The sequence below is a fragment of the Granulicatella sp. zg-84 genome, assembly GCF_010892375.1.
Taxonomy (GTDB): Bacteria; Bacillota; Bacilli; order Lactobacillales; family Aerococcaceae; genus WM01.
Genome location: NZ_WNJX01000003.1, coordinates 1 through 57,671, shown reverse-complemented (window position 1 = coordinate 57,671; position 57,671 = coordinate 1). Strand labels below are relative to the sequence as shown.

The 57,671-nt window shown below is 34.9% G+C and carries 63 protein-coding genes and 1 riboswitch (1 of these 64 running past the window's edge); of the genes, 11 read left to right on the top strand and 52 right to left on the bottom strand.

Translation table 11 applies throughout. The annotated features are described in order from the left end of the window. The 3 genes from GMA06_RS01400 to folK form a co-directional block, all read left to right on the top strand. Nucleotides 1-218: the end of a winged helix-turn-helix domain-containing protein gene (locus GMA06_RS01400; protein WP_163561445.1), read on the top strand. The gene continues 835 nt to the left of window position 1, outside the view; the window shows 218 of its 1,053 coding nt (coding positions 836-1,053); its start codon lies beyond the left edge, outside the window; its stop codon occupies nucleotides 216-218. Between the two features lie 192 nt (nucleotides 219-410). Then, a complete protein-coding gene (gene folE / locus GMA06_RS01395) occupies nucleotides 411-965 on the top strand; it encodes a GTP cyclohydrolase I FolE (RefSeq protein WP_163545334.1) in 555 nt (184 codons plus the stop codon). Nucleotides 966-1,040: 75 nt separating this feature from the next. After that, entirely contained in the window at nucleotides 1,041-1,868 is an 828-nt protein-coding gene (gene folK / locus GMA06_RS01390; protein WP_163561444.1) for a 2-amino-4-hydroxy-6-hydroxymethyldihydropteridine diphosphokinase, read from the top strand. A 15-nt stretch (nucleotides 1,869-1,883) separates the two neighbouring features. Here folK and GMA06_RS01385 read toward each other — a convergent pair whose 3' ends face one another. The 40 genes from GMA06_RS01385 to tmk form a co-directional block, all read right to left on the bottom strand. After that, complete coding sequence (locus GMA06_RS01385) at nucleotides 1,884-3,266, bottom strand: SLC13 family permease (protein ID WP_163561443.1); 1,383 nt, start codon at nucleotides 3,264-3,266, stop codon at nucleotides 1,884-1,886. Between the two features lie 62 nt (nucleotides 3,267-3,328). Next, a riboswitch (THF riboswitch) is annotated at nucleotides 3,329-3,421 on the bottom strand. A gap of 115 nt (nucleotides 3,422-3,536) precedes the next feature. Then, complete coding sequence (gene folP, locus GMA06_RS01380) at nucleotides 3,537-4,502, bottom strand: dihydropteroate synthase (RefSeq protein ID WP_163561442.1); 966 nt, start codon at nucleotides 4,500-4,502, stop codon at nucleotides 3,537-3,539. Nucleotides 4,503-4,986: 484 nt separating this feature from the next. Further along, complete coding sequence (gene rplQ, locus GMA06_RS01375) at nucleotides 4,987-5,367, bottom strand: 50S ribosomal protein L17 (RefSeq protein ID WP_163545338.1); 381 nt, start codon at nucleotides 5,365-5,367, stop codon at nucleotides 4,987-4,989. A 23-nt stretch (nucleotides 5,368-5,390) separates the two neighbouring features. Beyond that, complete coding sequence (locus tag GMA06_RS01370) at nucleotides 5,391-6,335, bottom strand: DNA-directed RNA polymerase subunit alpha (RefSeq protein WP_163561441.1); 945 nt, start codon at nucleotides 6,333-6,335, stop codon at nucleotides 5,391-5,393. Between the two features lie 125 nt (nucleotides 6,336-6,460). Beyond that, on the bottom strand, nucleotides 6,461-6,847 hold the full coding sequence (rpsK, locus tag GMA06_RS01365) for a 30S ribosomal protein S11 (RefSeq protein WP_163545340.1): 387 nt from the start codon (nucleotides 6,845-6,847) through the stop codon (nucleotides 6,461-6,463). A gap of 23 nt (nucleotides 6,848-6,870) precedes the next feature. Then, nucleotides 6,871-7,236 carry a 30S ribosomal protein S13 gene (gene rpsM, locus GMA06_RS01360; RefSeq protein WP_163545341.1) on the bottom strand — a complete coding sequence of 122 codons (366 nt, stop codon included), beginning with the start codon at nucleotides 7,234-7,236 and terminating at the stop codon, nucleotides 6,871-6,873. Between the two features lie 23 nt (nucleotides 7,237-7,259). Next, complete coding sequence (rpmJ, locus tag GMA06_RS01355; RefSeq protein ID WP_050738992.1) at nucleotides 7,260-7,373, bottom strand: 50S ribosomal protein L36; 114 nt, start codon at nucleotides 7,371-7,373, stop codon at nucleotides 7,260-7,262. 78 nt (nucleotides 7,374-7,451) lie between these two features. After that, on the bottom strand, nucleotides 7,452-7,670 hold the full coding sequence (infA, locus tag GMA06_RS01350) for a translation initiation factor IF-1 (RefSeq protein ID WP_034551736.1): 219 nt from the start codon (nucleotides 7,668-7,670) through the stop codon (nucleotides 7,452-7,454). An 87-nt stretch (nucleotides 7,671-7,757) separates the two neighbouring features. Beyond that, on the bottom strand, nucleotides 7,758-8,405 hold the full coding sequence (locus tag GMA06_RS01345) for an adenylate kinase (RefSeq protein WP_163545342.1): 648 nt from the start codon (nucleotides 8,403-8,405) through the stop codon (nucleotides 7,758-7,760). A 76-nt stretch (nucleotides 8,406-8,481) separates the two neighbouring features. Next, nucleotides 8,482-9,783, bottom strand: a complete 1,302-nt coding sequence (gene secY, locus GMA06_RS01340) for a preprotein translocase subunit SecY (RefSeq protein WP_163545343.1) — start codon at nucleotides 9,781-9,783, stop codon at nucleotides 8,482-8,484. Then, nucleotides 9,783-10,223: a 50S ribosomal protein L15 gene (gene rplO / locus GMA06_RS01335; RefSeq protein ID WP_163545344.1), complete on the bottom strand. Its 441-nt coding sequence runs from the start codon at nucleotides 10,221-10,223 to the stop codon at nucleotides 9,783-9,785. Before rplO ends, secY begins: the two co-directional genes overlap by 1 nt. A 37-nt stretch (nucleotides 10,224-10,260) precedes the next feature. Beyond that, on the bottom strand, nucleotides 10,261-10,440 hold the full coding sequence (rpmD, locus tag GMA06_RS01330) for a 50S ribosomal protein L30 (RefSeq protein WP_163545345.1): 180 nt from the start codon (nucleotides 10,438-10,440) through the stop codon (nucleotides 10,261-10,263). Between the two features lie 17 nt (nucleotides 10,441-10,457). Beyond that, nucleotides 10,458-10,952 (bottom strand): 30S ribosomal protein S5, encoded by a 495-nt coding sequence (gene rpsE, locus GMA06_RS01325; protein ID WP_163545346.1) that lies wholly within the window; start codon nucleotides 10,950-10,952, stop codon nucleotides 10,458-10,460. Nucleotides 10,953-10,972: 20 nt separating this feature from the next. Beyond that, on the bottom strand, nucleotides 10,973-11,329 hold the full coding sequence (gene rplR, locus GMA06_RS01320) for a 50S ribosomal protein L18 (protein WP_163545347.1): 357 nt from the start codon (nucleotides 11,327-11,329) through the stop codon (nucleotides 10,973-10,975). Between the two features lie 72 nt (nucleotides 11,330-11,401). Continuing rightward, the gene (gene rplF / locus GMA06_RS01315; protein WP_163561440.1) at nucleotides 11,402-11,938 is read right to left on the bottom strand and encodes a 50S ribosomal protein L6; all 537 of its coding nucleotides are present in this window, start codon (nucleotides 11,936-11,938) and stop codon (nucleotides 11,402-11,404) included. Between the two features lie 41 nt (nucleotides 11,939-11,979). Then, nucleotides 11,980-12,378, bottom strand: a complete 399-nt coding sequence (rpsH, locus tag GMA06_RS01310) for a 30S ribosomal protein S8 (protein WP_163545349.1) — start codon at nucleotides 12,376-12,378, stop codon at nucleotides 11,980-11,982. A gap of 32 nt (nucleotides 12,379-12,410) precedes the next feature. After that, a complete protein-coding gene (locus tag GMA06_RS01305) occupies nucleotides 12,411-12,596 on the bottom strand; it encodes a type Z 30S ribosomal protein S14 (RefSeq protein ID WP_163545350.1) in 186 nt (61 codons plus the stop codon). Nucleotides 12,597-12,614: 18 nt separating this feature from the next. Then, on the bottom strand, nucleotides 12,615-13,154 hold the full coding sequence (rplE, locus tag GMA06_RS01300) for a 50S ribosomal protein L5 (RefSeq protein WP_163545351.1): 540 nt from the start codon (nucleotides 13,152-13,154) through the stop codon (nucleotides 12,615-12,617). A 27-nt stretch (nucleotides 13,155-13,181) separates the two neighbouring features. Next, the gene (rplX, locus tag GMA06_RS01295) at nucleotides 13,182-13,493 is read right to left on the bottom strand and encodes a 50S ribosomal protein L24 (RefSeq protein WP_163545352.1); all 312 of its coding nucleotides are present in this window, start codon (nucleotides 13,491-13,493) and stop codon (nucleotides 13,182-13,184) included. Nucleotides 13,494-13,539: 46 nt separating this feature from the next. Further along, a complete protein-coding gene (gene rplN / locus GMA06_RS01290) occupies nucleotides 13,540-13,908 on the bottom strand; it encodes a 50S ribosomal protein L14 (RefSeq protein WP_135125299.1) in 369 nt (122 codons plus the stop codon). A gap of 43 nt (nucleotides 13,909-13,951) precedes the next feature. Then, nucleotides 13,952-14,218, bottom strand: a complete 267-nt coding sequence (rpsQ, locus tag GMA06_RS01285; RefSeq protein ID WP_163545353.1) for a 30S ribosomal protein S17 — start codon at nucleotides 14,216-14,218, stop codon at nucleotides 13,952-13,954. Nucleotides 14,219-14,246: 28 nt separating this feature from the next. Beyond that, nucleotides 14,247-14,441 (bottom strand): 50S ribosomal protein L29, encoded by a 195-nt coding sequence (rpmC, locus tag GMA06_RS01280; protein WP_163545354.1) that lies wholly within the window; start codon nucleotides 14,439-14,441, stop codon nucleotides 14,247-14,249. After that, nucleotides 14,431-14,865 (bottom strand): 50S ribosomal protein L16, encoded by a 435-nt coding sequence (gene rplP / locus GMA06_RS01275; protein WP_163545355.1) that lies wholly within the window; start codon nucleotides 14,863-14,865, stop codon nucleotides 14,431-14,433. Before rplP ends, rpmC begins: the two co-directional genes overlap by 11 nt. A gap of 2 nt (nucleotides 14,866-14,867) precedes the next feature. Further along, nucleotides 14,868-15,530, bottom strand: coding sequence for a 30S ribosomal protein S3 (gene rpsC / locus GMA06_RS01270; protein ID WP_163545356.1), 663 nt, complete (start codon nucleotides 15,528-15,530; stop codon nucleotides 14,868-14,870). A gap of 3 nt (nucleotides 15,531-15,533) precedes the next feature. Next, nucleotides 15,534-15,887, bottom strand: coding sequence for a 50S ribosomal protein L22 (gene rplV / locus GMA06_RS01265; protein WP_163545357.1), 354 nt, complete (start codon nucleotides 15,885-15,887; stop codon nucleotides 15,534-15,536). Nucleotides 15,888-15,905: 18 nt separating this feature from the next. Further along, nucleotides 15,906-16,187, bottom strand: a complete 282-nt coding sequence (gene rpsS, locus GMA06_RS01260) for a 30S ribosomal protein S19 (protein WP_163545358.1) — start codon at nucleotides 16,185-16,187, stop codon at nucleotides 15,906-15,908. A 45-nt stretch (nucleotides 16,188-16,232) separates the two neighbouring features. Beyond that, on the bottom strand, nucleotides 16,233-17,063 hold the full coding sequence (gene rplB, locus GMA06_RS01255) for a 50S ribosomal protein L2 (RefSeq protein ID WP_163545359.1): 831 nt from the start codon (nucleotides 17,061-17,063) through the stop codon (nucleotides 16,233-16,235). Nucleotides 17,064-17,102: 39 nt separating this feature from the next. Continuing rightward, nucleotides 17,103-17,393 carry a 50S ribosomal protein L23 gene (gene rplW / locus GMA06_RS01250; RefSeq protein ID WP_163545360.1) on the bottom strand — a complete coding sequence of 97 codons (291 nt, stop codon included), beginning with the start codon at nucleotides 17,391-17,393 and terminating at the stop codon, nucleotides 17,103-17,105. Beyond that, complete coding sequence (gene rplD / locus GMA06_RS01245; RefSeq protein WP_163561439.1) at nucleotides 17,393-18,016, bottom strand: 50S ribosomal protein L4; 624 nt, start codon at nucleotides 18,014-18,016, stop codon at nucleotides 17,393-17,395. The genes rplW and rplD overlap by 1 nt, the downstream gene beginning before the upstream one ends. A 23-nt stretch (nucleotides 18,017-18,039) precedes the next feature. Continuing rightward, entirely contained in the window at nucleotides 18,040-18,678 is a 639-nt protein-coding gene (rplC, locus tag GMA06_RS01240; protein WP_163545362.1) for a 50S ribosomal protein L3, read from the bottom strand. A gap of 23 nt (nucleotides 18,679-18,701) precedes the next feature. Continuing rightward, the gene (gene rpsJ / locus GMA06_RS01235; RefSeq protein WP_163545363.1) at nucleotides 18,702-19,010 is read right to left on the bottom strand and encodes a 30S ribosomal protein S10; all 309 of its coding nucleotides are present in this window, start codon (nucleotides 19,008-19,010) and stop codon (nucleotides 18,702-18,704) included. 677 nt (nucleotides 19,011-19,687) lie between these two features. Continuing rightward, nucleotides 19,688-20,197 carry a chromate transporter gene (locus tag GMA06_RS01230; protein ID WP_240328819.1) on the bottom strand — a complete coding sequence of 170 codons (510 nt, stop codon included), beginning with the start codon at nucleotides 20,195-20,197 and terminating at the stop codon, nucleotides 19,688-19,690. A gap of 16 nt (nucleotides 20,198-20,213) precedes the next feature. After that, on the bottom strand, nucleotides 20,214-20,771 hold the full coding sequence (locus GMA06_RS01225) for a chromate transporter (protein ID WP_163545365.1): 558 nt from the start codon (nucleotides 20,769-20,771) through the stop codon (nucleotides 20,214-20,216). A gap of 56 nt (nucleotides 20,772-20,827) precedes the next feature. Further along, entirely contained in the window at nucleotides 20,828-25,159 is a 4,332-nt protein-coding gene (locus GMA06_RS01220) for a PolC-type DNA polymerase III (RefSeq protein WP_163561437.1), read from the bottom strand. Nucleotides 25,160-25,579: 420 nt separating this feature from the next. Further along, nucleotides 25,580-27,019 carry a proline--tRNA ligase gene (gene proS / locus GMA06_RS01215; RefSeq protein WP_205426143.1) on the bottom strand — a complete coding sequence of 480 codons (1,440 nt, stop codon included), beginning with the start codon at nucleotides 27,017-27,019 and terminating at the stop codon, nucleotides 25,580-25,582. Between the two features lie 390 nt (nucleotides 27,020-27,409). Next, a complete protein-coding gene (locus tag GMA06_RS01210; RefSeq protein WP_163561435.1) occupies nucleotides 27,410-28,216 on the bottom strand; it encodes a DUF805 domain-containing protein in 807 nt (268 codons plus the stop codon). A gap of 18 nt (nucleotides 28,217-28,234) precedes the next feature. Then, complete coding sequence (locus tag GMA06_RS01205) at nucleotides 28,235-28,567, bottom strand: initiation control protein YabA (protein WP_163545369.1); 333 nt, start codon at nucleotides 28,565-28,567, stop codon at nucleotides 28,235-28,237. A 16-nt stretch (nucleotides 28,568-28,583) separates the two neighbouring features. After that, nucleotides 28,584-29,543 (bottom strand): DNA polymerase III subunit delta', encoded by a 960-nt coding sequence (gene holB / locus GMA06_RS01200; protein WP_163561434.1) that lies wholly within the window; start codon nucleotides 29,541-29,543, stop codon nucleotides 28,584-28,586. Beyond that, nucleotides 29,543-29,872 (bottom strand): cyclic-di-AMP receptor, encoded by a 330-nt coding sequence (locus GMA06_RS01195; protein WP_163545371.1) that lies wholly within the window; start codon nucleotides 29,870-29,872, stop codon nucleotides 29,543-29,545. The genes holB and GMA06_RS01195 overlap by 1 nt, the downstream gene beginning before the upstream one ends. A 22-nt stretch (nucleotides 29,873-29,894) precedes the next feature. Further along, nucleotides 29,895-30,542, bottom strand: a complete 648-nt coding sequence (gene tmk / locus GMA06_RS01190; RefSeq protein ID WP_163561433.1) for a dTMP kinase — start codon at nucleotides 30,540-30,542, stop codon at nucleotides 29,895-29,897. 94 nt (nucleotides 30,543-30,636) lie between these two features. On the opposite strand from tmk, the gene GMA06_RS01185 reads away from it, so the two are divergent. Next, a complete protein-coding gene (locus GMA06_RS01185; protein ID WP_163561432.1) occupies nucleotides 30,637-31,719 on the top strand; it encodes an Mbeg1-like protein in 1,083 nt (360 codons plus the stop codon). Nucleotides 31,720-31,812: 93 nt separating this feature from the next. Here GMA06_RS01185 and clpB read toward each other — a convergent pair whose 3' ends face one another. After that, nucleotides 31,813-34,410, bottom strand: a complete 2,598-nt coding sequence (clpB, locus tag GMA06_RS01180) for an ATP-dependent chaperone ClpB (RefSeq protein ID WP_163561431.1) — start codon at nucleotides 34,408-34,410, stop codon at nucleotides 31,813-31,815. Nucleotides 34,411-34,581: 171 nt separating this feature from the next. Between clpB and GMA06_RS01175 the strand changes: the two genes are divergently transcribed. From GMA06_RS01175 to GMA06_RS01150, 6 genes are all read left to right on the top strand, one after another. After that, entirely contained in the window at nucleotides 34,582-35,298 is a 717-nt protein-coding gene (locus tag GMA06_RS01175) for an ABC transporter ATP-binding protein (RefSeq protein ID WP_205422842.1), read from the top strand. After that, nucleotides 35,285-36,796 carry a putative ABC exporter domain-containing protein gene (locus tag GMA06_RS01170; protein ID WP_163561430.1) on the top strand — a complete coding sequence of 504 codons (1,512 nt, stop codon included), beginning with the start codon at nucleotides 35,285-35,287 and terminating at the stop codon, nucleotides 36,794-36,796. Before GMA06_RS01175 ends, GMA06_RS01170 begins: the two co-directional genes overlap by 14 nt. Before the next feature lie 127 nt (nucleotides 36,797-36,923). Continuing rightward, on the top strand, nucleotides 36,924-37,643 hold the full coding sequence (locus GMA06_RS01165; RefSeq protein ID WP_163561429.1) for a YebC/PmpR family DNA-binding transcriptional regulator: 720 nt from the start codon (nucleotides 36,924-36,926) through the stop codon (nucleotides 37,641-37,643). 86 nt (nucleotides 37,644-37,729) lie between these two features. After that, the gene (locus GMA06_RS01160; RefSeq protein WP_163561428.1) at nucleotides 37,730-38,281 is read left to right on the top strand and encodes a divergent PAP2 family protein; all 552 of its coding nucleotides are present in this window, start codon (nucleotides 37,730-37,732) and stop codon (nucleotides 38,279-38,281) included. Nucleotides 38,282-38,294: 13 nt separating this feature from the next. Next, nucleotides 38,295-39,266, top strand: a complete 972-nt coding sequence (locus tag GMA06_RS01155) for an NAD(P)/FAD-dependent oxidoreductase (RefSeq protein WP_163545378.1) — start codon at nucleotides 38,295-38,297, stop codon at nucleotides 39,264-39,266. 92 nt (nucleotides 39,267-39,358) lie between these two features. After that, nucleotides 39,359-39,838, top strand: coding sequence for a YbaK/EbsC family protein (locus GMA06_RS01150; RefSeq protein WP_163545379.1), 480 nt, complete (start codon nucleotides 39,359-39,361; stop codon nucleotides 39,836-39,838). A gap of 329 nt (nucleotides 39,839-40,167) precedes the next feature. On the opposite strand, the gene dtd is transcribed toward GMA06_RS01150, so the two are convergent. The 9 genes from dtd to GMA06_RS01105 form a co-directional block, all read right to left on the bottom strand. Beyond that, nucleotides 40,168-40,611 carry a D-aminoacyl-tRNA deacylase gene (gene dtd / locus GMA06_RS01145; RefSeq protein WP_163561427.1) on the bottom strand — a complete coding sequence of 148 codons (444 nt, stop codon included), beginning with the start codon at nucleotides 40,609-40,611 and terminating at the stop codon, nucleotides 40,168-40,170. Nucleotides 40,612-40,646: 35 nt separating this feature from the next. Beyond that, nucleotides 40,647-42,848: a bifunctional (p)ppGpp synthetase/guanosine-3',5'-bis(diphosphate) 3'-pyrophosphohydrolase gene (locus tag GMA06_RS01140; RefSeq protein WP_163545381.1), complete on the bottom strand. Its 2,202-nt coding sequence runs from the start codon at nucleotides 42,846-42,848 to the stop codon at nucleotides 40,647-40,649. Nucleotides 42,849-42,976: 128 nt separating this feature from the next. Then, nucleotides 42,977-43,318 (bottom strand): hypothetical protein, encoded by a 342-nt coding sequence (locus GMA06_RS01135; protein WP_163545382.1) that lies wholly within the window; start codon nucleotides 43,316-43,318, stop codon nucleotides 42,977-42,979. A gap of 162 nt (nucleotides 43,319-43,480) precedes the next feature. Beyond that, on the bottom strand, nucleotides 43,481-44,251 hold the full coding sequence (locus tag GMA06_RS01130; protein WP_163561468.1) for an ABC transporter permease: 771 nt from the start codon (nucleotides 44,249-44,251) through the stop codon (nucleotides 43,481-43,483). Nucleotides 44,252-44,259: 8 nt separating this feature from the next. Then, complete coding sequence (locus tag GMA06_RS01125; RefSeq protein WP_163561426.1) at nucleotides 44,260-45,174, bottom strand: ABC transporter ATP-binding protein; 915 nt, start codon at nucleotides 45,172-45,174, stop codon at nucleotides 44,260-44,262. Between the two features lie 366 nt (nucleotides 45,175-45,540). Beyond that, a complete protein-coding gene (locus tag GMA06_RS01120) occupies nucleotides 45,541-46,344 on the bottom strand; it encodes an ATP-binding cassette domain-containing protein (protein WP_163561425.1) in 804 nt (267 codons plus the stop codon). Then, nucleotides 46,344-47,237: an ABC transporter permease gene (locus tag GMA06_RS01115; RefSeq protein WP_163561424.1), complete on the bottom strand. Its 894-nt coding sequence runs from the start codon at nucleotides 47,235-47,237 to the stop codon at nucleotides 46,344-46,346. The genes GMA06_RS01120 and GMA06_RS01115 overlap by 1 nt, the downstream gene beginning before the upstream one ends. 12 nt (nucleotides 47,238-47,249) lie before the next feature. Then, nucleotides 47,250-48,197, bottom strand: a complete 948-nt coding sequence (locus GMA06_RS01110; protein WP_163561467.1) for an ABC transporter substrate-binding protein — start codon at nucleotides 48,195-48,197, stop codon at nucleotides 47,250-47,252. A gap of 51 nt (nucleotides 48,198-48,248) precedes the next feature. Beyond that, entirely contained in the window at nucleotides 48,249-49,268 is a 1,020-nt protein-coding gene (locus tag GMA06_RS01105) for an ABC transporter substrate-binding protein (RefSeq protein WP_205422843.1), read from the bottom strand. A gap of 668 nt (nucleotides 49,269-49,936) precedes the next feature. On the opposite strand from GMA06_RS01105, the gene GMA06_RS01100 reads away from it, so the two are divergent. Beyond that, nucleotides 49,937-52,213: a SpaA isopeptide-forming pilin-related protein gene (locus GMA06_RS01100; protein WP_163561423.1), complete on the top strand. Its 2,277-nt coding sequence runs from the start codon at nucleotides 49,937-49,939 to the stop codon at nucleotides 52,211-52,213. A 93-nt stretch (nucleotides 52,214-52,306) separates the two neighbouring features. Here the strand turns inward: GMA06_RS01100 and GMA06_RS01095 are convergent, their stop codons facing one another. Next, complete coding sequence (locus tag GMA06_RS01095; protein WP_163561422.1) at nucleotides 52,307-56,992, bottom strand: Cna B-type domain-containing protein; 4,686 nt, start codon at nucleotides 56,990-56,992, stop codon at nucleotides 52,307-52,309. A gap of 68 nt (nucleotides 56,993-57,060) precedes the next feature. Continuing rightward, the gene (locus tag GMA06_RS01090; RefSeq protein ID WP_163561421.1) at nucleotides 57,061-57,468 is read right to left on the bottom strand and encodes an LPXTG cell wall anchor domain-containing protein; all 408 of its coding nucleotides are present in this window, start codon (nucleotides 57,466-57,468) and stop codon (nucleotides 57,061-57,063) included. Nucleotides 57,469-57,671 lie beyond the last annotated feature (203 nt).

Here is a 57,671-nt window from a genome sequence, read left to right as displayed (position 1 = left end):
CACTATCAAAAGGCACAAAAACAAAAGACATTGCCGAAACACTTAAAATGACCAGTGCTGCTGTTTCCTATCACACAAATAAACTAGCTTCTAATTTATTATTGATTTTTCAAAACGATGAACATTCGCAAGAGCAACCTATCAAATATCTTGTTAATAAAGATATTTTACGAGCGCTCATTCAAAAATTAGAAACCGACTTTGACTTAAATGAATAAAGAAAAAACGAAAAAGTTGCGGAAAATATCCGCAACTTTTTACAGGAGAAACTAAATTATTCTATAAAAATATAGTTTAATGTTTAGCGTTACTATCAGTTTATCGCTCTATAAAAGATTTGTCAACCCTTCATTGACTTGCTTTTTTTAGTTTGATAAAATGAGGTGTAATATCAAACAACGAGGTATAAAATGGACAAACAAAAAATTGAAGAAGCCGTTAAAATGATTATTGAAGCCGTGGGAGAAGACCCAACCAGAGAAGGACTTCTCGAAACACCTCAACGAGTTGCACGTATGTATGAAGAAATTTTTAGTGGTCTAAACCAAACAGCTGAACATCATTTATCAAAAACATTTGAATTGGTTGATAGTAGTGTCGTCATTGAAAAAAATATTCCATTTTATTCAATGTGTGAACATCACTTCTTACCATTCTGGGGGAAGGTTCACATTGCCTACATGCCAACTGGTCGTGTTGCAGGGCTTTCTAAATTAGCACGTACAGTTGATGTTTATGCCAAAAAACCACAATTACAAGAACGATTAAACTTAGAGATCGCCGAAGCAATTATGGAATATTTAAATGCATCCGGTGCTTTAGTCGTTATTGAAGCAGAGCACATGTGTATGAATATGCGTGGCGTCAAACGTCCCGGAACATCTACTGTGACTTCTATTAGTCGTGGGATTTTTGAAACAGATACAACATTAAAACAAGAAGTTTATAAATTAATGGGACTATAACACTCTCAGTGAAAAAACATCATGATGATGTTTTTTCACTGACTTTTCATTTAGCCATTTTTAAAGGAGCATATTATGGATTATATTGTCGTATCCGACTTACTCATTTTTGCCAATCATGGTGTTTTTCAAGAAGAAAAAACACTCGGACAAAAATTTTATTTAGATTTAAAACTAGGTTTATCCACACAACGTGCGGCTTTATCGAATGATTTAACAGCCTCTGTTCATTATGGAGAACTCGCACAACATATCACAACATTATTTCAGCAACAGTCGTATGATTTAATTGAAACATGTGCAGAAAAGATTGCACACTTTATTTTATCGACATATCCAATCGTTGATGAAGCACATGTACGTGTTAAAAAACCATGGGCTCCTATCACTCTACCTGTGGAGAGCGTCTATGTTGATATTGTCAGAAAAAGACATCGTGCTTTTTTAAGTTTAGGATCAAACATTGGTGACTCACAAGTACTTTTAGAAACAGCTATACAAAAATTAAATAATGCGTACATAAAAGTAACAAAACTTTCTTCTTTGTATCGCACAAAAGCATGGGGCTTAACAGACCAACCTGACTTTTTAAACCAAGTTATCGAAATCGAAACCTTTTATGAACCACAAACATTACTACAACACTTACAAAATATTGAGTTAGAGTTAGGACGTGAACGACACATACACTGGGGACCACGGACAATTGATATTGATATTTTGTTCTACGATAATCAAATCATTTATGAATCCAATTTAATTGTCCCTCATCCTTATATTCAAGAACGCACATTTGTTCTTGAACCAATGTGTGATATTGCTCCGCACTATATTCATCCCGTCCTACAAAAACCAATGCGCTATTTATTCGATACATTAAAAACAGATACAGCATCGCAATGATGTTGTATCTGTTTTTTATAAAATATGCACTATTTTCCACCATATCATATAAACAAATGCCAGTAAAATAAATGTCACGACTGTCATCGCCATTCCAAAACGTAGCATATACTTTTCAGAATAGTATTGCTTTGCCGTTCCAATCATGACCGTTGCTTGATGAAATGGTAATAAGAAATGAATATTGACAATAATATACGTCATCAATGTTATGATTTCAGGTCGATACCCTACTTCTTGTGTAAGTGGTAATAGAATTGGTAGTACTACCGACATTGTTGCCACAGATGAACCAATACACAAATGTAAAACCATGACAAGTAAAGCAATCATTAACAAGTATATATTAGACTGTTCAACTGGAATAAACTGCTTCAATGTTTGAAAAATAACAGCCGTAATGCCACTTTGTCCTAGTACTTTTCCAATACTAAATACGGTCATTAAAAATAACACAAAATGTGGATTTATCGCTTTTAAATCTTTTATACTAATAACACGTCCCCCATACATTACCAAAACGCCTGCTACAGCTGGAATAAATGCAGGAATAGAGTGCCATCTATACGTCATCCAACAAAAAATAATCGCCACCATTGTCAATAAAACAATGGATTGATTTCTTTTTGGTATTTGTTTTTCATTTTGCTTTGTTGGTGCAATCATACCTAAATGGAAATAAGATAAGTCATTTTTAAACACGATATAGACAGTCACAATCGTTACAATAGACGCTATTAGTGTTGGAACTGACATCAATGCAAACCAATGCTCAAATGTCAGTCGTTGCTTGACATGCTCTCCGGCAAACGTCAGTGCTGCTTGGTTAAGTACAATATCACCATTGTTAAAAAACATATACGTCATAACAACACCGATAAATCCGTTAAAAATAATAGCTTGTTTCGCTCGTTCTTCCTGTGGTGTTTTTGCCACAAGTAATCCATTCAAAATTGTTCCAATGATAATCACTCTCGCAAATGCTTGGGGAACAAGAAATACAAATAGTAGCCCGAATAAATACGGTACACTAAGCAGTGCAATCTTATTCGTTGCACTTTTCTTAAAAATCTTTTCAACATATTGATGCACAATACCAGTATTCATTATACCTACTGATAAAAGCATTGTCGTCATAATCAAGATATTCGTATCTGACCATACAAAACTAATCATATCAACCATATTTGTTTTTCCGAATATAGCGACCATAATCAAAAAAAATAGACATGCTAAACTTTTATGTACTGCCTCCGTTGCCCAAAGAGCAGCAGAACATATCAAACTAGAAAATAAAAGACTTTGTTCTAGTGTCATATTTAAAGGGTTAACGTAAGCAATCAATGCCGATACCGTGAGAATAATGCTTAACGGCACCCATTTTATGTGTTTTACCATACGGTAAACCTCCTCTATAAGATGTAAAAGCATCTAAACAGTGTTTACCTATTTGTATGGTAAACAGCGGACGCAATCATTAGTCGCATGATACTCATTTCGTTTCGTGACAACATCCCATTCACGAACACTTAACGCTAATGATTTACTCTGTTTCATCAATTAACTCGCTTTCCAGAAAATATTATACAATATCGTTTATTTAAAATACAAGATATTTTACGGACGTTTAAAAGGAGTACATCATCATGTACTCCTTTTACCAAATGATTATTGATAAGCCTTCAAATTTTCATCTTCTACTTGTTCAACCATGCGTACAGCATCTGCAATTTTTATTGCCATAAGGTGTTTCGGTATCGTATGAACACGTAACACTTCAACACCTTGAACGGCTGCTAATGCCGTTAAAACAGCAGATGCCTCATCTCTATTATCCACACCTTTTTCAGATGACATATCCACATCAAAATGATTTTCTTCTAATAATGTCGTAATAAATCTTTTTCTAGAAACACCTAAAAAAGCACAACACCCTAATTGATGTATATCACTTAAATGATTTAACAACATAAAATTCTCACGTTTCGTTAACCCAAAACCAATTCCCACATCTAACATCATTCTGTTTTTTGAAATACCATTTTTTTGTGCAATAGATAACACTTTTTTAAAATAATATGACATCACATCATGAATTGGCATACTATCAAATGTGAATTGCTCTTTCTCAGTAAACACATCTTCCTTTGTAAATTTTGGAAAAATTTTTGAACTTTCATGGTGAGGTCTAGCAATAACAGGATTAAACATCGCAATAAATCCTACATCAGAATTACCAATGACCTTTGCCATATTCTTATCACCTAATAAACCAGTAATATCATTAATAATATCTACACCTGCATCAATAGCCGCTTGAGCTACTTCAGATTTCCATGTGTCTACTGAAATAGGAATATCACTAAAAGATTTTATCGCTTTAACAACGGGGACAACACGATTTATTTCTTCTTGTATGTCCACATAGGTACTTCCCGGTCTAGTGGACTCCCCACCAATATCTAACATTTTTGCCCCTTGAGCAATCAATTCTTTTGCTCTTTGTACCGCTAACTCAACACCAAAATACTTCCCACCATCAGAAAAAGAATCCGGTGTCACATTGATAATGCCACATAGAACTGTTTCTTTACAATCTAATGTATCCTCTCTATAGTAAAATTGTCTTTCCATATACCTATCGCTCCTCATTACACATAACGCTACATATTATTGTAACATATTTTTTACAACTATATACATTTCATCATAAGGAGGCACTCATGAAAAACAAATCGCAAACCATTTTAAAAATATCTCTATTATTTATCATAAATATGATTGTACTAAATATACTTTCTAATCTCGGATTTTATATTGTGATGAACGAAAAAAGTTACCAATTCCCTCCACTATTCTCAACGGTAGTATTGCTACTTATTATAAAAGCACTTAAAAAATAAATTTATTAAATAGGGTTGATGGCGTAAGCCATCAACCCTAAAAATATAGAACCATAAAATCCGTCACAGAACTTTACGTCATTATATAAATAAAAAAACTAATGAAGACTCATTAGTAGAATTGTTTGTATTATCACGGGAATACTCCCGTGATAATACAGCGAGCTAGACTAAGTATTTATATAGCAATACTAACATCATAACGCTCTATTTAATTAAACCAATTCAATAATTACCATTGAAGCGCCATCGCCACGACGTGTTTCAGTTTTCAAAATACGTGTGTAGCCACCTTGACGTTCACTGTAACGACTTGCTAAGTCATTGAATAATTTTTGTAATACTGATTCAACAACAATTGTACCTTCTTCTTCACGTACAGATGCTACTTCATTACGTAAAAACGCTGCAGCTTGGCGACGTGTGTGTAATGTACCACGTTTACCTAAAGTAATCATTTTTTCTGCTGTTGAGCGAATTTCTTTCGCACGTGCTTCTGTTGTTACAATACGTTCATTTATCAATAAGTCAGTTGTCAAATCACGTAACATTGCTTTTCTTTGTGCACTATTACGTCCTAATTTACGGTAAGCCATGGGTATCCTCCTTTACTTTGATACTAATCTTCTTGACGTAATGTCAAGTTTAATTCAATTAGTTTGTTACGCACTTCTTCTAAAGATTTGCGTCCAAGATTACGCACTTTAATCATTTCTGCCTCTGTTTTATCAGTTAACTCTTGAACAGTGTTGATACCTGCACGTTTTAAACAGTTATAAGAACGAACAGATAAATCTAACTCTTCAATCGTCATTTCTAGCATTTTTTCTTTATGCGTGTCTTCCTTCTCTACCATGATTTCAACTTTACGAGCTTGTTCATTTAAGTTGACAAACACATCTAAATGCTCTGTTAAAATTTTAGCTGATAAACTAATCGCTGCTTCAGGACTGATTGAACCATCTGTCCAAACATCTAATGTCAATTTATCATAAATATTTTTTTGACCAATTCTAGTGTTTTCAACTTGATAATTCACACGACTAACAGGAGTGTAAATGGAATCAATCGGTAATACACCAATCGGCATATCTTCACGTTTATTGTACTCTGAACGTACGTATCCTCTACCTGCTCTTGCACTTAAATTCATTTTTAAATGTGCGCCGTCTGCGACTGTACAAATGTATAAATCTGGATTTAAGATATCAACATCACTTGTTGGTGTAATGTCACCAGCTGTTACAACAGCAGGACCTACAATATTCAACTCTAATGTTTTTTCTGTTACATCGTTCAATTTCAATGCAAGCTTTTTGATATTTAAAATCATTGTCGCTACATCTTCAACAACACCTGGTACTGTTGAAAATTCATGTAGTACACCTTCAATTTGTATATCTGTAATAGCTGCTCCTGGTAATGAAGACAACAAAATACGACGTAGTGAATTTCCAAGGGTGGTTCCGTAACCGCGTTCTAGTGGTTCAACAACGAATTTACCAAATTTGGCGTCTTCGCTGATCTCAATCGTCTCAATTTTAGGTTTTTCAATTTCGATCATTTTCTACTATACCCCTCTCCGATGGAACAGTACATGATGACATACTGTTTTAAACTACTCAACAATGTCTATACATTGTTTGTTATCATTTTATGTTTTCGTAAAACTTTAACTGTCCCGTTTCACTATACACGACGACGTTTTGGAGGACGACATCCATTATGTGGAATAGGTGTTACGTCACGAATTGCTGTGATTTCTAAACCTGCTGCTTGTAATGAGCGAATAGCTGATTCACGACCTGAACCTGGTCCTTTAACAGATACTTCCACTGTTTTCATACCGTGTTCCATTGAGCCTTTAGCAGCAGATTCAGCAGCCATTTGAGCAGCAAATGGTGTTGATTTTTTAGAACCTTTAAATCCTAAAGCACCTGCTGATGACCATGCTACTGCATTACCATGAACATCAGTAATCATAACAATTGTATTATTGAATGTTGAACGGATATGTGCAATACCTGTCTCAATATTTTTTTTCACACGACGTTTACGTGTCACTTTTTTTGCCATGAAAGACTAACCTCCCTTATTTATTATTTTTTCTTACCTGCAATTGCTTTTGCTGGGCCTTTACGCGTACGCGCATTATTTTTAGTGTTTTGTCCACGAACTGGTAAACCACGACGATGACGCATGCCTCTATAAGAACCAATTTCAATCAATCGTTTAATGTTTAAGCTCACTTCACGACGAAGATCGCCTTCAACTTTTAGTTTATCTACTTCCGCACGAATACGGTCTAATTGTTCGTTTGATAAATCACGTACACGAATTTCTTCTGAAACATCAGCTGCTGCTAAAATTTCTTGAGAAGTTTTCTTTCCAATACCATAAATATATGTTAATGAAATTACTACACGTTTGTCACGTGGTATGTCTACACCTGCAATACGAGCCATTCTTTAGGTACCTCCTTTTTTAATTATCCTTGACGTTGTTTGTGTTTTGGATTTTCACAAATTACCATCACACGACCATTGCGTTTAATAACTTTACATTTTTCGCAGATTGGTTTAACTGAAGCTCTAACTTTCATTTTTTTGCCTCCTCATAATAAAACGATATAGTATCATTTGTTTACATTAGATTATCTCATTTATTTGACGGAGTATAATTATTTAAAGCGATAAGTAATTCTGCCACGAGTTAAATCATACGGTGATAACTCAACAGTTACTTTATCTCCGGGTAATATACGGATGTAATGCATTCTTATTTTACCAGAAACATGCGCCAATACAATATGACCGTTTTCAAGTTCGACTTTAAACATTGCATTTGGCAAAGTCTCAACGACTGTTCCTTCAATTTCAATCACATCGTCTTTCGCCACGCCTTAAAACCTCCTTAGCTTTCAAGCTTATTACGCTCTAACCTGTTAATTATACCATATCACGCTTTTTTTGAAAAGTGAATATGGCTATTTTTCAATAATTTTACGGACATTATCAAAAACTATATTGATGTCTTCTTCACCATTCACATTGAAAAGAACATTTTTTTCTTGATAATAATCCAACAAAGGTTTTGTTTGTTTTAAATTAACTTGAATACGATTTTCAACCGTTTCAGGTTTATCGTCTTCACGTTGATAGAAATCATGATTTCCACAACGATCACATGTTCCTTCCACTTTTGGTGGATTATTTAATGTATGGTATGTTGCACCACAATCACGACAAATAATTCTTCCTGTTAAACGTGCTTTTAAAACTTCTGGATTTACATCAATATTAATGACTGCATCTACTTGTTTTCCAAGCTCTAATAATATCGCATCTAATGCTTGTGCTTGGTTCACTGTACGAGGAAATCCATCTAATAAAAATCCGTTAACAGTATCAGATTGTGCCAATCTTTCTTTGACAATACCATTTGTCACTTCATCAGGTACTAATTCGCCTTTATCCATAAAAGATTTTGCTTGTAGACCTAATGGTGTACCGTTTTTTATCGCCGCTCTAAACATATCTCCTGTTGAAATGTGTGGAAAATGATAGGTATCGACAATTTTTTCAGCCTGTGTTCCTTTTCCAGCACCAGGTAATCCCATTAAGATAATATTCATATTGTTTCTCCTCTATCTAATACAAGATAAAGTGTGACAAAAGCAAGAATAACACTTCAAGCTTTTGCCTAGCACCCTATTGAATAAAACCATGATATTTACGTTTAATCAATTTACCTTGAATTTGTTTCGTTGTTTCTAAAATAACACCGATAATGATTAGTAAGTTTGTACCAAGTAACGCTAAATTAGGCGGCCAACCTGGAATAAATACAGACGCAAAATTTGGGATTGCCGCAATCAATGCTAAATAAACAGCACCAACTGTACTTAATCTCATTAACAATTTAGAAATATAATTTTCTGTACCTTTCCCCGGTCTAACACTAATAATGTATCCACCTTGTTTTTGCAAGTTTTCAGCCACTTTTTCAGGATTTACTTGCACAAACGCGTAGAAGAACGTAAATAATACAATCAATGTAATATAAACCGTTGCTCCTAGAACAGTACGATAATTAAACGCATTGTTTAATAGGACAAACCATGCTTCACCTTTATATGTTGCTGCAAAAAGGTTTAAAATTGTTGCAGGTATCAATAAGAATGAACTTGCAAAAATAACAGGAATCACACCGGCTGAGTTAATTTTTAATGGTAAATATGCCATTTGACTTGCGCCATTAGCACGTTTTGAATATTGTACAGATATTTTGCGTTTTGCTTGTTCCATAAAGATAACAAACATAATCATTGCTAATATCAATACAATAATACCTACCACAATAGATATGTTAATCCATAATGGCTGTGCATCACTAGCTAAGTATTTCATGAAGAGTGTGTATAATTGAGCAGGCAACTGTGCAACAATCCCTGCAAAAATAATCATAGACACACCATTACCGACACCTTTTTGTGTGATTTGCTCACCTAACCACATTACAAGCATTGTACCTGTTGTTAAAATGAGAGCAATAAGCATATAACCACCCATAGAAGTATCGCGTACTAAACCATATCCTGTTAATGCGTTAAAACCAAAAGATACACCGATTGCTTGAATAAACCCTAAAACAATTGTGAAATAAACAGTCGCTTTATTTAATTTACGACGACCAACCTCACCTTGTTTTGCCCATTCAGTAAATCTTGGAATGATATCCATTTGTAATAACTGCACAATGATAGAGGCCGTAATATATGGAGAAACACCCAATGCAAAGATTGAGTATTGTCTTAATGCGCCTCCACCAAATGTATTTAAAATACTAAATAAACTATTTCCACTTTCCGATAAAGTTGATAATGCTGCTGCATTAACGCCAGGAACAGTAATATGTGCTCCTATACGGAAAATGACAAGAATCATAAAAGTGTAAAATATTCTATTACGGACATCTTTTACTTGGAATGCAGATTTCAATAATGAGAACATTAAATCACCTCAACAGTTCCACCAGCAGCTTCAATTGCTTCTTTGGCTACTTTTGAGAATTTGTGTGCTTTAACAGACAATTTTCTCTCTAATGCTCCATTAGCTAAAATTTTAACACCTGATAATTCTTTTTTCACTAATCCCATTTCTACTAATGCTGCTGGAGTTACTTCAGCACCATCTTCAAAACGGTTTAAATCAGTTAAATTCACAATTACATATTCTTTACGGTTGATATTATTGAAACCACGTTTTGCAATACGTTTGAATAATGGAGTTTGACCCCCTTCAAAACCTAATCTCACACCACCGCCTGAACGTGCTTTTTGACCTTTTTGTCCACGACCAGATGTTTTTCCGTTTCCAGAACCTTGACCACGACCTACACGATTACGTACGTGACGTGAACCTTCGGCTGGTTTTAATGTATGAAGTTCCATGTTAACTAGGCACCTCCTTTTATATTTTTCTATAAAATTAAATTTCTTCTACTTCAACTAAGTGAGAAACTGTACGAACCATACCTTTAATCGCATCGTTAGCTGGTTTAACCACTTGTTTATGTGGTTTTGTTAAACCTAATGCTTTACATGTATCGATTTGATTTTGAGGACGTCCGATTAAGCTACGTTTTAAAGTGATTTTTAATTCTGCCATCTCTTTTTGTCCTCCTCTTACAATTCTTCTACTGATTTGCCACGTAATTTAGCAACTTCTTCAGCACGTTTTAATTGTTTTAATCCTTCTACTGTTGCACGTACCATGTTAATTGGTGTGTTTGATCCTAAAGATTTACTTGTAATATCAGCAACACCTGCTAATTCAACAACGGCACGAACAGGACCACCCGCTGCAACTCCTGAACCGGCTGGAGCTGGTTTTAACAATACATTACCGCCACAGAAACGACCAATTACTTCGTGTGGGATTGTAGAACCAACAACTGGTACTTCAATCAAGTTTTTCTTAGCGTCTTCGATAGCTTTACGGATAGCTTCAGGTACTTCTTGAGCTTTACCTGTACCAAATCCTACGTGACCATTTTTGTCACCAACAACAACTAACGCAGCAAAACGTAAACGACGTCCACCTTTTACAACTTTAGTAACACGGTTAATAGCAACAACACGTTCTTCTAATTCTAATTTTGTTGGGTCAATAAAAACCATGAATGGGTATCCTCCTTCTTTTAAAATTCTAGTCCATTTTCGCGTGCAGCTTCAGCTAAAGCTTTAACGCGGCCATGGTATAGATAACCACCACGGTCGAAGACTACTTGCTTAATATTTTTTTCAGCAGCTCTTTGAGCAATTAGTTTACCAACTGAAACTGCTTCTTCAGATTTTGTAGCTTTTGACACTTCTTTATCTAAAGTTGAGGCACTTGCTAGCGTCACACCCGCTACGTCATCAATTAATTGAGCGTAGATGTGTTTATTAGAACGGAAAACGTTCAAGCGTGGGCACTCAGCAGTACCAGAAATTTTGTTTCTTACACGCGCATGACGAGCTTGGCGCATTTTATTTTTATCTGGTTTTGTAATCACGATGTCACCTCTTTATAAGTATAAAATATAGTTATATATGATAGACAAGTAAATAATGCTTTTAAAAAGACATTATTTACCTGTTTTACCTTCTTTACGACGTACAAATTCGTTAACGTAACGAATACCTTTACCTTTATATGGTTCTGGTGGACGTACGTCACGGATGTTAGCTGCTAAAGCGCCAACTTTCTCTTTACTAATACCACGTACGATAACTTTTGTATTTGAAGGTACTTCAACAGTAATACCATCTTCTGGAGTAAATTCAACTGGATGTGAGTAACCAACGTTTAATACAAGTTTTGTCCCTTGTAATTGAGCACGGTACCCAACCCCAATTAGTTCTAACTCTTTCGCAAAGCCTTCTGTTACACCAACAACCATGTTATTAAATACAGCACGTGTTGTTCCGTGTAATGAACGACTTTCTTTTTCATCATTAGGACGAGTGAATGTTACTTCTGCTTCACCTACATTGATTTCAATGATTGGTGAAAATGTACAAGTTAATTCACCTTTAGGCCCTTTTACTGTTACTTCTTGACCATTTTTAGTAACGGTTACGCCACTTGGAATCACAACTGGTTTATTACCAATACGACTCATGACTGCACCTCTCTTTCTTTAATTATTATGTACGAATTATCTTACCAAACGTATGCTAAGACTTCGCCACCTACATTTTTTTGTCTTGCAACTTTATCAGTGATAACACCTTCAGAAGTTGAAAGAATTGCAATACCTAAACCATTTAATACTTTAGGTACTTCATTTGTTTTAGCATAAACACGTAAACCTGGTTTTGAAATACGTTTTAAACCAGTAATAACGCGCTCGTTATTTTGACCATATTTTAAGAATACACGGATAACGCCTTGTTTGTCATCTTCAATAATTTCAAAATCTTTAATGAAACCTTCGTTTTTTAAGATTGTTGCGATATCTTTTTTCATTCTTGATGCAGGTGCTTCTAGTACCGCGTGACGAACCATGTTCGCATTACGAATACGTGTTAGAAAATCTGCAATCGGATCTGTCATAACCATTTAGTTTAACCTCCTTTTCGATAGATATGGGATTACCAACTAGCTTTCTTCACTCCAGGAATTTGCCCTTTATAAGCAAGTTCGCGGAAGCAAATACGGCAAAGTTTAAATTTGCGATAAACAGAGTGTGGACGTCCGCAACGTTCGCAACGAGTATATTCTTGAACTGCGAATTTTTTAGGACGTTTGTTTTTTGCAACCATTGATTTTTTAGCCACTTTATTCGCCTCCTTATATTATTTTTGGAATGGCATTCCTAATTGAGTTAATAATTCTCTTGATTCTTCATCCGTTTTAGCTGTTGTTACGATAACGATATCCATACCACGTACTTTATCAACTTTATCATAATCAACCTCTGGGAAGATTAATTGTTCTTTAACACCTAATGTGTAGTTTCCACGACCGTCAAATGATTTTTTACTTACACCGCGGAAGTCACGCACACGAGGTAATGAAACTGTTACTAATTTGTCTAAGAAATCATACATTCTTTCGCCACGTAAAGTCACTTTTGCTCCGATTGGCATTCCTTCACGTAAGCGGAATCCAGCGATAGATTTTTTAGCTTTTGTAATGACAGGTTTTTGTCCTGAAATCAATGTCAATTCATCAACAGCTTTTTCTAAGTTTTTAGCATTAGATACTGCATCACCAACACCCATGTTGATAACAATTTTCTCAACTTTTGGTGCTTGCATCACAGATGCATAATTGAATTTTTCTACTAATGAAGGGATAATTTCCTTCACATATTTTTCTTGTAAACGATTCATTAAAATAGCTCCTCCTTCCTCGGTTTATTATTTATCGATAGCTTCACCAGTTTTTTTAGAAACGCGTACTTTTTTACCGTCCACTACTTTATAGCCAACACGAGTTGGTTGGTTTGTAGCTGGATCGATTAACATAACGTTAGAAACATGGATTGGCGCTTCTTTCTCCACGATTCCGCCATTTGGATTTGCTTGTGTAGGTTTTTGATGTTTTTTAACAATATTTACACCTTCAACAAGAACGCGATCTTTTTTCGGAAAAGCTTTAGTTACTACGCCTTCTTTGCCTTTATCTTTACCAGTCAATACTTTAACTTTATCACCAGTTTTTACGTGCATGTAACTTTGCACCTCCTTCGTTCTTAACTCTTATTTTTGGATTTAATTAGATTACTTCTGGAGCTAGAGAAACAATTTTCATATAGTTGTTATCACGTAATTCACGAGCAACCGGTCCAAAAATACGAGTTCCACGAGGGCTTTTATCATCACGAATGATAACACACGCATTTTCATCAAATTTGATGTATGATCCGTCTTTACGACGTGCACCTGATTTTGTACGAACGATTACAGCTTTAACAACGTCTCCTTTTTTAACAACTCCACCTGGTGTTGCTTGTTTTACAGTTGCAACAATCACATCACCAATATTGGCTGTTTTACGATTTGATCCACCTAAAACTCTGATAGTTAACACTTCACGTGCACCTGAGTTATCAGCTACTTTCAAACGAGATTCTGTTTGAATCATCTCGGTATCCTCCTTCCGAACTTGTTCTTACATATCTAATTGGTTAAATAATAATGGATTCCTCAACAATTTCTAATAAACGAAAATGTTTGGTAGCAGAAAGTGGACGAGTTTCCATAATTTTTACGATGTCGCCCATTTTTGCTGAATTATTTTCATCATGAGCTTTGAATTTTTTAGAATATTTAACGCGTTTACCATAAGTTGGGTGTGTTTTGTAAGTTTCAACCACTACAGTGATTGTTTTGTCCATTTTATCTGAAACAACACGACCTTGATAAACTTTACGTTGGTTACGTTCTTCAGTCATCTTTAGTATGTCCTCCTTTGCTGATTAATTATTTTTGTAATTCTTGTTGACGCACAACTGTTTTGATACGCGCAATAGTTTTACGTACTTCTTTCAAGCGTGCTGTATTTTCTAACTGGCCAGTAGCTAGTTGGAATCGAAGATTGAATAATTCTTCTTTGAATTCTTTTTCTTTTGCAACTAATTCAGCAGTGGACAATCCATTTAATTCATTAATTTTCATTCGATTCACCACCCTGTTCTGTACGTTTTACAAATTTCGTTTTAACTGGTAATTTGTGAGAAGCTAAGCGGAATGCTTCACGTGCGATTTCTTCTGAAACGCCTGCAACTTCAAACATGATTTTACCACGTTTTACTGGTGCTACCCAGCCTTCAGGAGCCCCTTTACCAGAACCCATACGAACACCGATAGCTTTAGCTGTATATGATTTATGAGGGAAAATTTTAATCCATACTTTCCCACCACGTTTCATATAACGAGTCATTGCAATACGGGCAGCTTCAATTTGGCGGTTTGTAATCCAGTGTGATTCAGTCGCTTGTAAACCAAATTCACCAAAACTTACTTCTTTACCACCTTTAGCTTCGCCACGCATTTTTCCTCTGAATTCACGACGGAATTTAACACGTTTTGGTACTAACATGATTAATTTTCTCCTTTCTTCACATTTTTCTTAGTTGGTAATACTTCACCACGGTAAATCCAAACTTTAACACCTAATTTACCATAAGTTGTGTCTGCTTCTTCCCATGCATAATCAATGTCTGCACGTAAAGTATGCAATGGAACAGTTCCTTCTGAATAGCTTTCGCTACGCGCAATATCCGCACCATTTAAACGACCTGATACCATTGTTTTAATCCCTTGTGCTCCAGCTTTCATTGTACGTTGAATAGCTTGTTTTTGTGCACGACGGAATGCAACACGGTTTTCTAATTGACGAGCAATTCCTTCAGCAACTAATTTTGCATCTAAGTCAGGTTTTTTAATTTCAACAATGTTGATATTAACATGCTCTTTACCTGTTAATTGTTTTAATTCTTTACGTAGGTTTTCTACCTCTGAACCGCCTTTACCGATTACTAATCCTGGTTTAGCAGTGTGGATAGATACTGTTACGACGTTATTTGCTTTACGTTCTGTTTCAATTCTAGAAATCGCAGCATCTTTTAATTTTCCAAAAACATACTTACGAATTCTTAAATCTTCATGTAAGAACTCTGCGTAATCTTTTTCTGCGTACCATTTTGCATCCCAGTCACGAATGATACCGACACGCATACCTATTGGATGTACTTTTTGACCCACAGACTATCCCTCCTTCTTCTCAGTTACCACGATTGTAATGTGGCTTGTACGTTTCATAATTGGAGAAGCAGATCCTTTTGCACGTGGACGGAAACGTTTCATTGTTGGTCCTTCGTTAACAAAAGCTTCACTTACTACCAAGTTTTCAATATCTAAATCATAATTGTGTTCTGCGTTTGCAATTGCTGACATCAATACTTTTTCAACAATAGGAGATGCAGAACGTGGTGTGAATTTCAAAATTGAAATTGCTTCACCGATTTTTTTACCTCTAATAAGATCTACTACTAAACGAACCTTACGAGGCGCAATGCGAACAGTTTTTGCAACTGCTTTAGCAGATGTAATTTCTGACATACTATTTTACCTCCTTGATTAACGTTTTTTAGTTTTTTTGTCATCGGCAGCATGACCACGATACGTTCTTGTTGGTGCAAATTCACCTAATTTGTGTCCTACCATATCTTCTTGAACATAAACAGGAACATGTTTTCTTCCATCGTAAACCGCAATTGTTTGTCCAACAAAGTTAGGGAAGATTGTAGAACGGCGTGACCAAGTTTTTACAACTTGTTTTTTATCACTTGCTGCTGCAGCTTCAACTTTTTTCATTAAATGGGCATCGACGAATGGCCCTTTTTTAAGACTACGACCCACAGCGAAGCCTCCCTTCTGTTTTCATTTATTCTTGAGTTTTATTTCTTATTTTTTACGTCCGCGAACAATTAATTTATTGCTACGAGCTTTTTTCTTACGAGTTTTCAATCCAAGAGCTGGTTTACCCCATGGAGTCATTGGTGATTTACGTCCGATAGGAGCACGACCCTCACCACCACCGTGTGGGTGATCATTAGGGTTCATTACAGAACCACGTACTGTTGGGCGTTTGCCTAACCAACGTGAACGTCCTGCTTTACCAATGTTTACAAGTTCATGTTGTTCGTTACCTACTGTACCTACTGTTGCACGGCAAGTTGATAAAATCATACGTACTTCACCAGAGTTCAAACGTACTAATGTATATTTACCTTCTTGACCTAATACTTGAGCGCTAGTTCCAGCTGAACGAATTAATTGTCCACCTTTACCAGGTTTTGTTTCAATATTATGGATCACAGTACCTACTGGGATATGAGATAATGGTAATGCATTACCTACTTTAATATCTGCATTTACACCAGATTCTACTTTTTGACCTACTTCAATTCCTTTTGGAGCAATGATGTATGCTTTCACACCATCTGCGTATTGAATTAACGCAATGTTTGCTGAACGGTTTGGATCATACTCAACAGCTTTAACAGTTGCTGGCATGTTGTCTTTAACACGTTTGAAATCAATCACACGGTAAGCACGTTTGTGACCACCACCGTGGTGACGAACTGTAATTTTACCTTGGTTGTTACGTCCGGCAGTTTTTTTAATTGACTCTAACAATGATTTTTCAGGTGTTGATTTTGTGATTTCAGCAAAATCATAACCTGTCATGTTACGACGTCCGTTTGATGTCGGATTATATTTTTTCAACGCCACGTTATTTACCTCCTAAATTTTTCTTATATCTTGTGAATATTAGTCGTTACTTTCAAAAATTTCAATGTCTTTTGAAGATTCTGTTAATGTTACGATTGCTTTACGACGTTTTTTAGTGTATCCAGCATATTTACCTACGCGTTTGAATTTACCACGTACGTTCATAATGTTAACACTTTTCACTTCTACACCGAAGACTTCTTCGATTGCTTGTCTTACTAATGTTTTATTAGCACGTACATCTACTTCAAAAGTATATTTTTTCTCATCCATTGCTAGTACAGATGCTTCTGTAATAATTGGACGTTTGATTACATCACGAGCATTCATTATTTAAGAGCCTCCTCTACTGTTGAAAGAGCACTTTGAGTGAATAATACTTTTGTGTTTGAGAATACATCTAGTACACTTACGTTGTCTTCTGCTACAACTGTAACATTTGGTAAGTTACGAGCTGATAATGCCGCAAAGTCATTACCGTTTTCTACAACAACTAATACTTTTGATGTCACATCTAAGTTTTTCAATACTTGTGCAAATTCTTGTGTTTTTGGTGCACTAAAGTTTAATGCGTCTACTACTACTAAGTTACCTTCAGCCACTTTGGATGAAAGAACTGATTTGATAGCTAAACGACGAACTTTTTTGTTTAATTTATAGCTATATGAACGTGGTGTTGGACCAAAGACTGTTCCACCGCCTACCCATTGTGGTGAACGAGTTGAACCTTGTCTTGCACGACCAGTTCCTTTTTGACGCCATGGTTTACGACCACCGCCACGTACAGCACTACGGTTTTTTGTAGCGTGTGTACCTTGTCTTAATGAAGCACGTTGCATAATGATTGCATCGAACACAACATTCTCATTTGGTTCTACGCCGAATACTGCATCGTTTAATTCGATTTCGCCGACAGTTGAACCATCTTGTTTAAATAAAGTTACCTTTGCCATTTAATCGTTTCCTCCTTCCCAGCTTACTTATTTCCTGCTTTGCGAGCAGTACGAATTTCTACTAATGATTTTTTAGATCCAGGTACATTACCTTTGATTAAAATTACATTGTTTTCTAAATCAACTTTTACAACTTCTAAGTTTTGAATTGTGATACGATTTCCACCTGTTTGACCTGGTAAGTTTTTACCTTTAAATACGCGTGATGGGAAAGAAGCTCCACCCATTGACCCAGGACGACGGTGGTAACGAGAACCGTGAGCCATTGGTCCACGACTTTGTCCATGACGTTTGATAACACCTTGGAATCCTTTTCCTTTAGATGTTCCTGTTACATCAACAATGTCTCCTGCTTGGAAAACATCAACTTTTACTTCTTGTCCTAATTCATATTCTCCTAGCTCAACATTGTTAAATTCACGAATGAAGCGCTTAGGAGTAGCGTTTGCTTTAGCTACATGACCTTTTTCAGGTTTGTTTGTCAATACTTCACGTTTGTCTTGGTAACCTAATTGAACAGCTTCGTAACCATCGTTTTCGATTGTTTTTAATTGTAAAACGACGTTTGGAGTTGCTTCAACAACTGTTACTGGTACTAATTCACCACTTTCAGTGAAGAATTGAGTCATCCCTACTTTTCTTCCTAAGATTCCTTTGGCCATGGTACACCTCCTGATAATTTATTTTATAATTTAATTTCGATATCAACGCCACTTGGTAATTCAAGTTTTGTTAAGGCATCGATTGTTTTTTGCGTTGGGTTCACAATGTCAATTAAACGTTTGTGAGTACGCATTTCGAACTGTTCACGAGAATCTTTATATTTGTGAGTCGCACGAATCACTGTATATACTGTTCTTTCTGTTGGTAATGGGATAGGACCCGCTACACTAGCGCCAGTTCTTTTCGCTGTTTCTACGATTTTTTCCGCTGATTGATCTAAAGCACGATGTTCATAAGCTTTTAAACGGATACGAATTTTTTGTTTTGCCATTTTTTTACCTCCTTCGTCAAATGTTTGCATAAGACTAGCTCCACGAAAATTTCCGTCACACCTGACTAGGCAAAGCGTCCGGGTGTGTCGCAACCTCTCGCATCATCACTAACCCTCTTTTTTCAAGAGGGGGTCACTGTTTCTGGGCATGAATCGCCTATAAACACAATGACACTTCCAGTATTATACAAAAAAAAGCCGATTAAATCAAGCTTTTTTCGGAAATTTTTTTTACAATTTCATAACATTTTTTACATATTTTTGTGAAGCGTTACCATAAACATTATCGCCAAAATCAAAACTATTCCTTATAAACAAACATTACTTCAAAAATCAATTTCTATTCAAATAATTGATAATACTCAAAAAAGCTCGATATAACTCATTAAACCAATTTATATCAAGCCTTTTCGCAATTCTCTAAAAAACTACAGTGCAAACAGAATCCAACAGTTCCTTTTACATTTTAATAGTTACGAATTTTTTATCAACACTTACATTTTTTGATAAGCTGCACAAAAATTACTAATTGACATTTACTACTTTTCTAAAATTCCTTTTCTCTTTTTATGATTTTTACGTTCTTGAGTAAGTGCTTTTAACACTTTAGCCTTTCTTATCCGCTCTCGCATATTTATCGGTATAGTTTAAATCTATATCCCCTCCGATTATAAAACTTACGACATCAGATACATCAAACACATATTAAGAATACCTGCACCAAAAATAATAAGAAGGGTATTCACTTTTTTCATTCTGACAATAATAAAACATATTATCAATAGTAGAAATTGGTAGATCATACGTTCATTATTTGTCAACATCATTACTAAACTATATGCTACCGAAACAATCAGTGCTACAACAACCGGTCGAATTGCTTTCATGACTAATTGTACGCCATTTAAATTCTTATACTTGTAGTAAATCATTGAAAAGAGTAATACAATACATAACGATGGTAATACATTCCCAACCGTTGCAACAACTGCACCTATCGGTCCTCCTACTTTCATGCCAACAAAACTCGCTGAATTGATAGCTAAAGGCCCAGGCGTCATTTGAGAAATCGTTAATAAATCTGCATACGTATTTGTATCTAACCAACCTTTTTCTTGGACAATAATGCTTTGTATATATGGTAGAGAGGCGTAACCACCTCCGATACTCAACACCCCAATTTTCATGAATGTAACTAATAAATCAAGCAACATCTTTATGTACCCACTTTCTTTCAATGATAGCTAAAACAAGCCCAACAATCGTCATTATCATAATGACCATTAAAATATGAACATGGAAAATCATTGTAAGCAAAAGTGCACCAAAAAACACAATCCAACTTACTATACTTTTTTGTTTATGAATACCAACAAGTAAATCAACCACAACATCTAAGATCACAGCACATACTCCCACTTGCATACCTTGAAGTAAACTTGCTACAACTGGATTTGTTTTTACAACATCATACAATACATACATACCCATTAAAATAACCATTGGTGGTAAAGCAGTCGCTAACATTGTGACAACTGCCCCAATAACACCTGCCATTCGATACCCAATCGCAACCGAAGCATTAACAGCAATTGCTCCTGGTGCGGTCTGTGCCAAAGCAATCAAATCTAGCATTTCATCTTCATCAATCCACTCTAATTTATCGACGAATGTCGTTTTCATCAATGGTACAATGACATAACCTCCACCAAATGTAAAGGCACTTATCATAAACGTTCTTTTAAATAATTGCCAAAGCATCTTTTTTCCTTTCTTAACAGAAGTAGACACTCTATGATTAGAATGTCTACTTATTTTTAAAAATCAAATAATGATAATTGATTGGAATCTGGTAAATGTGTCAAAACACCATTATCGTTAAAATAATCCATAATCGTCTTACTTACTTTACCACGTTTTGCCAAATCTTCTTTCGATAAGAACGACGCTTCTTCTCGTGCTTGCATAATTTGCTGAGCAACGTTATCTCCCAAACTTGGTACAGCTCTAAACGGCGCTAATAAACTATTTCCTTCGATAATAAAATGACGTGCATGAGATTTTTCAATATCTACCATTTTAAATGTAAAGCCTCTTTCTAACATTTCATTAGCTAATTCTAAAACAGTCAACAAGTTTTTCTCTTTAACAGTAGCGTCTAATCCTTTATCATTGATTTCTTTCATACGTTTTTTAACCATTTCTTTTCCTTGCACCATACTCACCAAATCAAAATCATTAGCACGCACAGAAAAATAAGCACAATAGTACAATAACGGTTCATGCACCTTGTAATAAGCAACTCTTAAAGCCATTAACACATATGCAGCCGCATGGGCTTTTGGGAACATGTACTTAATTTTCAAGCACGATTGAATATACCATTCAGGAACATTATTTTCTCGCATAATCGCTTGCCATTCATCAGGTATCCCTTTTCCTTTACGCACGCTTTCCATAATTTTAAACGCAACACCATCTTCCAAGCCTGCATGAATTAAATAAACCATGATGTCATCACGACAACCGATAACTTTCGATAATGGGGCAACACCTTGTTTAATCAATTCCTCAGCATTCCCTAAATAAACATCTGTTCCATGTGATAGACCAGAAATTTGTAATAGCTCTGCAAAAGTTGTCGGTTTTGTCGCTTCTAACATACCTCGTACAAATTTTGTCCCAAATTCAGGAATCCCCAGTGTTCCCGTTTTACTATCAATTTGTTCAGGTGTCACACCTAGTACTTCTGTCCCTTGGAAAATTTTCATCACATCTTTATCCGTTGGTGGAATTGTTTTTGGGTCACGTCCAGATAAATCTTGTAACATACGAATGACTGTTGGATCATCGTGTCCAAGTATATCTAATTTTAACACATTATCATGAATGGAATGGAAATCAAAATGTGTTGTTTTCCATTCTGCATCTTGTGCATCTGCTGGATATTGTACAGGTGTAAAATCATAAACGTCCATATAATCTGGAATAACAATAATCCCACCTGGATGCTGACCAGTCGTTCTTTTCACACCAGTAGCCCCTAGGGATAAACGGTCTACTTCTGCAGCACGATAGTGTAAATTTTTATCTCGTTCATAGGCTCTTACGTAACCATATGCCGTTTTATCAGCAACCGTACCAATGGTCCCTGCACGATATACATAATCTTCACCGAACAATTCTTTTGTATAAGCGTGGGCACGTGCTTGATAATCTCCTGAGAAATTCAAATCTATATCAGGTACTTTATCCCCATAAAATCCTAAGAATGTTTCAAACGGAATATCTTGTCCATCTTTATCTAATATTGTTTGGCAATGCGGACAAGCTTTTTCAGGCAAATCGTATCCCGAACCATATTGCCCTTCATCAAAAAACTCAGAGTATTGACAATTTGGACAACGATAGTGCGGAGCAAGCGGATTAACTTCTGTAATACCTGTCATAGTCGCTACAAAACTGGAGCCAACAGAACCACGGGAACCAACTAAATAGCCGTCCGACACACTTTTATGTACTAATTTTTGTGAAATTAAATAAATAACAGAAAACCCATTTCCGATAATACTTTTCAATTCTTTCTCTAAACGTTTTTCAACAATTTCAGGTAAATTTTCTCCATATAAACGTCGAGCCTCTTTATAACTTAAATCCGTAATTTCTTGCTCGGCACCTTCAATTTTCGGTGTATACAAGTCTTTTTTCACAGGTGTAATTTTTTCAATACTATCTGCTATTTTTTGAGGATTTCTCCATACGATATTATCCACATCTTCTTTAGGTAAAAAGTCAAAACAACGAATCATATCGTCCGTTGTTCTAAAATGAACTTCTGGAAAATGGAGTTGTCGATTCACATTTGCTTTCATAGTTGAAATCAAAATTTCACGATAAATATGATCTTCTTTATTTAAGTAATGCACATTTCCTGTCGCTACAACAGGTTTGTTTAAATCTTTACCCATTTGGACGATTTGTGAAATGATATCCTCTAAGTCTTTTTCTGTATGAACTAGCTCTTCTGCAATTAGTGTTGAATAAACTTGTTTAGGCATCACTTCTAAGTAGTCATAAAATTTTGCTTTTTCAAGTGCTTCATCGTATCCTTTTTGCATAATTGCTTCAAAAACTTCTCCATTACTACATGCAGAACCAAGTAATAAATGCGTTCGGTGCTTTTGTAATAACGAACGTGGAATACGTGGTACACGATAGAAATAATGGACATTACTTTCTGAAACAAGTTTAAATAAATCTTTTAATCCGTCTTCATTTTTCGCCAATATTGTCACATGAAATGGGCGAGAGCGTTTATAGCCATCTTTTACACCTAAATCATTATTCAATTCATCGTGATAAGAGATACCGTGTTGTTCAAATGCTTCTTTTAAGAAAATAAAGCATAAATACCCTGTCGTTTCAGAGTCATATACCGCACGGTGATGCTGTTCTAAAGCCACACCATAACGTTTAGCTAATGTATTCAAGCGATGTGATTTTAATTCAGGATGCAATGCACGTGATAACTCTAGTGTATCAATAACTGGATTAGTAGCTTCATCAATCCCCACTTTTTTATACCCTGTATTCAAAAAGCCCATATCAAATGATGCGTTATGTGCCACTAAAATTGTTCCTTGAGAAAATGCTTTAAACTCTTGTAAAACCTCTTTTTCAGATCGCCCATCTTTTTGCACCATTTCATCGGTGATACCCGTTAGCGAAATCGTTGTCGCCGACAATGGATGTCCTGGATTGATAAACGCTTCGAAAGTATCAATAACATTTCCTTTATGCATCTTGACAGCAGCCAACTCAATAATTGTATCATAAACAGCTGATAGCCCCGTTGTTTCCACGTCAAAAACAACATACGTTGCATCTGAGAGATTTTCATGGGACGGGTTATACGCTACATCAACACCGTCATCGACCACATAAGCTTCAACACCGTATAGAATTTTCACATCATGCTTTTGTCCGGCAGCATACGCATCAGGGAATGCTTGAACCCCCGCATGATCTGTGACAGCTATGGCTTTATGTCCCCACTTGGCTGCTTGTGCAACATAATCACTAATATGGTTAGTTGCATCCATTTGGCTCATCGTCGTATGTAAATGCAATTCCACACGTTTTTTATCATCAAACGCTGTATCAATTCTCGGACGAATATCCACTAAGTTAATATCTCTTGGCACGACAACAATATCTCGCATAAACTGGTCTTCTTCGAGTGCTCCTCTTACTTTAATCCAGTTTCCTTTTTTCAAATACGTCGCAAACAATTTCGCATCTGTTTCATTCCGTGAAAATAATTTCAGTGCAAATGACCCTGTATAGTCTGTAAATTTGATCGTAAATACTTTTTTCCCATTACGTAATTCTTTTTCCTCACTGGCAAAAATATACCCTTGGAATATAAGATTCGGATGTTCTTCAGTCACATCCCCCATTTGCTGAACAATCTCATTTGGATTGATTCGTCTACCAAAAATCACATCATTTTCCAAAACAATCTCTTCCTCAATTTTTTTCTCTTGTTTTGGTTCTTGTTGTGCCATTTGAATTTGTGCTTGATGTGCTAATTGTTCTAATTCCTGTTGTTGCTTTTCAAGAAATTGTTCTCTTTTTTGCAAAGATGCTTCTTCATCCAAAATCACATCTAATTGAAAAGCAGGAAACCCTAAAGAAGCATATACTTGTTGAATGCCTTCTTTATAGCGAGTAGAAACTTGTTGCAACACCTGTTCACTATCTACTGTAATTCGTAATATATTATTTTCTAATAACGCAATATCTTGTTGGCTTAACAAACGATATAACCCATTTGAAATACCTTGTCTTTGTAACACATACGCCCAATATTGACGCACATTATCTTGTTCAAGCACAGCATGTTCTGCCTTTACATGAACAAATATCTCTGCAATACGTGAAAAAGTTTCTTTAATCGCATTTTCTAAAAAACGCAAATGAGAAAAATCAATCAAGTCATGCATACTTAAAACAAATGTCCATGTATGTTGCTCTTGATTGACAATTACTCGTTCTAAGACAATGCTCGTATGGTACGACATAAAGTCTGGATGTTCATGCAAATTGACTTGTTGTAATAAAACTAAAAACAAATTTTCTTGCGTCATATTGTTACCTCTCTTTTATCTTTCGTTCATATTATAGCATGAAATGAAAAGAAATTCTTTACAAGCAAAATACCGGTTAAACAATTTTGTCTAACCGGTAGTCAATAATAGATAGCGTTAGAAAAACTCTCTTGAACACTTTCTAAAAATTCTTCTTCCAAAGTATATACACTTTGCTTCATTAAAAAGCCATAACTTCAAAAAATAAGACATATTTAACATACGTGATGATAAACAAAATCGGATGATAGTGTATGACGAAAGCTACTATTCCAATTAGACATGCTTTCAACCGTAGACGCCTACTTCTTATTTTTTGTTTTATCGAAGTTATATAGATGCATCACATCTTCTGTATATTTTAAGTCAATTTGACTTTTTTGGTATAAAACCGATAAATCCAGGATTTTATCCTATATCCTAATAAGCTCTTGCAATCCAAACTGTATACTTAGCTGGTTTACCACTTACTAAGCATGTTGCTTTTTCAATCGGTGGGCAAAATGGAATATTACGTGTCGTAAATCCTGTTTCTTCTTTAATTTTTGCCTCGGTTTCTTCTGTACCGTCCCAACCAATCAATACCCAACCTGGCACTTCTTGATTAGCACGTTTTTCTTCAATATGTGCTTTCAATTCATCAAGGGTGTTAATATGTGTGTATTCATTTCCAGAACGCATACGTCTTGCACTTTCTAATAAACGTACTTGCATCTCATCTAATTGTGATACAACAAACTCAACTAAAGTGTCAAAGGATACAGCTACTTTTTCTTGTGCATCACGCATTTTTGTCATCACTTGCTGATTTTCTAAGTCACGTGGTCCACATTCAATACGCATTGGGACACCTTTTAATTCCCATTCATTAAATTTAAAACCTGGTGAATTATCTGTATCATCTAATGTTACACGTAACCCTTTAGATATAAGTGTCGCTTTAATCTCTTCTAATTTTTCTACAATTTCTGGATTTTTCTTCCATGGACCAACTGGGATTAAGACAACTTGTGTTGGTGCAATACGTGGTGGTAACACAAGACCTTGCTCATCTCCATGTGTCATAATCGTTGCTCCAATTAAACGTGTTGAAACACCCCATGATGTTGTATGCGCATAGACATGTTCATTATCACGATTTAAATATTTAATATCAAATGCTTCAGCAAATTTTGTTCCCATATAATGACTAGTTCCAGCTTGTACGGCTTTGCCATCTTTCATCATTGCTTCGATTGAATATGTCGACACAGCCCCTGCAAAACGTTCAGACGGTGTTTTTTCTCCGTCATAAACAGGAATAGCAAGCAAACCTTCAACGACCTGTTTATAAATAGTTAGCATTCTCATTGTACGCGTTCTTGCATCTTCTTCATTTTCATGAGCTGTATGCCCTTCTTGCCATAAAAACTCAGATGTTCTTAAAAATGGTAAAGTTTTCTTTTCCCAGCGGAATACATTTGCCCATTGGTTAATTTCAAGTGGTAAATCACGGTATGAGTTAATCCAATTACTAAATGCATGTCCTATCATCGTTTCAGATGTTGGACGTAATGCTAATTTTTCTTCTAATGGCTCCCCTGCCGCTTCTGTTACAAAAGGTAATTCTGGACTAAATCCTTCAATATGATCTTTTTCTTTAGCAAAAAAAGATTCTGGAATTAACATTGGGAAGTACGCATTACGAACACCCTCTGCTTTAAAATGTTTATCAAATTCTTTTTGAATATGTTCCCACAATTCGTAGCCGTCAGGTTTAAAAATCATACACCCTCTAACTGGTGAATAATCCATTAAATCTGCTTGTTGAATAGTTTGTAAATACCATTTTGAAAAGTCTTGTTTTTGTAAATTTTCCATACGCTCCTCCATATATTAAAAGTACCACGATATAACCGCCAAAAAGGACGACTATATCGTGGTACCACCTTCATTTATACTCTTGCATTGATAACGGAGTTTACTCCGATTTGTTTTCACAAATAAAAATCTATCAGTAGGTTCAAGTTATCAGCGGGTGTTTCTTTTCAGCTACCGAAACTCTCTAAAACCATGACAATCTTTACTAATCTGATTTTTATTTATAATAACGGAGTTTATCAAAAAAAGCAACTTATTTTTAGAAAAATCTGTGATAACCATTCCCAATAAATATCATTTTAACAAAAACATCGAATAAATATAAAGAAAGCAGATAAAATTAAAAATCTTTGATTTTATCTGCTTTAATATTATTTGTTTTTCTGATAATTATTCAACGTCCTCGTTAGACAACTCTTTCTCAGAAGGTTCTACTATCGACGTTTCCATTTCTTCATGAACTTCTTCAACTTCTTTAATTTCTTTAATTTCTTGTACCGCTTCCTCTACATCTGTTTGTTCAGATGTGCTTTTTTCTGTTGCGACAGTCTTTTCTTCATTCTCAACTTCAACTGATTTATAAACATAAACAACTTTTTCTTTTTCTGGTTCATTTGTACGACGGAAAAAGAAATTTAAAACCGGATTATCTATATCAATGACAAAACCATTCGTTGGGTACACAAGCCCTGCAAAATATAGACCTCCTAAAATAATCCAAGAAAAATAATACGCAAAAAGAAATACTACTAAAACAATTCCAAATAAAGCCGGAACGACATTTGCTAGAGCTGTTAAAATACTTAATATAATAGCAAATGGGAAAACAGATAGTACGTACAAATATATCGCTACTATTCCTCTATTCGTAAATCCTGAATCTCTTAAACGTCGCACTTGAATGGCAATAAATGGAATAAGTAAAAATAGTCCTACAAGTAAAATAAGTGAGAATAAAAATCTCAAAATACCAAAATCACTGTAATAGTAACCATAACGTCCAAAAGAATTTATTGCTTCCATCATAGATACAATCATTCCAAAAAATAGCACGAACAAAAAAACAGTTGAAATTAACGCTACCCACAAATACCCCGCACGTGTAGTGTAGCCGGTAAAATCAAAATATCCTTTAAAAAAATCATTGATTGCTTGTTTTGGTGGCACAATCTGACCACGTTGATCTATTTTAGCCATAATATTTCTCCTTATTTTTTATTCTTCTAATTGACTTAAAAGCGATTCACACAATAAACATACTTCATCTCTTTTTGCACCGTAAAAATTATGACAGACATGAACACCAGATTCATATAATCTTTCCAAGTTAATCATACTATACGTTTTTGAATTGACATCATTAGAGCGAGTTTGTGTGCTATCTAATGCATCAATTTTTTCTCTTAAATGTGCATTTTCTATCTTTAAACTACTATTCTCATCAATCAAAGTGTATATTGTTGCTTTCATTTGTCTAATGGTTTCTTCAATTGCGACACTTTGTTGTTCAATAAACGCTAACTGATCGTATAACGCTTGTGTGTTCATCTTATCATCCTTATCTTTATAATCTTACTATATCAATACTTAATGTTTCATAACATACTTGTGCCGATACATTGGCATACAATCTTTCTTTCGCTTTTGCAATAAACAAAAACATATCTTTTGTAGAAAATCCCTCTTGATGCCCCATAGATTTGTGTTTAAAATGCACGTTTGATACATCAAAAGCACTAAGCATAACATCACGCATATATAAACTGACAATATCTAATCCTACAAAAGCAAGTGCTTTATCTTGAATAAAGGGTGCTAATGTTGTCTGCACGTAGACAAAAGAGGTGACGTCGTTCTCATATAGTAGCTTTGCCCAATGTAGCATTGCTTGATGAAATTCAAAAAATGTATCTGACTCTGCCCACTCCAACGCTTGTTGACTATCTTGCGTGAGAAGACTAATCCATTTTGCCAAATGGCTTGGAACACTTCTATCTATCAAATCTTTTTCAATGATTGTTGAAGAAATGCTCACAAAAGGTATTAATTGACATCGAGATTGTATCGTTTGTAATACTTTGTCTTTATGCTCCGTTAACAACAAAAAATAAATGTCTTGTTCAGGTTCTTCTAAAAATTTCAATAAACTATTGGCGGCACTAATAGACATTGTATCTACATGATTTAAAATATACACTTTTCGTTTATTTTCCAAGCTACTATAATGTGTACTTTCTTTTAGTTGTCTAACTTGTTCAACCTTTATAGATGCTCCGTCGGGTTGAATAATATCAACATCGGGAAAATCGCCTAAATCAATTCGCTTGCAAACAGAGCATGTCACACACGCTCCCGTTTCACCTACTTGTTTGCAAAATAATAATTTGGCAAACCATTTCGCTACCTCTAACTTACCAACACCAGATTTTCCATAAAATAAGTAGGCGTGGGCTAATTTATCTTTATGGTAGGCTTGTAACAAACGTTGCCGAATATGAGGTTGTTTATCATATGCTATCATCATTAAAATTGATTAAACTGTTCAATTGGCAACACAAAGACAGTTGCTCCTCCAACAGCGACTTCTAAAGGATACGTTAGCAAACTTTCTAACCCTGCACCTAACATTGATTGTTGCATCACAATTTCTTCACGTTTTGAACAGTTTTCTTTAATCACATCAAGTGCTTCTTGTAAACGCTCATCTTCTACCCCAATTAAAAATGTTGTACTGCCATTTCTCAACAAACCTCCTGTTGATGCTAAACGTGTCGAACGTAAATTTGCCTCAATAAGAGATTGACTTAATACTAAACTATCTTTATCTTGTACAATCGCCACCACTAATTTCATCTTATTCTATACCTCTCTATCTTTATTTTGCTTCAAACAAATGTGGAAATCGCTGTTTAATAACACGATAACACGTTTCTAATACCTCTTGTGGAGACTGCATGCCGTCAACAACAACAATACGATTTGGATATTCCTTTACCAATTCTTCATATCCTTCATGAACACGTTGATGAAAAGCAATGCCTTCCATATCTAAACGATTGATTTCATCCATTCGGTGATGATGAATACGATTTAACCCTTCTTCTATCGGAACATCAATATATAATGTTAAATCAGGTTGATGTCCGTCTATTGCAAAGGCATTAATTTGCCAAACATCTTCAGCACCAATTTGACGCCCTCGTCCTTGATAAGCAATCGAACTATCTACAAAACGATCACAAATAATACATTTATTTTCTGCCAATGCCGGTAATAAATTATCTACCAAATGCTGTCGCCTTGCTGCTGCATATAATAAGGCCTCTGTTCTTGCGTCCATTTGAGTATAATCAGGATTTAAAATGACTTCCCTTATTTTTTCCGCAATCACATTACCTCCGGGTTCTCGTGTAGACAAAAGCGGAACATTTATCTCTTGTTTAAGTTTTGGTACTAATTTTTGAATAAGAGTTGTTTTCCCTGCACCGTCAGCTCCTTCAACGGTAATAAATACCCCAGACATACGCTCCCTCCTTACTATATGATATTTTTATTTTACCACACTTTTTTATAAATATGCTATGATAAACATATAAACATTCAAGGAGGCGTCGTGCATGGCTACATTATTTGATTACTTACACTGGAGAGGCGACTTAAGTTTTCGACAAAGCCGTTTTAATGTTGTTGATAGTATGATTTTAACGCGTTTTTCTTATTTACCATTTGATAATATCGTGAATGATTTTCCGCAAACAATCCAACAAATTGGTGAGCATTTTTTTGGTGTTAACCGCCAAAACGATCCAAATATCATTATGAGTAAGGACAATACCCTATTAGAAACACTTATGCATACAAAGCGCTTTTCAAAATTACTCGTGCAACATTACCAAAATACCGTGGACGTTGAACAGGAACAACAATTTTCAGCTATGATGTTTCAATTAGATTCTCGCACAACCTATGTCGTCTTTAGAGGAACAGATATGACACTCGTCGGCTGGAAAGAAGATTTCAACATGACATTTGAAAATGCTATTCCGTCCCAAATTGAAGCTGTATCCTATTTAACAAAGCATCAATCAGATATTAAAGAACGTCTTATTTTAGGCGGCCATTCAAAAGGTGGAAACTTGGCAATCTACGCAGGAGCATTTGCACCTCAAGATATTCAACAGAAAATTGTGTATATTCACAACTTTGACGGCCCAGGATTTAATGAGCAGATGTCAACAGATGAAGCGTTTGGACCAATTCAGAAAAAAATTAAAACATTTGTTCCAGAAACAGCAATCGTTGGCATGATGTTAAACCATAACACACCTTACGATATCGTTAAAAGTAGTGCCACAAACGTCCTCCAACACGACACATATAGTTGGGAAATCGAAAGAAATGATTTTATTTACTTAGAAAAAAGAGATGCAACGAGCAAACATATTCAACGCTCTGTATCTGCTCTACTTACCCGTCTATCCACAGAAGAACGAAAAACATTAGGAAATGCCATTTATCAAATGATGCTTTCCGCAAATATTACCGATGTACGTGACTTTTCAGTCAATACACCTCATAAATTGCTCAAAATGATGAAAGCTTATGGCGAATTAGACAAAGAAACAAGTAAACTAATTACCGAAACCATTCAATTATTTGTCAAATCTATCACAAAAGACGTTCTCAAGAAAAAAGAGTAAGATGATACTATCCTCCTAATCTAACGAAAAATAAAAGACAGGTCAAGCGACATCTGAAAGGTCGCTTGACCTGTCTTTTATGATTAACAACAATTATTCTTTAGATTGAAAAACAAGTTTTCCTTCTTGTAATATCGCAAGAACCGTTTTCCCTTTTATAATATGTCCTTTAATGACTTCTTTTGCAAGTGGTGTTTCCAACTCTTTTGTCATAAATCGTTTCAAAGGTCTTGCCCCATAAATTGGGTCATAGGCACTATCTGCAATCCAGTCGAGAACATCATCGTTTAATTCTAAGCGAATCTCTTGTGCTTGTAATCGAACACTTAAATCTTTTGCCAGTTTTTTAATAATATCTTTAACAACTGCTTTATTTAATGGGGTAAATAAAACTGTATCATCAATACGATTTAAAAATTCTGGTTTAAAATGTGCTTTTAACAAGCTCATCACATTTTCTTGTGCTTCTTGCGTGATTGTACCGTCATCTGTTACACCGTCTAATAAAACAGATGAACCGATATTACTCGTCATAATAAACACCGTGTTTTTGAAATCTACTGTTCTTCCTTTAGAGTCTGTTAAACGTCCGTCATCTAAAACTTGTAATAAAATATTAAACACATCTGGATGTGCTTTTTCAATTTCATCTAATAACACAATCGTATATGGACTACGACGAACCGCCTCTGTTAATTGACCACCTTCTTCATAACCGACATACCCCGGAGGCGCTCCAACTAAACGAGATACAGCAAATTTTTCCATATACTCACTCATATCAATACGAACCATGTGCGTGTCTGAATCAAACAACTGTTCTGCCAACGCTTTTGCCAATTCCGTTTTCCCGACACCAGTTGGGCCTAAGAATAAGAAACTACCAATAGGTTTATTAGGATCTTGTAGCCCTGCACGACTTCTCAGTACCGCATCTGCAACACGTTGTACAGCCTCATCTTGTCCAATGACACGTTCGTGTAATGTAGCGTCTAATTTTAATAATTTTTCACGTTCACCTTCTACTAAACGTGTGACAGGAATACCTGTTAAACGCCCAACAACTTCAGCAATTTGTTCTTCCGTCACTGACTCTTGTGTTAAACGTTCCTCTTGTAAAGCATCTTGTTTTTCTTCCAAAACTTTTAATTCATGCTCTAATGTTGGGATTTTACCATGTCTTAACATCGCTGCTGTTTCCAAATCATAGGCACTTTCGGCTGTGTCTAATTCATGACGTGCTTGTTCTAACTCTTGACGTTTCGCACTCAGTGCATTAACCTCTTCTTTTTCCGTTTCCCATTTCAACTTCAATGCATTCGTTTCTTCACGCAAATTTGCTAACTCTTCTTGCAAATCTAGTAAACGTTTTTTACTTGCATCATCATGCTCTTTCTTCAATGCAGCCTCTTCAATTTCTAGTTGCATCAATCGACGAATTGATTGATCTAGTTCTGTTGGCATTGAGTTTAATTCCACACGAATAGTTGCACATGCCTCGTCGACCAAATCAATGGCTTTATCTGGTAAGTATCTATCTGTAATGTAACGGTTTGATAATACTGCCGCCGCTACTAGAGCACTGTCGTGAATATTAACACTGTGATGAATTTCAAAACGCTCTTTTAAGCCACGTAAAATGCTAATCGCATCTTCTACCGTAGGTTCTGTTACTAATACTTTTTGGAAACGACGTTCTAACGCTTTATCTTTTTCGACATTTTCACGATACTCATCTAATGTGGTTGCCCCAATACAATGTAACTCTCCTCTAGCTAACATCGGCTTCAACAGATTTCCAGCATCCATGCTTCCTTCTGTTTTACCTGCACCGACAATCGTATGTATTTCATCAATGAATAAAATAATACGACCATCACTTTCTTTTACCTCTTTTAAAACAGCTTTTAAACGTTCCTCAAACTCTCCTCGATATTTTGCACCAGCAATAAGTGCTCCCATATCTAATGAAATAATCGTTTTATCCCTTAAATTTTCAGGAACATCACGTTTCACAATACGCTGAGCCAACCCCTCGACGATCGCTGTTTTCCCAACTCCAGGTTCCCCGATGAGTACTGGATTATTCTTTGTTTTACGTGATAAAATACGAATAACATCTCGAATTTCTTCATCACGACCAATCACTGGGTCTTGCTTCCCGCTTCTGACCGCTTCCGTTAAATCGACACCATATTTTTTCAATGCTTCATATTGCTCTTCTTGATTTTGTGACATCACACGTTGTCCTCCTCTCATATCATCAATTCTTTGTTTTAACATATCTTGTGTTATGTTTTGTTTGATTAAGTATTGGCACAATACTTGTTGTGGACATGCAAATAGTGCTAATAAAACAACTTCTGTAGAAATATATGCATCCTGAAATTGCTCACGAATAGCTTCTGCTTGTGCAAATAATTGAAATAGCTGCTGACTAATTGCTTGTCCGTATTGAATACTTTGCCCTTCAACAACGGATACTTTATCTAATTGTTCATCTACATACGTATTAAAAGTATCTACATTGACACCAATATCTTCATATAATTGTCTAGCAAAATGCCCATGCGTTAAAAATACTTTCCATAAATGAATAGTATCGATTTCTTGATGTTTACGTAACATAGCGATTTGTTGTGCTTGCCCAATCGCTTGTTGCATGGTTGTTGTCATTTTTTCTATATTCATAGACATCACCTCTTTATGCTTTAGCACTCTATACCTTACAGTGCTAATTATAATGCGAAGGTCAAATAAAGTCAAATATTTTTTTGATTGTTGTTTAAATTAAGCCTAAAGTCCAATTTGTTTTTTTGTGTTTATTCGATATAATTATGATTAAGAAAAAAAGGAGGTTATATGATGTTATCAGTTCTTAACGTTAGTAAATCTTACGGTTCACATTTTGCAAACAAAAACGTAACATTTACTTTAGAAGATAGACAAATTACCGTTTTACTAGGAGAAAACGGAGCAGGGAAATCAACAATCATTAAATGTATTACTGGATTTTTAAATTATACAGGCTATATTTCATTAAATGATGTGTCAATCAATGACTTAAATGTCAAACGGCAAATTGCATATATCCCAGAAGTGCCAGAACTTTATAATGAATTAACGGTGTATCAGCATTTTCAATTTATTGCAAATGCTTATCACGTAGAGGATTATGAAGAAAAGGCAATGACTTATTTAGATATGTTCCATTTAACACCTAAAAAAGATGAATTATGTGGTAGCCTATCTAAAGGAATGAAACAAAAAGTAAGTATTATTTGTGCTCTTATTTTAAATCCAAAAGTATTGATTTTAGACGAACCTTTAATCGGACTAGATCCAGACGCTATTAGAACACTAAAAGAAACATTAAGCACATTGAAACAAGAGTGTTGTATTTTAATCAGTACACACTTGTTAGACAGTGTTTCTAACTTATGGGATCAAGTATTGATTATGAAGCACGGAGAAATTGTATTCCACGCAACAAAAGATACATTTGATGATACAAACTCATTAGAAGATATTTACTTTGGCTATACAGAAAAAGTAGGTGAATCTGATGGCACTATATAAACAATATTTACTTTTCACCTTAAAAAACGCCCTTAGATTTCCAAGACAAGCTAGTAAAGTCATTCCTGGCGTTCTTCTGAGTCTACTTGGAATTGGCTACACCATTTACTTACTTGTAACAACACAACCTGCCTATGACACCTTAGGTGCTTTAAAAATAAGTTCCATTCCCGTTGTTGCAGTTATCTTAATATTTGGGCTTATTCTTTTAAGTATTTTTAACCAAAAAGCAATTGCTGGTTTCCGTTATGCAGATGCGAATTTTTTAATGCCCGCACCATTAACGCCATTTCAAACATTTATGTTTGTACAATTTAAGGCACTACTTCCAACTACAGGATTGATATTTTTCATTCTTCCTCTTCAAATGAGAGGTGCTATTGGATACTTGCCATTTTCAGTATTGCTTATTCCAATTATATTGGTACCTATTTGGTTTATATATCTGTCATCACTCGTACTTTACATCGTTCGATTAAGAAATCGTTTATTAGAAAAATTAATTGTTTGCATAATCCTTGTTGGATTTGTAGGAATACTTCTGCATACATTTTTTACATCCGCAGAAAGTGTTGCAACATCCCCATTCATTTATCTATACCCACTACTAGGTTGGGCAAGTGCTTTAATTTACGGTCTTGCATCACTTAATGTATTCTACATAATCATTGGATTTGTGCTTTTAACACTGAGTACTTTTTTACTTTATAAAGTAGGATTATCCATTGATGCATCTTATTACGAAACAGAATTAGCCTACATCAATAAAACAGAACAAACTATTGCTCGTGCTTCATCTGGCCAAAGCATGCAATTTAAAAATGTATTCAAACAATCGAAAAAAACATTCACAAGAAAAAGAGAAAAAGCCTTACTCGATAAAGCATGGATTACAGCCGGTAGATTATGGTTTGTCAACATTCCAAAATTTATTGCTATTGGTATTTTAATTGTCGGGAATATACTCTTACCTTCTTTAGAAATTTCTAAAGAAAATCTTATTGGCCTTGCATCTGTATTCATCTTATATTCTCGTTTCTTTTTCCAAACAGTCAAAGATGAAACCATTATTAACGACACGTATTTACATTTATTACCGGTTAAAACCGTGTATAAAGTAACCTATCCCTTAATCGTTAAACTAGTACTTGAAGCGATTTATTGTATGGTCTTTACCCTTGTTTTTATGAATATATCTCACGATATGTTTTTATCTTTATATATGGGTATCTTAGTATTTGGATTGAAAAGCATCGATATTTTCCGTGTTTATAATATACAAGCTATTCTATTCCATAAATATTTTGGAAACTTTTTACAACAAATTATTCACATGATTCTAACAATAGTAACTCAATTACCATTTGCTCTACTTCTATTTGGGTTGAACACAACACCATTGATAAGCACCATGGTATTAACATACGCTTTCGTTATTCTCTCTATTTATATGAGCATCGTTGTGTATCAACATTTTGAAAAAGGTAAATCTGAATAGTAAACTGTGTTGGTGGATTACCCCACCAACACAGTTTTTATGTCAATTCATATTCTTGTTTTACTTCCAATTTTGATACTTTCAACGTATAATAGAAAAGTAAATTTTTAAAGAAAAGAGTGAAAATATGGGACGTAAATGGGCAAATATTGTCGCAAAGAAAACAGCCAAAGATGCAAATAATAGTCGTATCTATGCAAAATTCGGTATTGAAATTTATGTGGCAGCAAAACAGGGTGATCCTGACCCACAAACAAACCAAAAATTAAAATTCGTTATCGAACGTGCAAAAACATACAATGTGCCAAAACACGTTATTGATAAAGCCATTGATAAAGCTAAAGGTGGCGGAGAAGAAAACTACTCTGAACTACGCTATGAAGGATTTGGTCCAAATGGTTCTATGATTATTGTAGATGCTCTAACAAACAATGTGAACCGTACAGCTTCTGACGTTCGTGCAGCTTACGGAAAAAATGGCGGAAACATGGGTGTAAGTGGTGCTGTATCTTATTTATTTGATAACACAGCCGTCTTTGGTATTGAAGGCAAAAATGCTGAAGCATTATTTGAAGCGTTAATTGAAGCAGATATTGATGTACGTGACGTCGTTCAAGAAGACGCCCAAGCTATCATCTATGCTGAACCAAGTGATTTCCATGCTGTTCAAGTCGCTTTACAAAATATGGGAATTACAGATTTTACAGTTGCGGAAATTGAAATGGTTCCTCAAAATGAAGTCGTGCTAACAGGAGATGATTTAGTCAAATTTGAAAAACTAATTGATGCTCTAGAAGAATTAGATGACGTACAAAAAGTATACCACAATGTTGATTTAAGCGAATAAGCAAAAAGAGTTGCCTACACCTAGGTAACTCTTTTTACATTCTCTTTACATTTTACGCAAACCATCACTTTTTGATACCTAAAACAATGGTTTCATGGTATCATAGTCAGGACGGACATAAAAAAGAAAGGAGCGTTCATGTGTTATTAGATAATTTCCCACTGATTGCATCATTAGTTTCTATTTTAGTGGCACAGTTGGTAAAAATTCCTATTGCCTATTTTTCTAACAGCAATAGAGCTTCTTTAAAATTAGCCGTTTCAACCGGAGGAATGCCTAGTTCACACTCAGCGGCTGTTAGTTCTTTAATTACAGCTCTTGCTATTCAATACGGCATGGATTCTCCTTATGTGGCCATTGCGACGACTTTTGGCGTTATCATCATGTTTGATGCTATGGGTGTTCGTCGACAAAGTGGTGAACAAGGTATTGTGATTGAACGACTAACAGAAGAACTAGAAAACAAAAAAGTCATTGAAACATTAACATTTAAAGATCCTGATGACGACGATGACCTAGATTTACGTGAAATGATTATTACCAAATATCTAGGACATAAACCAACCGAAGTCTTTGCCGGACTTTTCACAGGCGTGCTTACTGCTATTATTTTAGATTTTTTTATTCATCATATTTAATTTTGGAGGAATTATGACAGAAATTTTTGACATTACCATTATTGGTGGAGGACCAATTGGTTTATTTACAGCTTTTTATGCACATTTGAGGCAAGCAAAAGTAAAAATCATCGAATCTTTACATCAACTAGGCGGTCAACCGATTATGCTTTATCCAGAAAAAACGATTTTAGACGTACCAGCCTATCCACGTTTAACTGGACAAACACTGTCTGAAAAATTATTGGAACAATTAAGTCCATTTGATACAACTGTTTGTTTAAATGAAACAGTGCTACATATTGAAAAAGAAAATGAACATTTTGTGTTAACGACAAATCAAGGTACACATTTCACCAAAACAGTGATTATTGCGATTGGAGCGGGTGCTTTTAAACCTCGTACGCTTGATTTAGAAGGTATTGATACATTTGAAAACATTCATTATCACGTTCAAAACATTGAACAATACAAAGATAAAGACGTTGTGGTACTTGGAGGTGGCGATTCAGCAGTCGATTGGTCGCTAGCCTTTGAACCTATCGCAAAATCAACACGGATCGTTCACAGACGTGATGAGTTTCGTGCTATGGAACACAGTGTTGAACAATTAAAGCAATCATCAATCAATATTCACACACCTCATCTTCCAACAAAATTGATAGGAAAAGATAAAAAATTATCGCACATCGAGCTAACAAAAGTAAAAACAGATGAAACAGTGACACTTCCTGTCGATCATCTATTTGTCAATTACGGATTTAGTACGTCTGTTGGTAATTTGAAAAATTGGGGCTTAGAATTGAAAAGAAATGCCATTATTGTAGATACAAAACAAGAAAGCTCTATTTCAGGTATTTTTGCCGTTGGAGATTGCTGCACGTATGAAGGTAAAGTCGATTTAATCGCCTCTGGATTTGGAGAAGCACCTACGGCTGTCAATAACGCGATGGTCTTTATCAATCCAAAAGCGCGTGTTCAACCAATGCATACAACAAGTTTATAATAAAAAACTCTATCTTAAACAGTGTTTACAGTAGAATAAAACAAGGTTGATACACATGTATCAGCCTTATTGCTATAATAGGAGGGCTAAATATGAATCACGAAACATGGACATACACATTACTCGACACACTAAACATCCCGTATGAACGCTTGGATCACGAACCAATTTCATCTGTTAAAGATACAGATATTGTGCTCCCAGGGCAACAAGTAAAAAATTTATGCTTGAAAACAAAAAAAGGAAAAGATTACTATCTTATTATTTTAAAAGATGAAAAAATCGCCGATTTAAAACAATTAGCCACATTACTAGGGAAAAATCGACTTTCTTTTGTGAATGAAGAAGAACTCGCCAATCTCCTACACGTCACACCCGGAACTGTCACACCATTTGGTTTACACTTTGATACCGAACAAAAAATCCAAGTAATTATTGATAAAGAGGTTGATCCAACATTAACGGTTGGTTTTCACCCTTTTATTAATACCACAACACTCAATATTGCATACAGTGACTTCTTACGATTTCTTGAGTATACAAATCATTCACCACTTATTATATCTTGCTAAATATAAGTCATGATAATCACAACCCCTATTTAAATAAGCAATAGGTTTAAACAAAGGAAGGTTTTTGTGATGATACAGCTCAACGTGAAAAGATTAGTCATAATGCTATATATTACTCTAAATCCCTTTATATAAAGCCCTGTTTTGATAAGTTTACCTTGTATCGTATTTTTCACAACCTCGTTGTTCAGTGATTTTTCTTTCTATAAAAACAACATGAAAAAACACTAAAATATGACGATAAACAAAAAAATCAAAAAGAGGAATTCTGACGTTTTAAAATATCAGAATTCCTCTTTTTTGTTAAATAGGACATTATTTGAAGATTTTTATTCTTCTGTGTCAAAAATAATGGTAACGGGACCGTCATTGATAAGCGATACTTTCATATCAGCACCAAATTGTCCTGTTTCAACCACAAGTCCATTTTTTCTCAACTCTTCATTAAATAACTCGTAAAATTGATTTGCTTTTTCTGGATTAGCTGCTTTTGTAAAACTTGGACGATTTCCCTTTTTTGTGCTTGCCAATAAAGTAAATTGTGAAATGGATAAAATACTTCCTTTTATATCCATAATACTTAAATTCATTTTATGCTGCTCATCTTCAAAAACACGTAATTGTGTAATTTTTCTAACTAAATACATAACATCATCTAACGTGTCTGTTTCTGCTACACCAACAAGCAAGACAAATCCATGTTCGATTTGACCGATAATGGCATTATCCACACGCACATGTGCTTGTTGACAACGTTGTACAACAACTTTCATTATAACCTCCTACTAATAACCTTCTATACAATCTCTTATGCAATCACCCGATGAACACGGTAAACATCTGTAATCATTTTAATTTTATCGACTAGTTTGTCCAGTTCAGAAATATCTTGAATACCCACTCGAATGGTAATTGTCACAATTTGATTGTCGTCTACTTTCGCATTGATACTTTGCATACGTTTCACAACACTGTTTACTGTATTCACAATATCCGTGAATAGTCCATTTCGATCATATGCCGTTACAACCAATTCTGTGTCATAATCTACGGTTTGTTTTGTCATGGAAGCATCCCACTCGACATCAATCAAACGATTACGTTCTTCACCAAACAACTGAACATTTGGGCAATCAGAACGGTGGACAGAAATACCGTGCCCTTTGGTAATATACCCGACAACCTTATCTCCCGGAACAGGACGACAACAACGACTAAGACGAATTAACAAATTATCTCCTCCGGCTACAATAATGCCATTTTCATCTCGAATTTTCATCGCCGTTTGTGTTTGTTCAGGTTCGGCAAAGATTTTCTTTTCTTCGATTTCTTGTTCACGCTGGCGTCGTTCTTTTTCCGTTAAGCGATTGGCAACCGTAAGAGGAGATAGTTCTCCAAACCCAATAGATGCGTAAATATCGTCATCACTCGACATATTCATTTTGTCCACAATATCGAGAATTTTTGATTTTGTCAAAAATTCTTTTGGATCAAATTCTAAATCTTGGATAGCTTTTTCAAGTAATGCCTTTCCTCGTTCAATGCTTACATCACGTTCTTGTAATTTAAAATAACGTTTAATTTTATTTTTAGCACGACTTGTAACAACAAAATTTAACCAGTCCGTTGACGGATTGGCATGATTACTCGTCCGAATGCCAACAATATCGCCATTTTTTAATTGAGTATCCAATCCTACATTACGTCCATTGACTGTAGCACCAACTGTTTTATTACCAAGTTCGGTATGGATACTATAAGCAAAATCAAGTGGTGTAGATCCTTTTGGTAACTCTGTCACATCGCCTTTTGGTGAAAATACATAAACTCTATCATAAAATAAATCAGTTTTTACACTTTCAACAAAATCACCCGCATTTTGTGAATCGTGTTGTAGTTCCAACATATCCCTAAACCAGTTGAAATGTTCTTGCAATGAATTGGATTGTACTTTTTGTGTCACACCCTCTTTATATGCCCAGTGTGCAGCTACCCCATTTTCTGCAATACGATGCATGTCAAAGGTACGAATTTGAATTTCAACAGGAGTACCTCCCGGCCCTAGTACTGTTGTATGGAGCGATTGATACATATTCGGTTTAGGCATCGCTATGTAATCTTTAAATCGCCCTGGTAAAGGTGTCCATTTTGTATGTACAGCACCCAATACAGCGTAACAGTCTTTTATATCTTCAACCAATACACGCACGGCAAGTAGGTCATAAATTTCACTAAATTCTTTTTTCTTGCCAACCATTTTTTTATAAATGGAATAAATATGTTTTGGTCGCCCAGTAATATCCGCTTGAATACTCATCTCCAAAATTGCTTTATGAATATCCACAATCGTATCATTGATTTGGCTTTCTCTTTCTTCACGACGGCTATTCATTAAACCAACAATTTCATAATATTTTTCTGCTTCTAAATAGCGTAAAGATAAGTCTTCTAGTTCCCATTTGATTTTACTCATCCCTAAACGGTGTGCCAAAGGTGCATAAATTTCCAATGTTTCTTCTGATTTTTGAGCTTGTTTTTCAGGCGTTTGGTACTCCATGGTTCTCATGTTGTGCAAACGGTCTGCTAATTTTACAATTATAACACGTAAATCATTTGCCATTGCCAACAACATTTTTCGATGATTCTCTGCTTTATTTTCTGCTTTTGATTGATATTCAACTTGTCCGATTTTCGTAACACCTTCAATTAAATCGGCAACTGTTTGAGAAAATTGTTCTACCATATCTTCATACGTGTAGTCTGTATCTTCTACAACATCATGTAAAAATCCTGTCGCAACCGTTGAAGGATCCATATGTAAATCCGCTAAAAGACCTGCGACTTGAATAGGATGTAAAATATAAGGCTCTCCAGATTTTCGTGTGACACCTTCATGTGCTTTTTCAGCAAAAGCATAGGCTTTCTTCACAAATGCCACATGGTCTTCATTCATATAAGAAGCACAAATATTAAAGACTTCTTGTGCTGTATAGTTTGTTTGCCTTGCCATAAAGATCTCCATTCTCAATTTTATAATCTATGTGCTATCATACTTGAAAAACATTGAATTATCAATGTTTTTCTAAAAAAATCTTTTATTTTTCAGATAAAAAAAGCCTTGTTTTAACAAGACTTCTCTTATCTGTGTAATTCTCCATATAATCGTGCAACAGGTCTTGCTAAAGTGACGTCATTTTCAGATTTTAGCATAATCAAACGTAATTGTTTCCATTTTTCTGCTAAAAAAGCGTCTAACAATACATGATGAACAATAATCGTGTATTCTAACTTCCCAACGCATTCAACAATCATTTTATTTAATAGGGATCCTTGATAATTCGTATTAACAAATGAGGGAATATACGTTTCGACAATTTCTTGTATTTCGAGTTCGTCGGACGTTTTATCTTCTTTTGTCATTAAATAAGAATTCATATCTATCATCACGTCAAGAATATCTGAACGATATGTTGCTAACATATTATAGCCTCCTTTTCGTTATTCATATTATACTCCTTACCTCTTTTTTTGTAAACGCTTAACAGTGATGTTGTAAAAAAGTATGAAACAACCTCTCCAGATTGTTTCATACTGACACATATATTCGTTTTTCTGATGTATAAAACACATGCACTATTCATACTAGCTTCGCAATCCTCTTCCTGTTTTGATTAAATACCAATTTACCGTATATAAAATCGCAATAATCAATATTAAAACACCTATCGACACAACAAATGGAACGTCCTCAACACCTAAAAAGCCGTATCGAAATCCGGAAATCATGTACACAATAGGGTTAAATGAGGATACGGTTTTCCAAAATGGAGGTAATGCTGCAATGGAATAGAACACACCACCTAAATAGGTTAAGGGCTGTAAGACGAAAGTCGACATAATGGACACATCGTCATAATTTCGAGCTAAAACGCCGTTTACTAAACCTCCTAACGAAAATAAAACAGCCGTCAATACTAAAACAAGAATAACAGCAAACCAGGAATGAACGTGTAGAGGAATAAAAAATAGCGACACCATTGTAACTAATGTACCGACAATCAGACTACGCCCTGTACCACCTGCAACAAATCCTAAAATAATCATAGACGCGGGTACGGGTGCAACTAAAATTTCCTCAATATTTCTTTGAAATTTTTGAGAAAAGAAAGACGATGATACATTTGAATAAGCACTTGTAATACTAGACATCATAATTAAACCAGGGACAATAAATGCCATATAAGAAAAACCACCCATATCCCCTACACGTGAGCCAACCATTTGCCCAAAGACAATAAAATACAGGGATGTTGTAATCACAGACGGTAAAAGTGTCTGAATCCAAATTCTTAAATAACGATTGGTTTCTTTTGTGGCAATACTTTTAAAAGCAATCCAATATAGATATAACAAATTTTGCTTCATTGACTTTCCTCCGTTAAGCGTAAAAATAGTTCTTCTAAACGATTTGATTTATTTCTCATGGATACCACTTGAATACCTTGTGCATTCAGTTGCTCAAACACACCATTGATACCTTGATTTCTTTCGACTTCAACAACCAATGTTTGCTCGTCTTGCATACGATAACCATAACCATCTAAATAACATGCAGGTTGATTTGGTGCTAAATCAAAAATAAATGTTTCATATTGTAATTTAGACAATAAATCTTTCATACTCGTATTTTCAATCAATTTCCCAGATTGAATAATGCCAATATTTCGGCATAGCATCTCTGCCTCTTCTAAATAATGTGTTGTTAAAATAATCGTTGTCCCATTATCATTTAACTCTTTTAAAAACGTCCACATCTCACGTCTTAATTCAATATCTACTCCTGCTGTTGGCTCATCTAAAATCAATAATTTAGGCTCATGCATCAACGCACGCGCAATCATCAATCGACGTTTCATTCCTCCCGACAACATTCTGGCACGTGTATGACGTTTTTCCCATAAATTCGATTGCTTCAAATATTTTTCACTACGTTTTAACGCTTCTTGTCGAGGTACACCATAATAACCTGCTTGATTGACGACAATTTGCTCTACTGTTTCAAACTGACTAAAATTAAACTCTTGTGGCACAATCCCAATGTGTTGCTTTACTTGAACAAGTTGCGTATCTAAATCATACCCAAAAACAGACACACTACCCGACGTTTTATTTACCAATGACGTCACAATACCAATCGTCGTTGACTTTCCTGCTCCATTCGGTCCTAATAACGCATAAAAATCGCCTTCTTCAACACGTAAATCAATACCTTTTAATGCTTCTGTACCAGACGCATAGACTTTTTTTAATCCTTTTATATCTAGTGCATAGACCATTTCTACACCCTCCTATCCGTTTCTATCTTCCCAAACAAAAAGGTTCACTATATACTGCTAAAACAGTGTCATAGTTGAACCATATGGTTGGTAATCTTTCATTAAAGTATAGCATAGTCTATAGCTATATTCAAATAATGCTACCCCATACCTTAAATAACGTCTACTATTTCGGCACGCTACATACATTCTAAACAATATCTTTCTCAAAAAAATAACCGCTATATTTTGTTGAGCAACTTTAAAAAATGGGGCTGGATAAAATCAGAAATTCTAACAAATTTAAGATAAAAATATTGTTGTTAAAATTTATGAATTTTCTACTCAGACCCACTAAAAGATAAAATCAACGAACATAAAGAATCACTACGATAATATCAAAGAATCGCTTGTCATAAATTCCCCACTTCTTTGGTGGAAGAGTTCCATCAACTGTGGTACAGTTAAATGTTTCTTCTCTTCTCCAGCTATGTCCACAACAACACGTCCACTTTGTAACATAATCAAACGATTTCCATAGCGAATAGCATTTTCCATATTATGTGTAATCATAATAGTAGTGAGATGATGTTGTGTGACTATTTTCTCTGTTAAAGCCATAACCATTTCACTCGTTTTAGGATCTAAGGCTGCTGTATGTTCATCTAAAAGGAGCAATTTCGGACTAGCTAAAGATGCCATCAACAATGTTAATGCTTGTCTTTGTCCACCCGATAAAAATTCCACACTTGTTTTTAAGCGATTTTCTAATCCTAAATCGAGCTCTTTTAATACCTCTTGATAAAAGGTTCTATTTTTTTCTTTAACACCCCACGACAAGCCTCTTGATTGCCCACGTTTCATCGCGATAGCTAAATTTTGCTCAATCGTCATACGACTTGCTGTTCCCATTTTTGTATCTTGAAACACACGGCTTATTTTTTTTGAACGTTTTCTAACAGGTTGCGTTGTAATATCTGTATCTTCTAAAACAATCTGTCCCATATCCGCTTGTAAAACACCTGCAATCACATTCATTAAGGTTGATTTTCCAGCACCATTACCTCCAATAACTGAAATAAAATCTCCCTCCATAACATCTAGTGAAAGACCTTTTAATACATGATTTTCATTGATTGTCCCCAGTTCAAAGGTTTTGTGCACATTTTTTAATGATAATATTGTACGCATCATGCTTTCTCCTTACTTATTCTTGGTTTGATTTTTAATGCTTTTTGCACTTCAGGCACATACAAAATAACTGCCAATAAAATAGCCGATACAAGTTTCACCATTTGTGTATCCATACCTGGTATTTCTAATACAAAAACGATAATTAAACGGTACACAATAGACCCTAGAATGACAGAAGCGAATCGCCAACCTAAACTCAAATTTTTAATCATGACTTCTGCAATAATAATCGATGCCAAACCAATCACAATAGTTCCAACACCCATATTCAAATCAGCAAATCCATTATTTTGTGTTAAAAGTGCACCTGATAAAGCAATCAATCCATTACTAAGCATATAGCCTAAAATTTTCATAGCAGATACATTGATACCATTCGCTTCACTCATTGGCACATTATCTCCTGTCGCTAAAAAACCGAATCCAATTTCGGTTTTCATAAATAATGTGACGAAAGTAGACATAACCCCTACAAAAATCAATCCAATGACAATCACTGCAAAAGACTTATCTAATCCCAAAGATTGTACTTGAGTGACTAATGTTTCTTGTTTCAACAATGCGACATTCGCTTTTCCTAAAATTTTCAAATTGATTGTATACAATCCCGTCAAGGTAATAATCCCCGTTAACAGCGCAGGAATTTTCATTTTTGTATGAATAAAACCAGAAATAGCACCTGCTATCATACCTCCTAACATACCTAAACAAGTTGCTAATAATGGATGCCCTCCATTAACTAACACACTTGCACAAATCGCTGCACCAAGAGGAAAACTTCCCTCTGCTGTTAAATCCGCAATATCTAATAATCGGTATGTAATATAGACACCAATCGCCATAACAGACCATAACAGACCTTGCGATATACTTGATACAATCATATCCATTTTATATTCCTCCTAATTTTTTAAAAGTATCGATGTGTCAATCCCCAACACTTTCGCTATCTCCTCATTAACATAAAGATTGACGACTTCCGGATACTCTACTGCCATTGTTTCTATTTTTTCACCTTTTAATAAACGAATAGCCATTTTAGCTGTTTGTCGTCCTAAAAATTCATAATCTGTACCATAGGTAAACAAACCGCCCTCTTTCACCATATCTATGGACCCTCCAATAATAGGCACCTTATACTTCGTAGATAAATCACCTAGTAACGTCATCGTACTAGCAATCAAATTATCTGTAGGTACCATGATGACCTCTACTTCTTTCATCAAACGACTGGCTGTATCTTGTATATCATGGCTATTCGTAACACCTTTAACAACAACTTCAATCTGTTCCTTGTTTAATAATTGCGTTAATTCCTCCACTTGAATGTGTGAATTTTGTTCACTCGTATGATATAAAACTCCCACTTTTTGAATAGTTGGATATAAAACCTTCATCAACATCACTTGTTTATCCAACGGCACTCTATCACTTGTCCCACTCAACAAGCCAGACGGATTTTCCAAAGATGTTACTAACTCAGCAGATACCGGATCTGTTACTGCCGTAAATAGAACCGGTACTTTTTCAGAAACCATTGCCAATGTCTGTGCAGACGGTGTTGCAATCGCTAAAATAAAATCACTATCTCTAACAAGCTGCTCAGCCATCGTTTGCAACTGTTGCTGTTCACCCTGTGCATTTTGTACCGTTAGCACAACCTCTTCGCCATTTTTATATCCTTGTTGTGCTAATTCTTCCTCAAATCCTTTACGTGCTGCTGTCAAAGAATTATGCTCTACATATTGTAAAACCCCTATTCGTACAGCAGACTTACTTGTTTTTTGTGACATATTACATGCTCCTAAAGTCACCATAACCAATAAAACAACTATCCATTTTTTACACATCATACTATCTCTCCTATGTCTATTTTTAAACGTAGGAAAAAGAAATATAGTTTACTCGATACCTAATGCTTTTTCTAATTGGACAATATCTAAACCTAGTGAAGCTGCCATTTCTTTGTTTATTTTAATTGACGGATTTTGTGGTTGTTGAACAGGAACTTCGCTTACTTTTTTACCTTTTAAAATTTCTACGGCTTGTTTTCCTGCTTGCTTACCAATTTCTTTGTAATCTACACCATACGTCACAAGCATCCCTTTTAAAACAGCTTCATCACCACCAAGAGCTGGTATTTTTTTCTCCATTAAAACATCTTTAATGGTTGAAATCGTTGATGCAACTGTTGTATCTGTTGGGAAGTAAATAGCATCCACATGACTTGCAAGTGATGTTAATACTTGTTGTACATCATTTGTATTCGTTACAGTCATTTCAACAGCTTCAATTCCTTTACTTGCTAAAAACTGTTTTGCTGCATTTGCTTGAGATTCTGAATTCACTTCACTAGAGTTATAAAAAATACCAACTTTTTTAGCATTCGGAACAACTGATAATAATTTCTCAACTTGTTTATCAACTGGTGTTAAATCGGTTGTCCCCGTCGCATTCCCATCTGGTTTTTCCACATCACTCACAAGCCCTGCTGATACAGGATCTGTCACTGCTGTAAATACGGTCGGTGTTTTAGCATCTACATTCACAAGTCCTTGTGCAGCCGGTGTTGCAATCGCAAAATGAATATTTTGCTTACCAGCTATTTTCTCACTCATACTTTGCAATTGACTTTGATCTCCCATCGCATTTTGTAATGTCACCGTCAAATTATCACCTTCTTTATAACCGGCTTCACGCAATGACTCTAAAAATCCTTCACGTGCACTTGTTAGAGCATCGTGTTCTGCAAATTGTAAAATACCAATTTTTACATGTTCCGTTTCTTTAACAGATGTAGATGACTGTTGACTACAACCTACCAATAATAAACTTAGTCCCATAAGTGCTGTTGCACCTATTTTTTTTACATTCCATTTTTTATTTTTCAATTGTTCCTGACTAAATCGAGTTTTTTCCATTATTTCTCACTCCTATATTTTGTATTATTTTTTGATTAAACATGAAAAACCGTTTAGAAAATCTAAACGGTTCATCTATATCTAAATGTCTATCACATAAAAAGATGATTGATGTACTACCGCTTAGAATCTTCATCTATGCGGATAAACACATATCAAACTGCCTTAGCCCCATAGATACAAACTTTTATTGTTTGTATCCATTGACTGAACACAAACATTATCTAAAGTAGCTAAAGTAATAACGATTTGTACGGTTCATTTGCTGTTTGATATTGCTAGTCATCTACAATCTCCCTTTCATGTATTTTTAATCTTGGGATTACTATATCCTAATTTTTTTGAAAAGTCAAGTAGAAAAATAATTATTTTTTGAATGAGCAAATGCTTGTTACCATATTTCACAAAAAACTTGGTATATATATCAATCTTCATTTTTTTAATTTAGTAAACATCAAATAGACTAAAACGTTAAAAAATAGTGGTTTTTTATGGCAAAACTCTTGTTCAACATAATGGAGGGGGGTATAATACAAATAGATTTGTCTAAAAGGGAGAATGCTATCCACAAAACAATACTATAACGGATTTTGTGTACGCTAACATACTCCAAATAGTAAACTACGAATAAAATGATTGAATAGCATTCATTAGGAAGGACATTAAAAATGGGACTGAAACATTTTTTACATAAAATAAATCAAACACTACTCATTACAACGCTTGCTGCAAGCAGCTTACTTTCACCATTGATAATTTTAGCAGAAGAAAATCCCTCAGCAACAGAAAACCATATAACATCTACCTATGAAGATGAGTGTAAAGTTGGAAGAAACGTCAACAAAACTTTTACTGATGTTAAAATTGAACATAAAAAGTGGGACGGTGAAAAAGTAGATGGTATTCCAAAAGGCTACTCAGATTCGAATGATAAAATTTGGGAGATAAATGACGAACAAACGATTCATACTTTTTTTGACGGAACATTAAAAAACGAAAATCTTTCACTAAAAAAAGGAGATTTTTTCACAGTTCAATTACCTCCTGAAACGCGTTTTGAAGATTTACTTCAACAAGATCTCGCTCGAGCAAAAGATATTTACACAAAAGATAACGATAACGCATTAGTCGCAACAGCCCACTATGATTCAACAACGAATATCATTACTTATATTTTTACAGACTATGTTGAAACTCACAAAGATATTCAAATTCATACAGAATATGTTGAAACACTGAACCAAGACAAACTTCGTGGAAACCAAGACTATACATTTACAGGAAACTATGTAGGTCATGAGTCTTCTTATAGATACTACTTAGACAACTGGTCCGAAAATGATGTTACCCGTTTTAAGAGTGTCAACTCGCAAAATCCCTCAGAAGTTGTCGTTAAACTAACAGAAGTCAATCCTATAAACAAGATGTTTAAAACGGTGATGAATGCAAAAGTTTCTGGTACTGGCAGCAAATTAACATTTACTTATGATCAAGATTCGAGAGTGTCACGAAATGCCGATACACATTTAACTATCTATGCTGTTCCAGAAAACGAAATACTCGACGGAAGTTTCCGCTCTCATAATAATACATGGGAAGATGTGACTCATACTTTTACTAGAACAGAAAACGGGAAAAATCTTGAATACACTACCCAAAATAACACGCATACAAAATATGTTGTTGTCGCAAGCGGGAATTATAATCCAGAATTTGGTATTTGGGTTCAATTGATCACTACTTATACAGATACCATTTCAGGACAAACGAAATCCTCAGGAATTGTAGCCTACATGTCAAAAGAACCTACTCAAGAGTGGGCAAAAGCCATTGAAAGTGGTGATTTAATACCAGTAGAAAGATGCGTTCCTCATAAAGATTTAAAAATCAAAAAAATTGACAGTATTGATAAAAACAAAGGTCTAGCAGGGGCCAAATTTATAGTGCGTAACGAGGCAGGAATTGAATACCCTGTCACAACAGATGATAAAGGTGAAGCCACTGTTTCCAATCTTAAATTAGGTAAATACACTATCACAGAAACAGAAGCTCCTAGCGGATATATTCTTGACAAAGAACCAAAAACAGTTGTTCTTGATGACACAACTCCAGCGATTGTACCTTACCAAGTTGAAAACATTGGAAAACGTAGTGTTAAAATAACAAAGGTCGATGCAGACGATAATACAAAATTGTTAGCAGATGTTGTCTTTGTCTTGAAACAAGGAAATGTTGAAGTAAAAGAAGTAAGAACAGACAAAAATGGAGTAGCACTTTTTGAAGATATTCCATATGGTGACTACACGCTTGCTGAAAAATCAACCATTACGGGATACGACTTAAATCAAGAAACACGTCAAGTAAGCATTACTGAACCAGGTGAACCACTTGACCTTGGTATATTTACGAATCATAAAACAATAATACCAACATTTGTTACACTTGAAGCAGAAAAAATGCTAATTGAAAAACAATTAGAAGCAGAACAATTTAAATTTGTACTCAAAGGTAACGGCATTGAACAAAAAATAGCTACCAATGATAAATCAGGTCATATTACATTCCCAAAATTGACATTTAACAAAGAGGGAACTTATACGTATACAATTACCGAAGAAAATGACGGTCAGACTAACATCACTTACGATATAAATGAAGTAAAAGTTCTTATCACAGTCACGAAAGATAAAAATAGTCAACTTGTTGCTAAAGTAATGTATGATAACTCGGATAAATTACCAACTTTTACCAATAAGTATACTTATCCTATACCGCCAAGTACCACTCGAGTAACGAGTACAACTTCTACTCCTAATCCATCAAAAATACCAAATACAAAAACTCTTCCGCATACAGGTGAATCAACAGTAATGTGGATAGAAATACTTGGAATAACAATAATTATTTTAACTGGCTTTGTTTATAAAAGAAAAAACATAAAATAATGGTTCTATCATAAATCGTATTGGTGGGAATAATCCATCAACAATCTGCTAAAAAACTCTCGTATTCAGTAAAAGCTGAATACGAGAGTTTTTTTATTGTTCATTTTTCCTATAAAGAACATACCCCATAAGCATAGACAATATACCTATGCCTGCAACAAACATTGATACTGATGTATCTGTACCTGTTTTAGGCAATGATTGATTTGTTGCATTCATTTCATGGTTATTTGAAGATGTTGTTTCTTTATCAGATTCTGGTGTCGAAGGTTCATCTGATTTATCTGGTATTCTCACATAAACATAAGTGTTCGTAATCACATAGTCTTCAATTTCAGTTTTATAACCTTTAACCTCTTCTTCTGAAACAGAATAAACAATTTCTTGTCCGTTTTCATATTTCGGTAAATCTTTAAACGTATATGACCATTCATTAACTTTTTCTTCAGTTTCTGGTGCTTTTACCACTTGAGTATCAATGACTTTATCTCCACGTTTCAAATTTATCGTAATAGATTCTGGACGTTTATTAAACACATTATCGTAGTCTTTCCACACTTTTTTACCAATAACATCAATTGTTTCTGGTATATGAGTATTTGTAATAGTGATTTCACCATCTACGCTTGTTTCATATGTTGCTTCATAATCTTTAACCGGTACTTCTCGGACAGAATAGGCAATTTCTTGTCCGTTTTCATATACTGGTAGTTCTTTAAATTGATATCCCCATTCTGAAGCAGTTGTATTATCTTCAGGAGCTTTAACAATTTGTTTTTGAACAACTTTGTCGCCATTCATCAACTCAAGCGTAATAGATTCTGGACGTTTACCATCTTGGTTGTTTGCATCGTCCCATACTTTTTTACCTTGAATATCTTTCACTTCAGGAGTATGGGTATTCGTAATGACATACTTAGTGATATCCGTTGCATATCCATCAACACTTACTTCCTCGACTGTATAGACAATTTCTTGTCCTGCTTTATATTTTGGTTGATTTTGGAATGTGAATGACCATTCATTTGGTGTGTCAGACTGTCTTATGACTTGTTCTGATACAAGTGTTCCATCTGCTAACAAGCGTACCGTGATTGTTTCTGGACGTTTTCCGTCTTGGTTGTTTGCATCATTCCATACTTTTTTACCTACAATATCAATCATTTCTGGCTTGTGTGTATTCGTAATCGTATATCCATTGACGAATTTTGTATAAATATCTCCTGACAATTCTTCATCAACCGTATACTCAACTTTTGTGCTTTTTTCGTAAAGAGGTAATTCTTCAAACGTGTACTGCCATGTATTATCGTCTGTTTGATTTGCAATAGTTAATTCTTTTCTTATAACTTCAGTAGACTTACCATCTATTTTTTTAGATAGAACAACTGTCACAGTTTCTGGACGTTTTCCGTCTTGATTATTTGAATCTTCCCATGTTTTCGTTACAGTCACTGATGTTTTCTTAGATGCATATGTAAATGTTACAACACTAGCTGTTTCTACGTACTCACCTTTCGGTTGACCTTCTGTCTTAATTAACTCATAACCTTCAACATCTGTTCTTGGAGAAAACTCATACGTCTTACCAATAATATCTGTTTTTGTTTCCGTAGAATTTTTCTCTTCATTGCCAATAAATACATGATTTACTGTTACTGTTGATCTCTTAGGAATGACTAATCCTGCATTTACTACTTTGACTTTTTGTGTTGGAGAGAGAGTAAAACTATTTTCGGCTCTATCATTAATATCCGTACCAATAATATTATCTGTACTTGGAACCAGAGTAGCAACGGTTTCTTCATCTTCTAAAGTAACCTTCACTTTATAATTACCTCTTAACTCAACAACATCCTCAAATGTATACTGTCCATTGGAATTTGTTTTTGTTGCAGCAATTTCTTTTTCTGTACCATCTTGAGAAACACTATATAATGTTACTTTACGTTCAGGCACAAGAGTATCACCGCCATTGTAAATACCATCTTTATTGACATCATCAAAAATCGTTCCTCTGACAGTGTATTCATTAAATAATAGAATAGCTCTTTTAGACTCAACAGCTGATGTTATATCGTTACCATAATAATATGCTGCTGTATTTACCGCTTTTTGTTTGTCGGTCACTGATACTGTGCTTGGTACTGCCACATCAAATGTTAGCGAATCAGTGTTGCCACTATTTAACATGTAGCCTTGCTTCATCACAGCTTTAAACATCGTTACTTTTGAAAAATCGCTCACTTGATCAGCACTAAGCCAAGTACTTCTTGCATTTTCTGATAGTGTCTGTTTTGGTGTATCTGTTGAATAATACACATCATAATTTTCAGTTGCGACAATCGGCCCATTCAATGTCACTGGAAATTCAGTTTCACGGGGGAGGTAGTCACCATCTTGATTGGCAACCGTTTGTAAATCATCTAGCTTTGGTAAAACATCAATAATCGAGATGTTAGACACCGGATTATCGAGCACATTGATTAACGACACTTTATAATTGGCTGTACCCGTTCCATCAACATTCGCACCACTTGTATACTGCGTTTCTTCTGGTAATTTTACTGTTTTTGTAATAATCAATTCTTTAGGTGGTGCAAATGAAAACTTATTTGTCGCCTTAACGATTTTATCGTCTGTCTTACCATTGTCATTTGTGTCTAATTCATCAGGATTTGATCCTAAATACCAAGCTTCTTCACCATTTCTTTCATTATTCGTCCACGACAGATAAGTTTCAATCGAGTTTGATCCTTCAGCTAACTCACGCGTAGCCTTGAAGATTGGCCCCATATACATATATAACGTTTCATCTTTTTCAGTTTGAGTCAATGTCACCGGAAAAATATAAGCTGTTTTCCCCGTGTTTTTATAATTGTAAATGATATCATAATTTTCTGTATCAACTTTTAATCGCTCATCATCAAACACTGAAAATTCTTGAAATTCTAAACCTTCTGGTACTAAAAAAATAACTTTCCCTTGTTCCATCATATTAGATTGAATCGTACGATTTTGCGCAATTTTAAATCGTGTTAGCGGACGGACCGTATCTCCTACAAGAGCAGCTGTAGAACGTGAGGTACCATTTATTAATAAAATATTTTCAAACACAGATATATTAGCACTATTCCCAACTAAATAAATTTTATTTTTTTCATCTGTTATAGGTGAATTTCCATTTCCAACTGAAGAGGTTGAACTGAATTTATTTATAACCGGATAAGGATCTGTACTTCCTTTTTCTAAACGTTCTCTCAAGGTTGTTTTAACTAATTCATGTCCTGCTTTTGTTAGCTGTGTCTGATACTGCAAGTGAATTTGTGTCTGTCTATAATAAGGGATACTCACTTCTTTATCAAAGACTAATTTAACTGTTTTATATTCTTTAACAGGTATTTCTTGAAACGGTATTGTTGAATATTTTGCCCCGACATAATTCCTAAACGCATCATTTCCAGTTGCTTCTGTGGGTTTAATATTTGTTGCGATAACTTCTTCTGTCCCATCTGGTAAAATACCAATCAATTTATTTGCAGATAAAGCTGCAATCGTACTCTCGTCGTAGTGGTCTTTATAATGCAGAACATATTTATAACCTTTAAATGCTAGTATATTTTCATGTGGCGAATCTTCAATAGATTTAAAGACTACTCTCAAATTAGAACTATCTTGGCCGTCAAGTTGATCTTTAAATCCCCATGCAATATCCCATTCGAATGTTTGGAAATTATCTTCATCAAAAACTCGAACATCTTTATCACCAGTAGCAATTTTTCTATCAAGTGCCTGCTTTTGAATAATACCTGCAGAATTTGTTGCAATATATTGATGGGTACGATCAGTTGAATTGACTTGTCTTCCATCATCTACAACCACACCCTTTTCATTGACAAATTGCCGCGTAACATTGTAGACAACCTTGTCTCCGATTGTAAAATCATTAGAATATTTAAAATCAACATGTTTATATTCATCTTTGCTTATTGTAGGTACAATCATTGAAACGGTTTTTGTTTCACTATTATAGGTCCACTCCCTATTATTTGGTAAGGTTGGATCGAAAATGACATGTTCTGGTACAGATATCTCTATTTTTGTGGATCGACTATCACCTAAAGTTTTACTGTAGAAATCACCCGACACACTAACCCTCATTGTATCAATATAATCAGAACTTAATTTTGTATGAGTCTCATCGGTATCTTTATCAAATACATCAAACAAGCCAGAAGAAGGGTACTTTTCCCCTGCAATAAATACATAATATACCCGAGTATTTGCTTCTAGTGTTACAGAACTATCCTCAGATAGTAATACATTATTTTTACTATACAATTCCGTTTTTATTGTAGACTTTTCACCTTTGTACCAAGCACGATTTGTTAAGATTGCATTAAATGGTACCGAAATTGATGCCCCTGCAGCAAGTAACGTATAATTCAAACGAATAATATAGTGTGTTTCATTTTCAGTAATCTCTACACTAGATAATCCTTCTGCTGTTGAAACATTTTCAGAATTAGGTTGATTAAATTTTGTCTTATCTAAATAGACAAGTGAATATGGACTATCCGTTGTTTCACTGGATCCCGTTGCAGACACATATACTGTTGCTGTAGAACCTGTATCAAACTTAGTTTGATCATCTAATGTATATAATCTTGTTGAAACAGATGCAATATTAGGCACCTCTTCTGCAAAAACACGCACTGTTTGCATCACTGTAGCAAACAATAATGTTATACACAACAAGACGTTTATTATTTTTTTCATAATGACTCCTTTAGTCCAAACAAAGAAAGATACTTTATCAACAAGTATCTTCTTTGTTTGTGACTAGCTTAATTTTTTTTAGATTTTCTAATCATAACACTAGAACCTAAAATAGATAATGCTCCTGCAAGAGTTGCAAATACTGACATTGTTTCCCCTGTGCGTGGCAATGTTTTTTCTGGTGATTTTGCTACTGGTGTAACTTGATCACTTGTTTCTTCACCTTTAGCTACTTCTAATGGTTTTGTGCTTGGTGGGAAAACAGGTGCTGGACTTGGTGGAAACACTGGTTTTGGAAGTGATGGGGAAACTGGTTCTGGTTCTCCAACTGTATATAATTTTTCAGCATTGAAAATATATCCGAATTGTACTTCATCTGTACCTGTTTCATCTGTTTTAGTTGTTTTTGTAAATAAAACTCTAATTCCTGTATTACCATGCTGGTTAATAGACTCAATACGATCTCCTAAGCCCATTTCTGTTAAATATGCTGTAATACGTTTTGAGAATAAAGCAACTTCTTCTTCTGTAAATCTATCATTATTTTCTCTTGCCGAGTTGTAAAATAAAGTGCAAAAGCAAAATAGTGTTATAAAAACAAAAAAAGACAGATAATTAACTTACTAAGATTCACCACAAAATTAGAAAGGTCATTATCATGTCTAAAACAAATTATAAC

Excerpts from the sequence above, each read along its gene's own strand:
- folE (WP_163545334.1), top strand. The coding sequence starts at position 411 with ATGGACAAACAAAAAATTGAAGAAGCCGTTAAAATGATTATTGAAGCC.
- folK (WP_163561444.1), top strand. The coding sequence starts at position 1,041 with ATGGATTATATTGTCGTATCCGACTTACTCATTTTTGCCAATCATGGT.
- GMA06_RS01385 (WP_163561443.1), bottom strand. The coding sequence starts at position 3,266 with ATGGTAAAACACATAAAATGGGTGCCGTTAAGCATTATTCTCACGGTA.
- folP (WP_163561442.1), bottom strand. The coding sequence starts at position 4,502 with ATGGAAAGACAATTTTACTATAGAGAGGATACATTAGATTGTAAAGAA.
- rplQ (WP_163545338.1), bottom strand. The coding sequence starts at position 5,367 with ATGGCTTACCGTAAATTAGGACGTAATAGTGCACAAAGAAAAGCAATG.
- GMA06_RS01370 (WP_163561441.1), bottom strand. The coding sequence starts at position 6,335 with ATGATCGAAATTGAAAAACCTAAAATTGAGACGATTGAGATCAGCGAA.
- rpsK (WP_163545340.1), bottom strand. The coding sequence starts at position 6,847 with ATGGCAAAAAAAGTGACACGTAAACGTCGTGTGAAAAAAAATATTGAG.
- rpsM (WP_163545341.1), bottom strand. The coding sequence starts at position 7,236 with ATGGCTCGTATTGCAGGTGTAGACATACCACGTGACAAACGTGTAGTA.
- rpmJ (WP_050738992.1), bottom strand. The coding sequence starts at position 7,373 with ATGAAAGTTAGAGCTTCAGTTAAACCAATCTGCGAAAAATGTAAAGTT.
- GMA06_RS01345 (WP_163545342.1), bottom strand. The coding sequence starts at position 8,405 with ATGAATATTATCTTAATGGGATTACCTGGTGCTGGAAAAGGAACACAG.
- secY (WP_163545343.1), bottom strand. The coding sequence starts at position 9,783 with ATGTTCTCATTATTGAAATCTGCATTCCAAGTAAAAGATGTCCGTAAT.
- rplO (WP_163545344.1), bottom strand. The coding sequence starts at position 10,223 with ATGGAACTTCATACATTAAAACCAGCCGAAGGTTCACGTCACGTACGT.
- rpmD (WP_163545345.1), bottom strand. The coding sequence starts at position 10,440 with ATGGCAGAATTAAAAATCACTTTAAAACGTAGCTTAATCGGACGTCCT.
- rpsE (WP_163545346.1), bottom strand. The coding sequence starts at position 10,952 with ATGGTTTTTATTGACCCAACAAAATTAGAATTAGAAGAACGTGTTGTT.
- rplF (WP_163561440.1), bottom strand. The coding sequence starts at position 11,938 with ATGAGTCGTATTGGTAATAAACCAGTTGTGATTCCAAGTGGCGTAACC.
- rpsH (WP_163545349.1), bottom strand. The coding sequence starts at position 12,378 with ATGGTTATGACAGATCCGATTGCAGATTTTCTAACACGTATTCGTAAT.
- rplE (WP_163545351.1), bottom strand. The coding sequence starts at position 13,154 with ATGAATCGTTTACAAGAAAAATATGTGAAGGAAATTATCCCTTCATTA.
- rplX (WP_163545352.1), bottom strand. The coding sequence starts at position 13,493 with ATGCACGTAAAAACTGGTGATAAAGTTAAAGTATTGACTGGTAAAGAT.
- rplN (WP_135125299.1), bottom strand. The coding sequence starts at position 13,908 with ATGATTCAAACAGAATCTCGTTTGAAAGTAGCTGATAACTCAGGTGCA.
- rpsQ (WP_163545353.1), bottom strand. The coding sequence starts at position 14,218 with ATGACTGAAGAACGTAACCAACGTAAAGTTTATCAAGGTCGTGTTGTT.
- rpmC (WP_163545354.1), bottom strand. The coding sequence starts at position 14,441 with ATGAAAATTAATGAATTAAATGGATTGTCCACTGCTGAATTAGTTGCA.
- rplP (WP_163545355.1), bottom strand. The coding sequence starts at position 14,865 with ATGTTAGTACCAAAACGTGTTAAATTCCGTCGTGAATTCAGAGGAAAA.
- rplV (WP_163545357.1), bottom strand. The coding sequence starts at position 15,887 with ATGTCAGAAATTACATCTGCTAAAGCAGTTGCAAAAACTGTTCGCATT.
- rplW (WP_163545360.1), bottom strand. The coding sequence starts at position 17,393 with ATGAATGCTCGTGATGTAATCAAACGTCCAATTATTACAGAAGCATCT.
- rplD (WP_163561439.1), bottom strand. The coding sequence starts at position 18,016 with ATGGCAAAGGTAACTTTATTTAAACAAGATGGTTCAACTGTCGGCGAA.
- rplC (WP_163545362.1), bottom strand. The coding sequence starts at position 18,678 with ATGGCCAAAGGAATCTTAGGAAGAAAAGTAGGGATGACTCAATTCTTC.
- rpsJ (WP_163545363.1), bottom strand. The coding sequence starts at position 19,010 with ATGGCAAAACAAAAAATTCGTATCCGTTTAAAAGCTTATGAACATCGT.
- GMA06_RS01230 (WP_240328819.1), bottom strand. The coding sequence starts at position 20,197 with ATGAAAATTGGGGTGTTGAGTATCGGAGGTGGTTACGCCTCTCTACCA.
- GMA06_RS01225 (WP_163545365.1), bottom strand. The coding sequence starts at position 20,771 with ATGCTTTGGCAATTATTTAAAAGAACGTTTATGATAAGTGCCTTTACA.
- GMA06_RS01220 (WP_163561437.1), bottom strand. The coding sequence starts at position 25,159 with ATGACGCAAGAAAATTTGTTTTTAGTTTTATTACAACAAGTCAATTTG.
- proS (WP_205426143.1), bottom strand. The coding sequence starts at position 27,019 with ATGGAAAATTTACAAAAACAAGACTTTTCAAAATGGTATTTACAAACT.
- GMA06_RS01210 (WP_163561435.1), bottom strand. The coding sequence starts at position 28,216 with ATGGCTAAAATAGATCAACGTGGTCAGATTGTGCCACCAAAACAAGCA.
- GMA06_RS01205 (WP_163545369.1), bottom strand. The coding sequence starts at position 28,567 with ATGAACACACAAGCGTTATACGATCAGTTAGCGTTTATTGAACAACAA.
- holB (WP_163561434.1), bottom strand. The coding sequence starts at position 29,543 with ATGATGATAGCATATGATAAACAACCTCATATTCGGCAACGTTTGTTA.
- GMA06_RS01195 (WP_163545371.1), bottom strand. The coding sequence starts at position 29,872 with ATGAAATTAGTGGTGGCGATTGTACAAGATAAAGATAGTTTAGTATTA.
- tmk (WP_163561433.1), bottom strand. The coding sequence starts at position 30,542 with ATGTCTGGGGTATTTATTACCGTTGAAGGAGCTGACGGTGCAGGGAAA.
- GMA06_RS01185 (WP_163561432.1), top strand. The coding sequence starts at position 30,637 with ATGGCTACATTATTTGATTACTTACACTGGAGAGGCGACTTAAGTTTT.
- clpB (WP_163561431.1), bottom strand. The coding sequence starts at position 34,410 with ATGAATATAGAAAAAATGACAACAACCATGCAACAAGCGATTGGGCAA.
- GMA06_RS01175 (WP_205422842.1), top strand. The coding sequence starts at position 34,582 with ATGATGTTATCAGTTCTTAACGTTAGTAAATCTTACGGTTCACATTTT.
- GMA06_RS01170 (WP_163561430.1), top strand. The coding sequence starts at position 35,285 with ATGGCACTATATAAACAATATTTACTTTTCACCTTAAAAAACGCCCTT.
- GMA06_RS01165 (WP_163561429.1), top strand. The coding sequence starts at position 36,924 with ATGGGACGTAAATGGGCAAATATTGTCGCAAAGAAAACAGCCAAAGAT.
- GMA06_RS01160 (WP_163561428.1), top strand. The coding sequence starts at position 37,730 with ATGGTTTCATGGTATCATAGTCAGGACGGACATAAAAAAGAAAGGAGC.
- GMA06_RS01155 (WP_163545378.1), top strand. The coding sequence starts at position 38,295 with ATGACAGAAATTTTTGACATTACCATTATTGGTGGAGGACCAATTGGT.
- GMA06_RS01150 (WP_163545379.1), top strand. The coding sequence starts at position 39,359 with ATGAATCACGAAACATGGACATACACATTACTCGACACACTAAACATC.
- dtd (WP_163561427.1), bottom strand. The coding sequence starts at position 40,611 with ATGAAAGTTGTTGTACAACGTTGTCAACAAGCACATGTGCGTGTGGAT.
- GMA06_RS01140 (WP_163545381.1), bottom strand. The coding sequence starts at position 42,848 with ATGGCAAGGCAAACAAACTATACAGCACAAGAAGTCTTTAATATTTGT.
- GMA06_RS01135 (WP_163545382.1), bottom strand. The coding sequence starts at position 43,318 with ATGTTAGCAACATATCGTTCAGATATTCTTGACGTGATGATAGATATG.
- GMA06_RS01125 (WP_163561426.1), bottom strand. The coding sequence starts at position 45,174 with ATGGTCTATGCACTAGATATAAAAGGATTAAAAAAAGTCTATGCGTCT.
- GMA06_RS01120 (WP_163561425.1), bottom strand. The coding sequence starts at position 46,344 with ATGCGTACAATATTATCATTAAAAAATGTGCACAAAACCTTTGAACTG.
- GMA06_RS01115 (WP_163561424.1), bottom strand. The coding sequence starts at position 47,237 with ATGGATATGATTGTATCAAGTATATCGCAAGGTCTGTTATGGTCTGTT.
- GMA06_RS01110 (WP_163561467.1), bottom strand. The coding sequence starts at position 48,197 with ATGTGTAAAAAATGGATAGTTGTTTTATTGGTTATGGTGACTTTAGGA.
- GMA06_RS01105 (WP_205422843.1), bottom strand. The coding sequence starts at position 49,268 with ATGGAAAAAACTCGATTTAGTCAGGAACAATTGAAAAATAAAAAATGG.
- GMA06_RS01100 (WP_163561423.1), top strand. The coding sequence starts at position 49,937 with ATGGGACTGAAACATTTTTTACATAAAATAAATCAAACACTACTCATT.
- GMA06_RS01095 (WP_163561422.1), bottom strand. The coding sequence starts at position 56,992 with ATGAAAAAAATAATAAACGTCTTGTTGTGTATAACATTATTGTTTGCT.
- GMA06_RS01090 (WP_163561421.1), bottom strand. The coding sequence starts at position 57,468 with ATGGGCTTAGGAGATCGTATTGAGTCTATTAACCAGCATGGTAATACA.